The 57,671-nt window shown below is 63.4% G+C and carries 49 protein-coding genes, 1 tRNA gene and 1 pseudogene (1 of these 51 running past the window's edge); 27 read left to right on the forward strand and 24 right to left on the reverse strand.

Annotation, left to right across the window (positions count from 1 at the left end; translation table 11 throughout):
* Window positions 1-555: 555 nt before the first annotated feature.
* Both AC1RR3_RS28285 and AC1RR3_RS28290 read right to left on the reverse strand, forming a co-directional pair.
* Window positions 556-855: a hypothetical protein gene (locus AC1RR3_RS28285; RefSeq protein WP_492826817.1), complete on the reverse strand. Its 300-nt coding sequence runs from the start codon at window positions 853-855 to the stop codon at window positions 556-558.
* Window positions 856-1,241: 386 nt separating this feature from the next.
* Window positions 1,242-1,910 (reverse strand): hypothetical protein, encoded by a 669-nt coding sequence (locus tag AC1RR3_RS28290; RefSeq protein WP_492826819.1) that lies wholly within the window; start codon window positions 1,908-1,910, stop codon window positions 1,242-1,244.
* 333 nt (window positions 1,911-2,243) lie between these two features.
* Between AC1RR3_RS28290 and AC1RR3_RS28295 the strand changes: the two genes are divergently transcribed.
* Complete coding sequence (locus AC1RR3_RS28295; RefSeq protein ID WP_492827156.1) at window positions 2,244-4,418, forward strand: TonB-dependent receptor; 2,175 nt, start codon at window positions 2,244-2,246, stop codon at window positions 4,416-4,418.
* Window positions 4,419-4,578: 160 nt separating this feature from the next.
* A complete protein-coding gene (locus AC1RR3_RS28300) occupies window positions 4,579-7,212 on the forward strand; it encodes a spermidine synthase family protein (RefSeq protein WP_492826821.1) in 2,634 nt (877 codons plus the stop codon).
* A 10-nt stretch (window positions 7,213-7,222) separates the two neighbouring features.
* On the opposite strand, the gene AC1RR3_RS28305 is transcribed toward AC1RR3_RS28300, so the two are convergent.
* From AC1RR3_RS28305 to AC1RR3_RS28315, 3 genes are all read right to left on the reverse strand, one after another.
* Window positions 7,223-7,846 carry a 2OG-Fe(II) oxygenase family protein gene (locus tag AC1RR3_RS28305; RefSeq protein WP_492826822.1) on the reverse strand — a complete coding sequence of 208 codons (624 nt, stop codon included), beginning with the start codon at window positions 7,844-7,846 and terminating at the stop codon, window positions 7,223-7,225.
* A gap of 101 nt (window positions 7,847-7,947) precedes the next feature.
* Window positions 7,948-8,289, reverse strand: a complete 342-nt coding sequence (locus AC1RR3_RS28310) for a hypothetical protein (RefSeq protein ID WP_492826824.1) — start codon at window positions 8,287-8,289, stop codon at window positions 7,948-7,950.
* An 89-nt stretch (window positions 8,290-8,378) separates the two neighbouring features.
* A complete protein-coding gene (locus tag AC1RR3_RS28315) occupies window positions 8,379-10,382 on the reverse strand; it encodes a hypothetical protein (RefSeq protein ID WP_492826826.1) in 2,004 nt (667 codons plus the stop codon).
* Between the two features lie 433 nt (window positions 10,383-10,815).
* Here AC1RR3_RS28315 and AC1RR3_RS28320 point away from each other — a divergent pair, with 433 nt between their 5' ends.
* Genes AC1RR3_RS28320 through AC1RR3_RS28335 form a run of 4 tightly spaced genes read left to right on the forward strand, consistent with a single transcriptional unit; the run spans window position 10,816 to window position 13,814 of the window.
* Entirely contained in the window at window positions 10,816-11,589 is a 774-nt protein-coding gene (locus AC1RR3_RS28320) for a peptidyl-prolyl cis-trans isomerase (RefSeq protein ID WP_492826828.1), read from the forward strand.
* Window positions 11,586-12,578: a HupE/UreJ family protein gene (locus tag AC1RR3_RS28325; RefSeq protein WP_492826830.1), complete on the forward strand. Its 993-nt coding sequence runs from the start codon at window positions 11,586-11,588 to the stop codon at window positions 12,576-12,578. Before AC1RR3_RS28320 ends, AC1RR3_RS28325 begins: the two co-directional genes overlap by 4 nt.
* A 16-nt stretch (window positions 12,579-12,594) precedes the next feature.
* Window positions 12,595-13,200, forward strand: a complete 606-nt coding sequence (locus AC1RR3_RS28330; protein WP_492826832.1) for a HupE/UreJ family protein — start codon at window positions 12,595-12,597, stop codon at window positions 13,198-13,200.
* The gene (locus tag AC1RR3_RS28335) at window positions 13,197-13,814 is read left to right on the forward strand and encodes a HupE/UreJ family protein (protein ID WP_492826834.1); all 618 of its coding nucleotides are present in this window, start codon (window positions 13,197-13,199) and stop codon (window positions 13,812-13,814) included. Before AC1RR3_RS28330 ends, AC1RR3_RS28335 begins: the two co-directional genes overlap by 4 nt.
* Window positions 13,815-14,201: 387 nt before the next feature.
* On the opposite strand, the gene AC1RR3_RS28340 is transcribed toward AC1RR3_RS28335, so the two are convergent.
* Window positions 14,202-16,007, reverse strand: coding sequence for an amidohydrolase (locus AC1RR3_RS28340; RefSeq protein WP_492826836.1), 1,806 nt, complete (start codon window positions 16,005-16,007; stop codon window positions 14,202-14,204).
* A gap of 454 nt (window positions 16,008-16,461) precedes the next feature.
* Window positions 16,462-17,355: a LysR family transcriptional regulator gene (locus AC1RR3_RS28345; RefSeq protein ID WP_492826838.1), complete on the reverse strand. Its 894-nt coding sequence runs from the start codon at window positions 17,353-17,355 to the stop codon at window positions 16,462-16,464.
* Between the two features lie 141 nt (window positions 17,356-17,496).
* On the opposite strand from AC1RR3_RS28345, the gene AC1RR3_RS28350 reads away from it, so the two are divergent.
* From AC1RR3_RS28350 to AC1RR3_RS28360, 3 genes are all read left to right on the forward strand, one after another.
* Window positions 17,497-18,144 carry a hydrolase gene (locus tag AC1RR3_RS28350; protein ID WP_492826840.1) on the forward strand — a complete coding sequence of 216 codons (648 nt, stop codon included), beginning with the start codon at window positions 17,497-17,499 and terminating at the stop codon, window positions 18,142-18,144.
* A 181-nt stretch (window positions 18,145-18,325) separates the two neighbouring features.
* Window positions 18,326-19,732 (forward strand): alginate export family protein, encoded by a 1,407-nt coding sequence (locus tag AC1RR3_RS28355; RefSeq protein WP_492826842.1) that lies wholly within the window; start codon window positions 18,326-18,328, stop codon window positions 19,730-19,732.
* Window positions 19,733-19,915: 183 nt separating this feature from the next.
* The gene (locus tag AC1RR3_RS28360; protein WP_492826843.1) at window positions 19,916-20,557 is read left to right on the forward strand and encodes a zinc-binding dehydrogenase; all 642 of its coding nucleotides are present in this window, start codon (window positions 19,916-19,918) and stop codon (window positions 20,555-20,557) included.
* Window positions 20,558-20,615: 58 nt separating this feature from the next.
* On the opposite strand, the gene AC1RR3_RS28365 is transcribed toward AC1RR3_RS28360, so the two are convergent.
* Entirely contained in the window at window positions 20,616-21,518 is a 903-nt protein-coding gene (locus tag AC1RR3_RS28365; RefSeq protein WP_492826845.1) for a GNAT family N-acetyltransferase, read from the reverse strand.
* Between the two features lie 231 nt (window positions 21,519-21,749).
* Here AC1RR3_RS28365 and AC1RR3_RS28370 point away from each other — a divergent pair, with 231 nt between their 5' ends.
* The 3 genes and pseudogenes from AC1RR3_RS28370 to AC1RR3_RS28380 form a co-directional block, all read left to right on the forward strand.
* Window positions 21,750-22,673 carry a 2-hydroxyacid dehydrogenase gene (locus AC1RR3_RS28370; protein WP_492826847.1) on the forward strand — a complete coding sequence of 308 codons (924 nt, stop codon included), beginning with the start codon at window positions 21,750-21,752 and terminating at the stop codon, window positions 22,671-22,673.
* A gap of 69 nt (window positions 22,674-22,742) precedes the next feature.
* Window positions 22,743-23,036 carry a cupin domain-containing protein gene (locus tag AC1RR3_RS28375; RefSeq protein ID WP_177234877.1) on the forward strand — a complete coding sequence of 98 codons (294 nt, stop codon included), beginning with the start codon at window positions 22,743-22,745 and terminating at the stop codon, window positions 23,034-23,036.
* Window positions 23,037-23,050: 14 nt separating this feature from the next.
* A pseudogene (locus tag AC1RR3_RS28380) lies at window positions 23,051-23,188 on the forward strand (aldehyde dehydrogenase family protein); the annotation flags it as partial.
* Window positions 23,189-23,305: 117 nt separating this feature from the next.
* Here the strand turns inward: AC1RR3_RS28380 and AC1RR3_RS28385 are convergent.
* The gene (locus AC1RR3_RS28385) at window positions 23,306-24,580 is read right to left on the reverse strand and encodes an NAD(P)/FAD-dependent oxidoreductase (RefSeq protein WP_492826849.1); all 1,275 of its coding nucleotides are present in this window, start codon (window positions 24,578-24,580) and stop codon (window positions 23,306-23,308) included.
* An 18-nt stretch (window positions 24,581-24,598) separates the two neighbouring features.
* The gene (locus AC1RR3_RS28390; protein ID WP_492826851.1) at window positions 24,599-25,267 is read right to left on the reverse strand and encodes a haloacid dehalogenase type II; all 669 of its coding nucleotides are present in this window, start codon (window positions 25,265-25,267) and stop codon (window positions 24,599-24,601) included.
* Between the two features lie 176 nt (window positions 25,268-25,443).
* Between AC1RR3_RS28390 and AC1RR3_RS28395 the strand changes: the two genes are divergently transcribed.
* The 5 genes from AC1RR3_RS28395 to AC1RR3_RS28415 all read left to right on the forward strand — a co-directional run bounded on the left by AC1RR3_RS28395 (window position 25,444) and on the right by AC1RR3_RS28415 (window position 31,783).
* On the forward strand, window positions 25,444-26,286 hold the full coding sequence (locus AC1RR3_RS28395; protein ID WP_492826853.1) for a GNAT family N-acetyltransferase: 843 nt from the start codon (window positions 25,444-25,446) through the stop codon (window positions 26,284-26,286).
* Between the two features lie 347 nt (window positions 26,287-26,633).
* Complete coding sequence (locus AC1RR3_RS28400; protein WP_492826855.1) at window positions 26,634-28,238, forward strand: ABC transporter substrate-binding protein; 1,605 nt, start codon at window positions 26,634-26,636, stop codon at window positions 28,236-28,238.
* A gap of 85 nt (window positions 28,239-28,323) precedes the next feature.
* Complete coding sequence (locus AC1RR3_RS28405) at window positions 28,324-29,274, forward strand: ABC transporter permease (protein ID WP_492826857.1); 951 nt, start codon at window positions 28,324-28,326, stop codon at window positions 29,272-29,274.
* Window positions 29,271-30,125 (forward strand): ABC transporter permease, encoded by an 855-nt coding sequence (locus AC1RR3_RS28410; RefSeq protein ID WP_492826859.1) that lies wholly within the window; start codon window positions 29,271-29,273, stop codon window positions 30,123-30,125. Before AC1RR3_RS28405 ends, AC1RR3_RS28410 begins: the two co-directional genes overlap by 4 nt.
* On the forward strand, window positions 30,122-31,783 hold the full coding sequence (locus tag AC1RR3_RS28415) for an ABC transporter ATP-binding protein (protein WP_492826861.1): 1,662 nt from the start codon (window positions 30,122-30,124) through the stop codon (window positions 31,781-31,783). Before AC1RR3_RS28410 ends, AC1RR3_RS28415 begins: the two co-directional genes overlap by 4 nt.
* 22 nt (window positions 31,784-31,805) lie before the next feature.
* Here the strand turns inward: AC1RR3_RS28415 and AC1RR3_RS28420 are convergent, their stop codons facing one another.
* On the reverse strand, window positions 31,806-32,282 hold the full coding sequence (locus tag AC1RR3_RS28420; protein WP_492826863.1) for an Lrp/AsnC family transcriptional regulator: 477 nt from the start codon (window positions 32,280-32,282) through the stop codon (window positions 31,806-31,808).
* Between the two features lie 235 nt (window positions 32,283-32,517).
* On the opposite strand from AC1RR3_RS28420, the gene AC1RR3_RS28425 reads away from it, so the two are divergent.
* Both AC1RR3_RS28425 and AC1RR3_RS28430 read left to right on the forward strand, forming a co-directional pair.
* Window positions 32,518-33,843 carry an NAD(P)/FAD-dependent oxidoreductase gene (locus tag AC1RR3_RS28425; RefSeq protein ID WP_492827158.1) on the forward strand — a complete coding sequence of 442 codons (1,326 nt, stop codon included), beginning with the start codon at window positions 32,518-32,520 and terminating at the stop codon, window positions 33,841-33,843.
* 93 nt (window positions 33,844-33,936) lie between these two features.
* Window positions 33,937-34,272: a hypothetical protein gene (locus tag AC1RR3_RS28430; protein ID WP_492826865.1), complete on the forward strand. Its 336-nt coding sequence runs from the start codon at window positions 33,937-33,939 to the stop codon at window positions 34,270-34,272.
* 350 nt (window positions 34,273-34,622) lie between these two features.
* On the opposite strand, the gene AC1RR3_RS28435 is transcribed toward AC1RR3_RS28430, so the two are convergent.
* Window positions 34,623-35,699, reverse strand: coding sequence for a TIGR03032 family protein (locus AC1RR3_RS28435; RefSeq protein WP_492826867.1), 1,077 nt, complete (start codon window positions 35,697-35,699; stop codon window positions 34,623-34,625).
* A gap of 615 nt (window positions 35,700-36,314) precedes the next feature.
* Here AC1RR3_RS28435 and AC1RR3_RS28440 point away from each other — a divergent pair.
* From AC1RR3_RS28440 to cysN, 3 genes are all read left to right on the forward strand, one after another.
* The gene (locus AC1RR3_RS28440) at window positions 36,315-39,788 is read left to right on the forward strand and encodes an autotransporter outer membrane beta-barrel domain-containing protein (RefSeq protein WP_492826868.1); all 3,474 of its coding nucleotides are present in this window, start codon (window positions 36,315-36,317) and stop codon (window positions 39,786-39,788) included.
* A gap of 502 nt (window positions 39,789-40,290) precedes the next feature.
* Window positions 40,291-41,229, forward strand: a complete 939-nt coding sequence (cysD, locus tag AC1RR3_RS28445; RefSeq protein ID WP_492826870.1) for a sulfate adenylyltransferase subunit CysD — start codon at window positions 40,291-40,293, stop codon at window positions 41,227-41,229.
* A complete protein-coding gene (gene cysN / locus AC1RR3_RS28450; protein WP_492826872.1) occupies window positions 41,229-43,103 on the forward strand; it encodes a sulfate adenylyltransferase subunit CysN in 1,875 nt (624 codons plus the stop codon). Before cysD ends, cysN begins: the two co-directional genes overlap by 1 nt.
* On the opposite strand, the gene AC1RR3_RS28455 is transcribed toward cysN, so the two are convergent.
* A complete protein-coding gene (locus AC1RR3_RS28455; protein WP_492826874.1) occupies window positions 43,069-43,296 on the reverse strand; it encodes a hypothetical protein in 228 nt (75 codons plus the stop codon). The two genes, cysN and AC1RR3_RS28455, sit on opposite strands and share 35 nt — an antisense overlap.
* A gap of 41 nt (window positions 43,297-43,337) precedes the next feature.
* Between AC1RR3_RS28455 and AC1RR3_RS28460 the strand changes: the two genes are divergently transcribed.
* The gene (locus AC1RR3_RS28460) at window positions 43,338-43,637 is read left to right on the forward strand and encodes a tyrosine-type recombinase/integrase (protein ID WP_492826875.1); all 300 of its coding nucleotides are present in this window, start codon (window positions 43,338-43,340) and stop codon (window positions 43,635-43,637) included.
* A gap of 3 nt (window positions 43,638-43,640) precedes the next feature.
* On the opposite strand, the gene AC1RR3_RS28465 is transcribed toward AC1RR3_RS28460, so the two are convergent.
* Together AC1RR3_RS28465 and AC1RR3_RS28470 are read right to left on the reverse strand one after the other, a co-directional pair.
* A tRNA-Glu gene (locus AC1RR3_RS28465) sits at window positions 43,641-43,715 on the reverse strand.
* Window positions 43,716-43,772: 57 nt separating this feature from the next.
* Window positions 43,773-44,117: a hypothetical protein gene (locus AC1RR3_RS28470; protein ID WP_492826877.1), complete on the reverse strand. Its 345-nt coding sequence runs from the start codon at window positions 44,115-44,117 to the stop codon at window positions 43,773-43,775.
* Here AC1RR3_RS28470 and AC1RR3_RS28475 point away from each other — a divergent pair.
* The 4 genes from AC1RR3_RS28475 to AC1RR3_RS28490 all read left to right on the forward strand — a co-directional run bounded on the left by AC1RR3_RS28475 (window position 44,116) and on the right by AC1RR3_RS28490 (window position 47,411).
* On the forward strand, window positions 44,116-45,123 hold the full coding sequence (locus AC1RR3_RS28475; protein WP_492826879.1) for an RluA family pseudouridine synthase: 1,008 nt from the start codon (window positions 44,116-44,118) through the stop codon (window positions 45,121-45,123). The two genes, AC1RR3_RS28470 and AC1RR3_RS28475, sit on opposite strands and share 2 nt — an antisense overlap.
* Before the next feature lie 219 nt (window positions 45,124-45,342).
* The gene (gene rpoH / locus AC1RR3_RS28480) at window positions 45,343-46,242 is read left to right on the forward strand and encodes an RNA polymerase sigma factor RpoH (RefSeq protein WP_492826880.1); all 900 of its coding nucleotides are present in this window, start codon (window positions 45,343-45,345) and stop codon (window positions 46,240-46,242) included.
* Window positions 46,243-46,428: 186 nt separating this feature from the next.
* A complete protein-coding gene (locus AC1RR3_RS28485; protein ID WP_492826882.1) occupies window positions 46,429-46,770 on the forward strand; it encodes a hypothetical protein in 342 nt (113 codons plus the stop codon).
* Between the two features lie 293 nt (window positions 46,771-47,063).
* Window positions 47,064-47,411 carry a hypothetical protein gene (locus AC1RR3_RS28490; RefSeq protein WP_492826883.1) on the forward strand — a complete coding sequence of 116 codons (348 nt, stop codon included), beginning with the start codon at window positions 47,064-47,066 and terminating at the stop codon, window positions 47,409-47,411.
* A 73-nt stretch (window positions 47,412-47,484) separates the two neighbouring features.
* Here the strand turns inward: AC1RR3_RS28490 and AC1RR3_RS28495 are convergent, their stop codons facing one another.
* From AC1RR3_RS28495 to AC1RR3_RS28535, 9 genes are all read right to left on the reverse strand, one after another.
* Window positions 47,485-48,108: a peptidoglycan recognition protein family protein gene (locus AC1RR3_RS28495; RefSeq protein ID WP_492826885.1), complete on the reverse strand. Its 624-nt coding sequence runs from the start codon at window positions 48,106-48,108 to the stop codon at window positions 47,485-47,487.
* Between the two features lie 34 nt (window positions 48,109-48,142).
* Window positions 48,143-49,354, reverse strand: a complete 1,212-nt coding sequence (locus AC1RR3_RS28500) for a GGDEF domain-containing protein (RefSeq protein WP_492826887.1) — start codon at window positions 49,352-49,354, stop codon at window positions 48,143-48,145.
* Between the two features lie 666 nt (window positions 49,355-50,020).
* On the reverse strand, window positions 50,021-50,632 hold the full coding sequence (locus AC1RR3_RS28505) for a LysE family translocator (protein ID WP_492826889.1): 612 nt from the start codon (window positions 50,630-50,632) through the stop codon (window positions 50,021-50,023).
* A 47-nt stretch (window positions 50,633-50,679) separates the two neighbouring features.
* On the reverse strand, window positions 50,680-52,401 hold the full coding sequence (gene ggt, locus AC1RR3_RS28510; protein ID WP_492826891.1) for a gamma-glutamyltransferase: 1,722 nt from the start codon (window positions 52,399-52,401) through the stop codon (window positions 50,680-50,682).
* Between the two features lie 2 nt (window positions 52,402-52,403).
* Complete coding sequence (locus tag AC1RR3_RS28515) at window positions 52,404-53,039, reverse strand: pyridoxamine 5'-phosphate oxidase family protein (RefSeq protein ID WP_492826893.1); 636 nt, start codon at window positions 53,037-53,039, stop codon at window positions 52,404-52,406.
* Between the two features lie 33 nt (window positions 53,040-53,072).
* Window positions 53,073-54,368: an ArgE/DapE family deacylase gene (locus AC1RR3_RS28520; protein WP_492826895.1), complete on the reverse strand. Its 1,296-nt coding sequence runs from the start codon at window positions 54,366-54,368 to the stop codon at window positions 53,073-53,075.
* The gene (locus AC1RR3_RS28525; RefSeq protein ID WP_492826897.1) at window positions 54,365-56,053 is read right to left on the reverse strand and encodes an ABC transporter ATP-binding protein; all 1,689 of its coding nucleotides are present in this window, start codon (window positions 56,051-56,053) and stop codon (window positions 54,365-54,367) included. The genes AC1RR3_RS28520 and AC1RR3_RS28525 overlap by 4 nt, the downstream gene beginning before the upstream one ends.
* Window positions 56,050-56,883, reverse strand: coding sequence for an ABC transporter permease (locus tag AC1RR3_RS28530; protein ID WP_492826898.1), 834 nt, complete (start codon window positions 56,881-56,883; stop codon window positions 56,050-56,052). The genes AC1RR3_RS28525 and AC1RR3_RS28530 overlap by 4 nt, the downstream gene beginning before the upstream one ends.
* Window positions 56,883-57,671: the 3' portion of an ABC transporter permease gene (locus AC1RR3_RS28535; protein ID WP_492826900.1), read on the reverse strand. 213 nt of this gene lie beyond the right edge of the window; 789 of the gene's 1,002 nt are visible here — the last part of the coding sequence; the start codon falls outside the window, past its right edge; the stop codon is at window positions 56,883-56,885. The genes AC1RR3_RS28530 and AC1RR3_RS28535 overlap by 1 nt, the downstream gene beginning before the upstream one ends.

The following is a 57,671-nucleotide window of genomic DNA, read 5'->3' on the forward strand; positions in this document are numbered from 1 at the left end:
ACGCTGCCGCGTCCACCGCAAGCCCGGCTCGCATATCGTGACGACGTACGATCGCCCCTCAAGGATGAGCCGGGATGAGCGATACATACGACAAATCCGAATTTCGGTAAAGTGGAATATTTTTATGGGGAGGGGTTGACGGGGTGGGCAGCAAATTGGATCATTGGATCGCAATGGGCAATTGCAGTCTCCGCCCTCAAGCCCGCTTCATGAGGCCGGTCACAATAAGCTCGCAGGATGGTTCGAGCGAAGCGAAACTACAGCTTCAATGATAAAGGGTTTTGATTTCGCCAAAGCTCAAGAAAGCCTACGCACTGTCTGCGATCCTGACCGTAGCCCGCAGGATGGGTAGAGCGCAGCGAAACCCATCCTACGCGCTTAACTAACGCGGCCGAGTTACGGTGACCGTGCGCTCAGTTGAGCCGCCCCCTTTCCAGGAAGCCTCGCAGATCGAGGAAACGACGCCAGAGTCTCAGAGCTGGATCGATAGCGGCGGCGTGTGAATTAAATGCACCGTGGTCACGGCAATCGCCGAAACGGCCATGTCAAACCTCACTAATTGCTTGAGGCGCCAACCAACAGAGTATCCAGCCAAAACAAGACGGCACCGACTGCCACGACCGCGGCGAGAGCGAGCATCAAGCGGATGATTTGCCGATTGTACGCGTGAAATTCCTTTGAGAGTTCGCTCGCCAGCGGGCGCCGGAGCGTCAGCACGCCGCGCCATTCCGGCAATTCTCCGGCTCTCAGAAATGCCAGACGGACTGTCATTGCCACGAGCACGACCGCGCATGCCCAATCCGCGAAGATCAGGACGCGAAGCAGGTCATGCAACACCTCGTGAAGTGCGGACATGCGAAGCTCGGGGAATTGGTAGCGGGAGAGCGCTACCACTTTTCCCCACGTGGGTCGAATCCGCGATATTTCCTCCGATCGTCCGCTTGAACACCGAAGCTTGCCGGATGGTGGATTCTGCCGTGCACCCCAGGCTTATCGCATATGACAGCAGAAGCCTGCCGGATGAGCTCGGCCTGCATGGTTCGAGACGCCCGCTTGGCGGGCTCCTCACCATGAGGGTCTAATATCTCGTCGCAAAGCGCGACCTCATCCTGAGGGCCCGCCGTAGGCGGGCGTCTCGAAGGATGGGCCGCAGGCAAGCTGCTCGCCACGTTTTTCTTCATATGCGATAGCCCTGCCGCACATCGGCCCCCCCGACGGCAACATCAATGGGATCGGCTCGCTCAGTCGTACTGAGACGTGTGCGAGCTGCCGCGGCTCGCCGCGCTTTCCGCAACCGCCGGCCGGGATGCGGGCGCGGCCTCGGCTGCTTTCGGGAGTGTCAGCGTCTCGGTCAGCTCACCGCGCGCCATCGTCACCTCGCCGCGATGCACCGCGCGAAGTCGCCAGCCCTGATAGTCTCCGTCGAGCTTCAGGCGCAGCGTGGCCTTGGTCGCCGGGTCGACGAAAATCCCGACGCTCTGGTCGCTGCCGACGACGGTTCCGACCAGCACGAGCCGCAGCTCGGCCGGCGGCGGGCTCGGCGGCATGGGCGGCGCTTTCGACGCGGGCACCGAAACCACTGATGGTGGCGGCCGCCGCGAGGCCGAGAAGATCGGCCGCTCGTTGGTATCCGACAGCATCGCGAGCGGAACGGCCCAGAGTGGGTTGCCGCGCATCGCCTCCCGCCTGACGGGAGACCGCGATGGCGCCGCAGGATCGTGGGCCGGTACTGACGTCGCGGGCGGCTCCCAGAGCGGGCGGCTGGACGCGGGCTCCGTGAAGCCTGGTACGTCGACATCCGAAAAATCCGCCGGCAGCGCCGAGGTCGAGGCGGACACACCGAGCAAAGGCGCCAGCACGCATGCGAGCCGTACCGATATCCGCCGCGCCGCCTGAGACGGCCCTCTCATGTCCTTCGTCATCGGCCAGTCGACAGCAACGCGCAAGATTCTCGGGTCGAAAAAAGCCGGCGCCCGCGGATGCAAGCCAAGCCGGGCTTGTCAGGCAGCGGTCGCCCAGGGAAGCAAGCTTATCGGTTGCCGATGTGACATTGGTGCGAAGCGACGGTCACCTCCCCCGATGTTTCCACGGCCTGCTGCGAGCCCGGCGCTGTGCGACCCTCGATCTCCGTCCGGTGCCAGTATGATATTGTTGCCACATCGTCATACTCAGCTGCTATAACGCGGCCTTGCTGGACTGGGTGGCGGTGCGGAGACGTGGTGGTGCGTGGGGCCTTGTTGCGGATGTTTTCCGCCGCCGCATCGTCCGCCCTGTGCGCGCTTCCGGCCGCGGCCCAGGAGCGTAGCGCGAGCGCCTCCGCCGAGCTGCCACCTGTCACCGTTGCGGCGCCGGACGATCAGCATCCCAAGCAGCTCGCCCGCAAACGGCCGCCGAAAGGCAGCGATCCGCGCCATCGGCCCGCCGCGCGGACGGACAACCCGGCCGAGGGCGGCGCCGCCGCCGCTGCGGCGTCCGCCGGCACGTCCACCCTGCAGCCGGGCGCCGCCAGCGCGATCCGCATCAGCGGCGGCGAGGTCAACGCGGTGCCGTTCTCGCGGCCCGGCGAGGCGCTGGAAGTGGTGCCGGGCCTGATCGTCACGCAGCACTCCGGCGAGGGCAAAGCCAACCAGTACTTTTTGCGCGGTTTCAATCTCGACCACGGCACCGATCTCGCGATCAGTGTCGACGGCATGCCCGTCAACATGCCGACCCACGGGCATGGGCAGGGCTACGCCGACATCAATTTCCTGATCCCCGAGCTGATCCAGTCGGTCGATGTCCGCAAGGGACCGTATTTCGCCGACCAGGGTGATTTTGCCTCGGCCGGCGCCGTGGCGATCGACTATGTCAACAAGCTGCCGCACGACATCGCGGAGATGAGCTTCGGCAGTTTCGGCTATCGCCGCGCATTGGCGGCGGGATCGACCGCCGTGGGTGCCGGCACGCTGCTGACGGCGATCGAAGCGAACAAGTATGACGGACCGTGGGACGTGCCGGACGATGTCCGCAAGCTGAACGGCGTGCTGCGCTACAGCCAGGGCACCGCGACCGACGGCCTGACGCTGACGGCGATGGCTTATTCCAACGGCTGGAACGCGACCGACCAGGTCCCGCAACGCGCGATCGATCAGGGCCTGATCAACCGTCTCGGCACGCTCGATCCGACCGATGGCGGCACCTCCAGCCGGTTCAGCCTGTCGAGCAACTGGGCGCAATCGAGCGCCTACGGACAGACCCATGTCAGCGCCTATGTCGTGCGCTCCGACCTGCGGCTGTTCAACGATTTCACCTACTTGCTCGACAACCCCGTCAATGGCGACCAGTTCAGCCAGCTCGACGCTCGGACCCTCGGCGGCGTTGACGCGCGGCATACGTTCGACTGGCGCTTTGCCGGCCTGGAATCGCAAACCCGTGTCGGCATGCAGAGCCGCTATGACGACATCCATGTCGGCCTGTTCAAGACCGAGCAGCGCACATGGCTCTCGACCGTGCGCGATGACCGCGTGCAGGAGGGCAATATCGGCCTCTGGAGCGACACGACCACGCGCTGGACCGACTGGCTGCGCACCACGGTCGGCATCCGCGAGGATTTTTTCGCCGGACACGTCGTCAGCGATACACTGCAGAATTCGGGCAACGCACAGGCGTCGATGGCGAGCCCGAAGGCCGGTCTCGTGCTCGGCCCCTGGTACAAGACCGAGTTCTACGGCAATGCCGGCTACGGCCTGCACAGCAACGATATCCGCGGTGCGACCATCGCCGTCGATCCCAACGACAAGATGACCCCACTCGACCGCGTGCCGCTGCTGGTGCGCTCGCGCGGCGCCGAACTCGGCATCCGCACCAAAGTGATCGAGGGTCTCACCAGCTCGCTGGCCGTGTTCGTGCTCGATTTCGACTCGGAGCTGCTGTTCGTCGGGGACGCCGGCACCACCGAGCCGAGCCGGCCCAGCCGCCGCGTCGGCATGGAGTGGACGAACCAGTACAGGCCGTTGCCGTGGCTGACGGTGGATCTCGACGTCGCCCAGACCCACGCGCGCTTTACCGATTACGACCCCGCCGGGGCCCGCATTCCGGGCGCACCGGCGTGGGTGGCGAGCAGCGCGATTACGCTGGGCGGCAACACCGGCTGGTTCGGCGCGCTCAAGGCACGCTATTTCGGTCCGCGTCCTCTCATTGAAGATGACAGCGTGCGTTCGCGATCGTCGCTGATCTTCAATGCGCGCGCCGGCTACAGTTTCGACAATGGCCTGCGGGTGCAGCTCGACGTGCTCAACCTCTTCAACGCCCAGACCAACCAGATCGAATATTATTATCTGTCGCGCCTGCCGGGAGAGCCGATCGACGGCGTCGCTGATCGTCACGTCCATCCGGCCGAGCCGCTCGCGGTGCGGCTGACAGTGGCGGCACGATTCTGATCGCAGCAGAGCTTGCGGCGTCACCGGCGCAACGCCGACCGGCGCCAAGGCAACCGGCACCGACTGGCCGTCACAAATCCTGAAAAAATCTGACATGAAACGGATGCTTCTGTCGGCAGAGACCCCGAACGGCTGGATGCGTTCGCGGCAGGAGTGAGGAATGCAATCTGAGCCTGATAGCGCCGCGATCGCTTCGGCAGACCGGTTCACGCAGGTGATCGAGGACGAGGCCGCACCGGCGCGCGCTCGCCCGGCTGCAAGCCGCGCCTGGGCGCTCGTGCCGATCGTGACCGCGTCGGGCTTTGCGGGCCTCGGCTACGAGATCGTGTGGACGCGCCAGTTGAGCCTCGCGCTGGGCACCGAGATGATGGCGGTGCTCGGTGTCATTGCCGGGTTCTTCGGCGGCCTGGCTCTGGGCGCCTTCGCGCTCGATCGCCTGATCCGCCGTTCGACATCGCCATGGCGCGTCTATGCGATGCTTGAAGCCGTCATCGCCGTCTGGGGCCTGATCTGCGTCTGGCTTCTGCCGGCGGCCGGCCGGGCGCTGGCCCCGCTGCTCGGCACCGAACCATCGGCTGCCCTGCTCTGGGCCGGCAGCCTGGCGCTGCCGACCCTCGTGCTGCTGCCGGCAACGATGGCCATGGGCGGGACCCTGGCCGCGCTGGAACGGATGATGCGGGACGCCCGCGGCGAGCGCCACGTCACGGCCGGTGTCTACGGGGCGAATACGGCCGGAGCTTTGGCCGGCACGCTCGCCTCGACGTTCCTTCTGATCCCGGCGCTCGGATTTTCGGGAACGCTGCTCTGCCTCGCCGGCGTCAACGCGTTCTGCGCGCTGGCCGCGCTCGCACTCGGATCGGCGGCGGGCAAGACTCCTGCCGACGAGCGGCGGCCGGAGCGACTTCGCGACGTGCGGCTCACCATCACCTTGTTCGCCACGGGCCTGCTCGGAATCGCCTTCGAGGTGCTCGTGGTCCGGCTCGCCGCGCAGGTGATGGAGGATACTGTCTACACATTCGCTGGACTGCTGGCCGCCTATCTGCTCGGCACCGCAGCCGGGAGCCTGCTCTGGCAGCGGACCGGGCGCGATGCGAATGACGCAAATCTCCGCGGCCTGCTCGCCGCAACGGCGCTTGCCTGCATCGCGACCGCGGCACTTGCGCCTTATGTCGGCCGCCTGGTCGAGACCACAGCCTTTGCGGACGTCTTCGGTGAACTGGCCGTGGCGATCGCATTGTTCCTGGTGCCCGCGACCGCAATGGGCGCATTGTTCGGCCTGCTGGCGCAACGGGTGAGCGATCAGCGCGGCTCGGTCGGTGCGGCGGTCGGCATCAACAGTCTTGGCGCCTGCATCGCGCCGCTGATCGCGGCGCAATTTCTGATTCCCGCCCTTGGCGCATGGACGGCATTGCTTGCCGTTGCGCTCGGCTATCTGCTGCTGCTGCCACCCGGCCGATCGGCGCTGCTGTGGTCCGCCGCCCCGGCGCTCGCCGCGCTCGTCCTGTGGCTCAATCCCGCGCCATCGTTGACGCGCGTACCGCCAGGCGGCGCGCTGCTTGCAGTCCGTGAAGGGCCGATGGCGACGGCGAGCGTCGTCGACGACGACGCAGGCACGCGCTACCTCGAGGTCAACGGGCACTTCCGCATGGGCGGAACGAGTTCAACGCGATCCGACTACCGGCAGGCGATGCTGCCACTGCTGCTTCACGCCGCTCCGCATCGGGCCTTGTTCCTCGGCATCGGCACCGGCGCCACCCTGGTCGGCGGCGCGCAGATGCCTGGTGTCAGCGCGCAGGGTGTCGAACTCTCCCGCGAAGTGGTGGATCTCCTGCCCTGGTTCGTCAATCCGCCGCCGGCTTCCGCGCCGCGGGTGACCGTGGCGGATGCCCGCCGCTACGTCGCTGCGGATATCGGCCAACACGACGTGATCATCGCCGACCTGTTTCATCCCGCGCTCGACGGCAGCGGCGCGCTCTATACTGTGGAGCATTTCGCGGCCGTGAAACGCCGCCTGGCGCCCGCAGGCATCTTCTGCCAATGGCTGCCGCTGTACCAGCTCGATATGCCCTCGCTGCGCGCCATCGTGCGCGGCTTTCTCGACGTCTATCCCGACGGCTCGGCCTGGCTCAATCACTACAGCGTCCGCACCCCGATGCTTGCGCTCATCGGAACGCGGGACGGTGGCCAGCTCGATACCGAGGCACTGGCTGCGCGGCTGCGCGATGCCGCGATCGGACCCGTCGTTCGCCCGCTCGGGTTCGAGACGCCGATCGATCTCCTCGGCCAGTATCTTGCAGGCCCGCGCGCGCTCTCCGCATTCGTCGGCGACGGCCCGCGCAACACGGATGATTATCCCTTCGTGACGTTCGATGCGCGGCGAAATGTCCGTGCACTCACGGCAGCCCCCTGGTCATTGCTGCTCGCCGTCACGAAAGACATGCAGCCGGATTCGAATGAACTCCTCGCGCACGCAGCCGAGCGCAACGCGCTGGGCGCGCGTCTCAATGCCTATTGGGCTGCGCGCAACCGCTTTCTCGAAGCTGGAGCGTCCTTGCCGGGCGATCCGCGCGGAGCAGCCTTGATCGAAGCAGCATCGCCGGGCCTGATCGACGCGCTTCGCCTGAGCGCCGAGTTCGATCCGGCCTATGGGCCGCTGATGGGGATGGCGAGATCCCTGCTCGGCTCGGACCGCGCGGCGGCCGCACGCCTGCTGCGCAGGATCAATGAGGCGGCGCCGTCGCGTGGCGAGGCAAGGGACCTGCTGCTTGGTGAATTCGGCCTGAGAAACCAATGATCCGCCGGCCTCACGGCGCAAAATTGATGCGATAGCCCCAGCAGTCCAGATGATCCGGGATCGCGTTGAAGGCGATCGTGATCCGCTGCCCGCCCTGATTCCTCGGCACCTCGTGGTAGAGGTAGCTCGGAAACAGTACGAGATCGCCGGGCTCGGCCTCCGGCAGAACGTACTTGCCCGCATTGAAGGGCCCGATGGCGGCGCCTCGCGTGTGATGCCGGAACGAGAAGTCAAAACCGCCGGGCGGTCGCACGAAGACCGTCTTGCAGGCCGCATGCGAGGGCGTCAGATAAATAATGCCCGAGACAAAACTGTTGGCGTGGGAATGCAGTGTCTGGTTGCCGCCGGTCTCGAGCATGTTGGTCCACATCTCCTTGACGGTCCAGCGCAGCTCTTCGCCGAACAGCAGCACGCCGAAATCGACCAGCTTCGGCACGGCAAGCTCGGCGATCTGGCGGAACAGCTCGTTGTCGCGGGGATCGGCAACTTCGGTGTGGAACAGTTGGCCCGAGCGCAGATTGCCTTCGACGCGGGTGTCCCGGATCGCGGCCACGGCGGCTTCGTTCAGCGAGGGTGGAAGCAACCCGGGCGAGCGCAGCAGGGGAATCGGGAAAAGCGGCTCGATCTGATCCATGTCGCAACGTCACCCTGTTCTTGAAACGCGCGCAGACAATGCGCGGGCAAAGATGACGCCGCGATGACAGCGTGCAGGATCTCCAAAACGCTCCGATCCTGCTACTCGTCGGGCCCGAGCACTTTCAGCGTCTCGCCTGGCCGCAGCTCGTGGCGCCGTTCGCGCACCTCGTCAGACGCACGCGCGGCCATTTCGAGGCATTCGTCGAACTCGCCGTTGCCGGCTTCAGCCATGGCCTGCTGGAGGTGCCGTTCGGCAAAGTAGCGGGAGAGATGGTCGGGCGGCAGACCCGCGGCCAACGCGCGCGCGGCCGCGACCGCAGCGTTGCAGTCGTCCCGGGTGGGTTCGTCCGTGGCGGGTACGGCAGCACCAAATGCGGCCACACCGCAGCCAAGGCCCGCGAAAAGGCTCAGTGCGCAGACGGTGATGCGAAACAGATACATCGAAGGCATGCTGGCGGGATCAGTCATTTCCAAACGAGCGCGGCGGGACACATCGCACGATGCGTCCCGCCGGATGGCCTCACATCACATCAGTGATGGTCGTGATGATGATGATCGTCGTGATCGTGATCGTTGTCAGCCCGCTGCCCGAGCCGGCGCGCCAGCTCGGCGTTGGTCTCGACCAGGAGCCTCGGCGAGCCTTCAAGCCGCACAAAGATCGGATTGGCGTAGAACCAGACGTTCGAATAGGCCTGAACGTCGTGGGTCACCTTCTTGGCGCCATTCACCGTCTCCAGATGTGCCGGGCACGCCGGATCCGTACAGCTGACCTGTGCGTTGTTGGCATCGAGCAGCGGATTGCCGGCGGTATCGGAGACGTTCGGGGTGCCGTTCGGAATGTTGGTTCCACGCGCACGGATGTAGAACGGCCTGGTGCCTGCGGTGAACGTCGTCGTGAACCGCAGGCGCACGCCGTCACGGTCTCCCCGATGCTCACGCTTCATCTGCGTCGCGGGGATCTGCCGGGCGATGGTTGCCGACGGATTGTACACGATCGCCGCGCCGGCCGTGCCCGCGGCATTCGCCACCGCATAGTTGGGCGCGTCAGGCGCAACGACGCCCGTGATCTGGCCGGTGATGAGATCGACGTGGTCGAGCGCCGGCTTGTTGAGCGGTTGCTTGATGCCCACCGGCAACAGCAGCGGGTTGTCGAAGCTGTAGGGGCTGTTGTTCTCGTTCGGAACGGTCAGCTCCATCTCGACCGTGATCTTTTCGCCGGGCCTCACGACCAGCGTCTCGCCCATGGTCTTCCAGTCGTCGCCGCGCGCCTTGGCACGGAACACCATATCCGGGCCGATCAGATCCGCATTGACCGAGTACGAGTTGCCCGAACGCATGCCGTCGATGACGTGCTGCGACGAGAACCGTCCGGCATTCGGAACATAGAGCTTGGTGTACTCGCCGGGGATGAAATCGGCGGTCGTGAAGGAGTCGCGCGCACCACCCGCACCGCGGCTGTGCCAGTCGGAGCTCACATACATGAAGAAGTTGCGGCCTTCGCCGAGCAGTCCGTCCCACAGGCCGCCGACCTTCGCGGTGTAAATGCCGCTCATGCCGTAGGTGCCGCCGCCGACCGCGCTGGGGGTGTACGAGCCGGAACCGCCGCTGGCGCCGCCTTCGGCGAAGTGACCGGGGGATTCGATGCCGAACGCAACCGTCGGGCCCGCGTTGTTGAAGTCGCGGAAATGCTCGATGTTGTAGCCCTTGTTGGCGCTCGCACTGAACGGCCCCTGGCGTTCGGTGTGAGTCGGGATGATGTAGGACTGCAGCGGATAGTTGGTCTGCAACCACTTGACGCCCGTGAGCGCCTTCTGGTGGCCCGCCGTGCCCGTGTTGTTGACGTTGTCCTTGCCCGGCCAGAGCTGATTGCCACCGGCGTCGATGACGGGACCAATCGCGTCGGTGTCGGCGCGGTCGAAACGGTATTCGAACTCCGCCATCTTGTCCGCGTTGCCAGTCCCCTTGCGCGGGTGCTGCCCGGTGATGACGGCGACGTCGACGTGTTCATGGCCGGGTGCGATCCACTCGAGACCCTCGATCAGCACCTTGTCGTACTTCGCCGAGCGATCGACGATGGTCGGATACTCGACCTCGCGGATCGACTGCCAGCGCCACATCTGTGCGCCGGTGCCGGTGCCGTTCGGGGTGCCCTTCAGGCTGCTGATCGTGATCCCGTCGATGGTCTGGCCGAGCGTCTGGCTCCAGGTCGTGGTGGTTTGCCCCGGAAGTTTGGCGCTGGTGTCGCTGAAGCGGCAGTCGCGGTTGCCGGAACCGCCGTGGTTGCCGAGCGTGAACCAGTCGAGGTCGAAATTATTTCCGCCAGCGGACGCGGTGCCGCGCCCAACCGCGCGGTCGATCGTGTAGCCGGCGGCAACCGAACCGTCCGTGCAGGTATTATGATTGTGCATGTCGCCGGCGACATATGGATTGCCGCGGCGCTCGTCGTGCCCAAAGCCCTCGGCTGCCGCGCTCTGCGTCAGCGCCAGGGATGCCGATGCGGCGGTCAACAGGATCGTCTTGCCAGATGGAAACATCTATCGCCCTCATTCAAGTCGGATATCGCGAAACAGCAGAGCCCCTGGGAGTCAAAGACATTTGCCCAACCGCGTGAACGGCCTCCCTGCGCGTCGCGATAGTGACCAGAGTTCCGATACAGCTTCGTGAAAGATTTGTGTTCAGCGGTCGCAGGTGCGCGTTGTCCGTGCGGCATCTTGTCTCTTGCATTTGTCCATTGCATTTTCGCCCGCCGTGTGAGCGATAGACGATGGCAGACGAAATGCTCTGTCACGCGAAACGACGCGGCGTCGTGCTGCGAGAATTTGTGACAACCGTATGTCAATGCCAGCTACACCAGTTGAAGTGCAGGCCTTTCCAACATCGCGCACCGGAGATTCGGACCCGAGCGCCGATGTCGTACGTGGCACGACGGAGCCTTCGCGTTCCCTCGTCTCGGTGCTCGCGCGGCTCTTGCGCGAACCCTTGCTGCACTTCTCCTTGCTCGGAGCGATCATCTTCGGCATCGACGCCTTGCTGCATCCGCCGGCCAAGGACGAAAAGGTCATCACGGTCACCAAGGCGATGCGTCAGTCCTTCATCGACAATTTCGACGAGGACAAGGAGCGCGCTCCTTCCGACGCACAGCTCCAGAAAATGATCGACAGCTGGGTCGCGAGCGAAATCCTCTACCGCGAAGGCAAGGCGCTTGCCGTGGACCGCGGCGACGAGACGATCCGCGATCGGATCGCCTACAAGATGCAATTGCTGATCTTCGACCAGATCCGCGTCCCGCGCCCCTCGGACGAGCAATTGCAGGCGTGGTTTGCGGAGAACCATGTTCGCTTCGACGAGCCGGAGCGCGTGTCGTTCTACATCACCCCGCCGACGGATCAGGCCACGGCGCAACGCCAGCTCGAGGACATCGTCCAGCAGCGCGAATCCGAGGAGCTGCAGAATCTCACGCGCGCGATCCTGGCCCGGCCGGTCGCGAGTCTCGCGGCGTCCTTCGGTGAAGATTTCCGTGATGGACTGCTGAAGATGCCGGAGGGAGAATGGAGGCTGCTGCAGTCCAGGGACGGCTGGCACGTCGCTCGGCTGGATTCCCGGCGGCCGGGAAATCTTGCCAGCCTCGACAAGGTTCGCGATGAGGCTGCCAGGATCTGGCACACGGAGGAGACCCGCAAACTGGCCTGGGAAGCGGTCAAGCGGCTCAAGGCATCCTACCAAGTGCGGTCCGAGCCGTGAGCGCGATCCGATATTTGCGATTGACGCTGCTGGCGCTGACGCTTGCCCTCGCCGCGCTCATCCGGCCTTCGGCACTCGATGCGCATGAAGCGGCGATGGGCGTGCTGGAATTCCGCGAGGTCCGTCCCGGCGCATTTGTCGGCCGCTGGAGCATCGAGCCCTCGATCGGCGCCTCGCGGGTCGATCTGCGGATGCCGTCCCACTGCTTTCTCCGCCTGCCCGAGATGAATTGCGGCCAGAAGGGGCTGGTCGGTCCGATCACCATCCCCAATCTCGGCTCCAACATGTCGGTCGTCCTGATCAAGGTCATCCCGATCGAAGGCGAGCCGCGCAGCTACACGATCTCGACGGCCAATCCCGTTGTCACCGTCCTCGGCACCGACGCCCCGACGCTCGAGGCGTGGATCGAACTGGCCAAGACCTATGTGAACTACGGAATCGACCACATTCTGCTCGGCGCCGATCACCTGCTGTTCGTGCTGGGCCTGATCTGGATCGTCGGCGGCGGCTGGCGTCTGGTGAAGACGATCACGGCCTTCACGATCGGACATAGCGCCTCGCTTGCCGCAGCGGCTTTCGGCGTGATCGGCGTGCCGGAACGCCCGCTCAACGCCTGCATCGCATTGAGCATCGCGTTCGTCGGAGTGGAAATCGTCAAGCAGCAGCGCGGCGAGATCGGACTCACCGCCCGCTATCCCTGGGTCGTGGCGTTCACCTTCGGCCTGGTTCACGGCATCGGCTTCGCGAGCGCCCTGGCGGGACTTGGGCTCGAACGCCGGCTCCTTCCCGCAGCGCTGCTGTTCTTCAATATCGGCGTGGAGATCGGACAGCTTGCCTTCGTGCTGCTCGTGCTCGCGTTGATCCAGGCGCATCGACGACTTGATGCCGTCGTGCCGCGCTGGGGCGAGGCGCTCCCGGCCTATCTCATCGGGTCGGTGTCGATGTTCTGGTTCTTCGGCCGCCTGGCGCGCGTGTTCGCGGTGATCTGAGCGAGAGTCGTCCACAATGTCCTTACGCATCCCCCGAGCCCTCACGACCGCGATCGTCTTGTTCGCACTGACGCAACCGGCTCTCGCGCATGAACAAGCTGGCGTGGCGGGCGGCCTCGTCAGCGGCCTGCTCCATCCGGTCACGGGAATCGATCATCTGATCGCAATGGTGGCCGTCGGGATCTGGGGCGCGCAGCTCGGCGCCCCCGCAATCTGGATCCTGCCGATCACCTTCCCGCTTGTCATGGCGGTCGGCGGGGTGCTGGGCGTGCTGCATGTCCCGCTTCCGATGCCGGAGCTGATGATTGCCGCCTCCGCCGTGATCCTGGGGGTTGCCGTTGCCGCCCGGCTGCGGCTTCCCTTTCCCGCTGCCGCCCTCGTCGTTGCGATCTTTGCGATCTTTCACGGCCATGCGCACGGAGCCGAACTTCCGCGCGCGGCAAATGCGCTGGCCTATGGGGTTGGCTTCGTCACCGCCACCGGCCTCCTGCACCTGTTCGGCATCGTGATCGGCACGCTGACGCGCTGGCCCGCCGGCGAGCGCGTCATTCAGGGACTTGGGGCCGGCATCGCGGGAATTGGTTGCTATTTCCTCGCTCAGGGCATCGGAGCCCTCGCATGAAGCTGAAACCCGCACGGGCGTTGATGGCCGCGGTGATGCTGCTTGCCGGCGCGAATGGCGCGGAGGCGCATATCGTCGCGGCTCGCCTCGGCGATTTCTACATGGGTGCGGTGCACCCCGTCACCGATCTTCAGGATGTCGTGCTCTGGACTGCGACCGGCGTGCTGGCTGGTACGCTCGGAGCCTCCAAGGGGCGCTGGCTTATCCCGGTGTTTCCGCTTGGACTGCTGGTCGGGTTGTCTGTTGGAGACGTTTTCGGCGCGGCTTCAGCGCAGCTTGCGGACGCGACCATGATGCTCGCAATCGGCATGCTGCTCGCGGCAGCCGCGCAAGTCCCCACGCTCCTGCTCTGCGCGATTGCGTTCGCAGTCGCCGTGATACGGGGCGCAGCGAACGCCGCCGACCTCGGGCCCGAAACCGACCGGCTGTTGTTTGCGGCCGGCTTGGCTTGTGTGGGCTACGGAGCCATCACACTGACGATGGCGCTGACCGCAGTATTCAAGCGAACCAATTCGGACAGCGCAACATCCTGGCGAGCCATCGCCGTTCGCGCACTCGGCGGCTGGATCGCGGCTATCGGTCTGATGATGGCGAGCCTCGCACTCACATCATGAGGGGCCGCGAAGCCCCCCGTCCGCCGCCAGCGGAAACGCGAACGCAAGCCAATGAGGCCCGGGGGTGAACTCCTCCGTTAGCGGGCTTGTCGTGGAATAGGGAGATGAAGCCGGTGACACGATCCAGGTGACAGGTTCAAATCGGGGAGACGCAACACCGATACCGACTTCCGCTACAGGTTACGATCTGGCCGTCGGACCGGTGATATCCCCGGATATCGTTGCGCTCCACGGCCTTCGTGCCCCGGCAGAAGCTGTCTGAATGCTCGACCGCGGCATAGCAGATGTCGTTCACCCCAATGGACGGCTGAACTTGGATTTGCGTGGCATCGGCACGCTAGTTGATCTCGGCCGGGATGCCACGCAACCTGATGAACTCCGCAGAGCTCAATTGTCCCCGTAATAGCTCCCGAAGTATTTAACGGGTGACCAATTCGGAACAATCGCAGGAAGTTTTGGAGATAGAGCGCTGTAGTCCTGTGCACCAAACACGACCTTGCCGTCCATGATAGTCAGGACAGAAGAGACGGATTTGATCTGATCCTCCGGTACGGAAAAGTAATCCCTATCAAGAATAGCGAAATCCGCCAGATTGCCCGGAGCGATTAAGCCCATTTCGGATTCAGTATTCATGAACCACGCTGGGCCACTGGTAAACAGTTTCAGCGCTTCAGCGCGGGAGAGACGGTTGTCCTTGGCAAGAACTTCGGATCCGGACACGGACTTTCCAGATACCATCCAGCTTATACCGACCCATGGGTTGAACGTGGCAGCCCGAAAGGCGTCGGTAGTCATGGCCAGTGGGATGCCGCTATCAACGAGCATGCGCAAACGGGGGGTCCTCAAAGCCTCCTCGCGACTATGGGTCTTTATGAAGCCATCGGCGTGCAACGCCATTTTGTGGTCCAGGGCGATGCCGCCACCCAGCCTTTTCACCCGATCAATGTTCTCCGGAGTGATGGTCTCGGCGTGTTCGAGACTCCATCGCAAACCATCGAGCGGGATCGTTTCATTCACCTTCTCCAGAGCATCGAGAAACGGCGAGATGTTCTCGTTGTAGGTGGTGTGCATGCGGAATGGGATGCGCCGCTCCACCAGCTTCCTCACGTCCTGCTCGACGAAGCGCTGCATCTTCTCCGGCTCGATGACGACCGGCGGACGATCGAAATTCTCATGATCGTGCACTTCTCCCGCCAGAACCTCCCCGGCCCCTCGATATTCATGACCATGTGCAAGGGTAGGGTGCAGGTTTTGACCTGGGCTTATCGGGGCCGTTTTCGTGATCGCCTCGACCTCCAGATCCACCATGTTCACCGGTCCGCCTTTGCCGAGTTGCAGATCCACAAAGGGCATGCGCACATTGAGGCGGTTGTCTCGTGCAAGTACGGCCACCCTTGCCTGAGCTTTGGGGTATTCCCATCTACCGCCGTTGTCGATGATCGAGGTCACGCCGAACCGGTTCAGACCGCGGATGCTGTATATCAACGAACTCACTTCTTCGTCGAACGTGGGCTGCGGCACCATGGTCTCCAGCGCGAGGAACAACCACGTGTAGCCGTGGATGACACCGGTGTATTGTCCGCGGCTGTCCTTCTCGAGTTCGGTGCCCGGCACTTTCGGGAATCGATCGGTGCCTAACCCAAGCACCTCCATCGCCCGTTTGTTCAAGTAGGCGCGGTTGTAGGCATATTGCACGATCATGGGACGATCAGGCACGGCCTTCTGCAATTCGTCCAACGTAGGAAAGCGGTTCTCCTCAAATTGGAAGGGCGACCAGCCTCCGATCACCTTGACCCACTGGCCCTCCGGCGTGCGTTCAGCCTGCTCGCTCAACATCGACAACGCCCGACGCAGCGTCGGCACGCCATCCCATCGTACATTGGAGTTATATGCCAAGTCGTTGAGCACGTGGATATGGGCATCAATGATGCCCGGGATGAGTCTTCTGCCGCGAGCATCGATTACCTTGGTCTCGGATTTCTTGAGACCGAGGATATCTCCGTCGGACCCAACGGAATAGATGCGGCCTTTCTTGACGGCCAACGCCGAGGCTTCGGGCTGCCCGCGGTTGCCGGTCAAGATCTTCGCGTTGAAAACGATCAGGTCAGCTCCAGAATCATCTTGCGTCGATTGTGCCTGAACCGCGGATAACGAAGAAATCGTCACCAACGCGATTAAAATTCTTCTGATCATTTTATCCCCATTCGGCAGTTCTTAAGGCTGATCGGCTTCGCTAGACGGTAGCCGTCATTGCAAGTTCGTCATCGCAGGAGACAGGATCGCAAGCACCGACATCTACCGTTTACCGACTCGCGATTCCCCGCGATCAGCCAACTGGCTATCTGTTTGGTGCGCGCTCAATCCCGCTTCCAGGCGCTGAAAAGCGCCGTCCAGGTCCTCGCATGCCGTTGTAAGAAAGTTGGTTTGTTGGAAGACGCTCGCCCTCATGACGAGGTCTAGATCGCCAGTACCATCACCATTCATTCGACGGTAGGTCGTCGCGGCGATACACCGTGTCGCAAAATCGGGAACAAGAGACTTGCACCAGACGGTACCGCCTAGTCGGATGCTCCGGCAGAGCGCCGCTTCCGGAAAGTCAGGCGATCGTACGATGGCGACATTGTGCTATGCGCCGCATGAAAAAGTCTCAGCGGGCGTCCGGTGCAGGCAATTCACGTTCTCCGAAACATTCGATCAACAGATCAGTGAGCACGCGGACCTTGCGCGCCGGCTGCTGCCCCGGCGGGCGGACGACATATAAGCCTGCCGGCGGCAGTGGATAACGCGTCATGATCGGAACGAGGGCTCCAGACGCCACGTGCTGATCCGTGAGACCATCAGGAAGCCAGGCGATGCCGACTCCGGCCAACGCCGCCGCGATAAGCGCGGTGCCGTTGTCCGCCTTGAAGCGCCCCTGAGGACGGACCGAGACTATCTTTCCGCCGTCCAAGAACTGCCAAGCTTCAGTCCCTCGCATGAGAGCTTCATGGCCTGCGAGGTCTTCCGGCTTTTCGGGTAAACCATGCCTCTCGATGTAGTCCGGACTTGCGACCAGCTTTCCATAAATGGGCCCGACGCTGCGCGCCACCAGGCTTGAGTTCTGAAGGTAGCCGAATCGAACGGCGCAATCGAACCCCTCTGCCACGAGATCGACGAAGCGATCACTGTAGGAAGCGTGAATCTGGAGCTGTGGGTGCTGCCGCGCCATATCAGCAAGTACCGGGGCCAGATGAGTTGGGCCGAAACTAAGCGGCATCGCCACTCTTAGTCGGCCGCGCAGCTCGCCATCGTTCAGGATCAAGTCGCGTGCGGCGTCGATCTCGGCGCAGGCTCTTTCCGCGTGATCTCTGAATGTGACCCCGGCCTCCGTCAAAGCTGCTCCGCGTGTGCTTCGCGCGAGGAGTTGGACGCCGAGGTCCGCCTCGAGCCTGGCGAGGTTCCGACTGACGACGGACTTCGAAATGCCGAGCCGGCGCGCGGCGGACGAAACGCCGCCAGAGCCGGCGATCTCCACGAAAGTACGTAACTCTTCGATATCCATTTCAGTGTTCCAGTTTCGGCGACGCATTGTCTCAGATCGGCGGCCTACCGCAATGCAGTTGGGGGTGACAGTGTTCGCGCCGCTGCCGCGCATCTCTTCCGTAGTTCAATCGCAAACGAAACGGCAGCAGAGGATATATGCATGACGTTCCGTAACGGCCTAGACTCTCTTCTTCGTCCTCAAGACTCAGTGCTCGTCCTGATAGACCATCAGCCTTACCAGCTCGCGAACCTTAACAGCCACGATCCGCATGCCGTAGTCAATGCATCGACGGCCCTCGCGAAGTCGGCCAGGGTCTTCAACGTTCCTACAATTCTCACAAGCGTGGTGGCGGCAAGGGGCGGACTCATCTTTCCGCAGATCACCGATGTATTTCCCGGCCAGGAAGTTATCGACCGTACGTTTATCAACACCTGGGAAGACAAGAAGGTTGTAGATGCCGTCAAAGCGACGGGTCGCAAGCAGTTGATCATCGCAGGTCTTTGGACGGAAATCTGCGTCGCGATGCCGGCGATCCAAGCTCTCGGCGAGGGCTGGGACGTGACCGTCATCACCGATGCGTCGGGCGCCACTTCGGTCGAAGCGCACGAGGTCGCCGTCCAGCGCATGATCGCCGCCGGAGCGAACATGATGACCTGGCTGGCGCTGGCTGCCGAATGGCAGCGCGACTGGGCCCGACTGGATACGGCTGGCCCCCTTACGGAGGTGATAGTGCAGCACGCAGCCGGAAGCGGCATCGCGTATCTGTGGGAACAGCAGTTGCTCAATACGCCGGTGCCGAAGGGCTAACCGATCGGGCAAAGACACGTTGCCGCGAGGAGGCATCCTTCTCGCGGTCTCGTCGTTCGCCTTTGGCAGAAATGTCACGGCCCGAACTAGCTGATGACGTCCTTGAACGAGGGCGCTCCCGTGCTGGAATCAAGAGCACACCTATCCCACCTATGGACCGCCATCGTCGATGAAACGCATAATGGTGAATTTCAGCCTCGTTTGTGCGACGGCGATCGTTGCTACGACCTCTCTCGCGCTGGCCCAGGCGCAGGTCAGGACTGACGTCGAGCGAGCGCCCACCCTAACGAACGAGCGGTACTCGGAAGATTGGTCCTATCTTTCCGATCCATCCAAGCGGACCGGCCACTGGACGGAGCCGTTCAAATACATTCGATTGGACGAGAATGGAGTGGCCTATCTCTCGACCGGCATGGAAGTTCGGTCACGCTACGAAGGCTATACCAACGTCGGTTGGGGATCGGCGCCGAACGACGGCTATGCCTGGAATAGGTTTATGCCATATGCCGATCTCCATGCGGGACAAATGAGGTTCTTTGCACAACCGATCGTCTCCGGAATCGCCGGGACCGACCGCGCCCTTACCCCTGTAGACGCTACGGGCGCCGACATGCTGCAGGCATTCGGCGAGATCGAAATGCCGCTCGGTGACCGCACCACGCTGCGCACTTCCGCAGGGCGCAAGATGATTTCGCTCGGAGCGGGCCGTTTCGTCGACACGCGCTACGGTCCCAACATCCCGCGGGCCTTTGACGGTGTCGACGCGATCGTGACGGCGCCGGATCGGCAGGTCACGCTGCTGTATGCTCGTCCAGTCGATAATTTTCCTGGAGATTTCGATGATCGTACGTCGCATCAGCAGTCGCTCTGGGGCGCGTACGCCACGCAGTGGCTGAAGGAGAACGGGTCGGTCGGCTTCGACATATACTATCTCGGTCTGTTGGATGGCAAAGCTGTTTTCGACCAGGGCAGCGGCAGAGAACTGGCGCATACTTTCGGCACGCGGATCTTCGGGGACACCGGCGCCTGGTTCTGGAATTTCGAAGGCGCGGTGCAGCGAGGAACTTTCGGAAATGGTCGCGTGGCGGCATGGGGAGTTGGCGGTGAATTCGGTTACCGTTTCCTTCAGACGCCCCTTCAACCCGAAGTCCGGCTCACGACCGACGTCATCTCGGGAGACAACAACCCGGACGACCACGAACTCGGGACGTTCAACCCGCTTTTTCCACGAGGAAAATACTTCGGCGCGCTTTCCCCGATCGGGCCGCGCAACCTCATCCAGGTGCGACCAACGATCACTATCTATCCGCAAAAGGAGATCGCGGTCTCGCTTACCGGCGGTGCCTATTGGCGGCAAAGCACGGCCGACGGGATCTATGGGATCGCGGGAAACCTCGTGCGCAGAGGCAAAGGCAGCGACGCACGCTTCATCGGAAATCTCCTGGAATTCTCGGTTGGTTGGCAGGCCACGGCTGAACTCAACCTGTCGGCATCGTTGAGCGCCTTTGAGCCCGGACCTTTCATATCTGACACCGGGCCTGCGCGTACCATAACCATGTTGGCTATCATGTCGAACTTCCGGTTCTAGCGTCCTTGCGAGCCGCCCTGCTGGCTGCGCTGCACCTCCCACGACGGCGTGCGGCGTTCCGGAAACGGCGACACAGCTTCGCAGAACCTCATAGTAGTCCGAAGACCGGAAGCGCCATAACGTCGACGCGCTCGACGCTCGCCTCAAAGCAGGCCGGCCCTCTCGGTGCTCGGCTGTGCCGTCGTGACGGGCGCAGGCGCCGTGATGAACAGCGCGCGGATCAAGCACGGCGACACGGTTGCGGTCATCGGCTCCGGTGGTGTCGACGGAGCGGCCATTATCGCCGCACGCGCCCTGGGAGCGAGCGAGATCTTCGCGATCGACCTGAACGAGGAGAAGCTCGGCCTCGCACACCAACTCGGTGCCACGCGGCTCATCAACACGGCGCGGACCGGCCTCCTCGAGACCATGGCCCAATGGGCCGACGGCAAGGGGGTGAGCGGCGTCGATCACGTGAGCGATTGCGTCGCCGCGCCCTCGACCTTCTCGGATGCGCTCGCTATCGCGCGCAAGGGCCGAGCGGGGTTCGGCCCGGGAGGCACGGTCGTCGTGGTCGGCGTCGCGCATCGGCCAGCGGAGCTCGACTTGCGATTCATCCAGCTGCACGGCATCGCGATCAGGGGATGTTTCGGCGGCGACACGCGAGGCGATCGCGACGTCGCGACGTATGTCGGGTGGTTCGACGATGCCGCTATTGGCCTCCGCGCCCTCGTTACTCATAGCTACGCGCTTCGCGACGCCATGCGCGCGGTCGATGAGCTGCGGGATGGCCGGATCACCGGACGAGCCATCTTCGCGATCGCACCCAATTGCGCAGCCATTTAGGAATGAAGCAAATGCCGCTCTCACTTACCGTCCAGGACGGCCGCGGCGCCACTAGCCCTCAACCGAGGGCCTGGCTTGCCAGCGCGTAGGTTACGGGCATGTCTCCACAACGCTCATTGGGATCGCGGAAGTGTCCTCCCAACGACATTGTCGTAACGGTGTCGAAGACAGCCAGGCCCGATCGAGCGACGAAAGAGGAGAACTCCCCATCCGCAAGGTGGGTATCAAGCCTCAGAAACTCTCCATCATGGGCAATCACATGCGGCGCCACCACTGCGATTGCGTCCCTATCGTTCGAAGCCACGACAGGGCCGATAACATGACCCCGCCCAAACGGACGGCAGAGCGCAAAGGCCTCGAGGCGGCCACGCCGGCGGAGGCCAAAGCCAACGGATTGCTGCAGGAGAGCTGCGAGCAGCTCGACGCGACATGCACCAAATCCCTGCGCATCAAGTTCAGCGACAGCCGCAAGATCGGCTTGATCCAGACCGTGCAGTTCGGCTCCTTCGGGAGGGCGCGGCATCTCATCGGGCCGATGCGCCTCGGCTTGACGCTGGAAGACCGTTCTCTCAAGGCGAAAGCCGAGCGACAGATAGAGCTTACGCGCGGCACGCGTCGCGTTGAGGCGCAGATTGCGTCCCTTGCATTCGGATAGAACCCGCTTCATCAGCCACTGCGCGGTGCCGAGGGCCTGAAGACGCGGAGAGGTAATAACCATGGCAACGGTGGCGAAGTCCGAGCCATGGGGGAACCACATGGCCGATCCGAGGACCCGCCCGATTTCATCGTGAGCCACGATGCCGTGGCCGACCTCGCGCAGAAACTGCCAGTCTTCGGCGCGATGTGGCCAGCCGACACCAATTGACAGCGCATGAAGCCAGTCAAGCTCGATCGTATCGATATCGGCCGCACGGGCCTCAAAAGTATCAACCGTGAATAAACCGGGGATGCGCCTTTTCATGGCTCCCTCTCGATGAGCCCAATATCGCTCGAATGGTCTCACACCGGGCGCTCCAGCGGCCCGGGCGAAACCAGCATAAACCCCACGCCGCCGCAGAATTCATTTCAAAATGACCATCGCGCGGAACAATCCACCAAATCGCAACGGCATTCGGCACCAGACGAAATTCCGGCTCCGGTAGCATGGCTCAATCCGGCAAGCTCGCCCTTTCCCGCGCATCCGAATTCGACAATGACCTTTCTCTTCAATTCCGATGCACCGCGCGGTGCCGTTTTCCGTGCGGCCTTCGCTCGGGCGCTCCCACACATGCCCTTCGTTATCGGTCCGGGCACGGTCCCCCCGGCCGACATACGTCATATCATCACCTGGTCCGTCCCCGAGGCACTGGAACAATACAGCAACCTCGAAATCCTGTTTTCGGTCGGGGCGGGCATCGATCAATTCCAGCTGACGGCGATCCCGCCCGGGGTGAAGGTGGTCCGGATGGTGGAGGACGGCATCATCCGGATGATGCAGGAATATGTCACCCTCGCGGTGCTGGCTCTTCACCGCAATCTCCCGGCCTATCTTGATTTGCAGCGACGCCGCGAATGGCGGGCTCTGCCGCAGAAGCAGGCCGCCGACCGGCGGGTCGGGCTGCTAGGACTTGGAATCCTCGGCCGCGCCGTGCTGGAAAGCCTGAGGCCCTTCGGCTTTCGCTTGAGCGGCTGGAGCCGATCGGACAAGGCGATCGAAGGCGTCGCAACTTATAGCGGCGATGCCGGTCTCAGCCAGATGCTCGGCGAGACCGACATCCTCGTCTGCCTGCTGCCCCTCACCGCAGCCACGCGCGGGATCCTGAACCGCAAACTTTTTGCGCAGTTGCCGAACGGCGCGGGCCTCGTCCACGCGGGGCGCGGCGCGCAGCTCGATTCCCATGCGCTCCTTGCAGCTCTCGATGCGGGCCAGCTCGCCGGGGCGGTCATCGACGTTACCGAACCGGAGCCGTTGCCCGGCGATCATGCCCTATGGGCGCACCCGAAAGTGCTGCTGACCCCGCATGTGGCCGGAGTGACCCAGGCGGACACCGCCGCTCGCGCCGTCATCGACAACATCAAGCGACATGAAGCGGGCCTCGACCTCGTCGGACTCGTTGATCGAAGCCGTGGTTACTGAGAGGAGCCGAACTTGCTGCTGAAACGAATTGATCCCAACCCGACTTTCGCCCCGAAGGAATCCGGCCCGATGCCAGAGCGCCTCATTGCCGGTGCACCCCACTTCAAGACCTGGGCACAGGACGAGGCCAAGGGTGAGCTGGTGCACACCGGCGTGTGGGAAGCAACGCCGGGCGAGACACGCTCGATCAAAGGAGAGACTTTCGAGTTCTGTCACATCCTCGCCGGCACGATCGAGATCACGCCGGACGGCGGCGATCCGATCACGTTCAGAGCCGGCGACAGCTTCGTCATGAAGCCTGGATTTACGGGCGTGTGGAAGACCATCGAGACCGTTCGCAAGATCTACGTCACGGTGTCATGAGCCCAGGCACCGCCCTCAACACCGGCATGGTGTCGACGAAGGTGTCCCCGTTCGGCGGCATCAAGCAATCCGGCCTGGCACGCGAGGGAGCGCAGGTCGGGATCGAGGAATACCTCGAGATCAAGACCTTCCACGTCGATGGATTGGGCTGAGCGGCCACGGAGCGGAGAAGGCGTACGACCGCGCCCTCTCCGCCATCCCGGCAAACGCTCAAGACAGATCTGCCCTCGATGCTCTGCAAGCGCGGGCGCGCATTTGTCCCGGTCAGGCTACTGAATACGATCGAGCATCTTGTAGTACATTCCCACCAGCGGCAGGAACCAGGGCTTGCCGAAATGGCCGGGCACCGCAGGCCAATCGAGGCCCTTCATCGGATTCCGGTCTTCGCGTCCGAGCATGGCATCGGCGATGATCATGCCGAGATGGGTCGACAGCTGCGCGCCATGGCCAGCATAACCCATCGCATACCACAGTCCGTCCTGATAGCCCGCGCGCGGGAAGCGGTCGCTGGTCATGTCGACGAGTCCACCCCAGCAATAGTCGATCTCCGTGCCGGCGAGTTGCGGGAAGATTCGCGTGAGACCGTCGACGAGAATGGCGCCGCTCTTGGCGTCGGAGCGCTGATCCGATGTCGCCGAGAAACGCGCCCGTCCGCCGAATATCAGACGGTTGTCGGGTGACAGGCGAAAGTAGTTGCCGACATTCATCGACGTGACACAGGTGCGATTGCCCGGCATGGCGGCCGCGATTTCGGCCGCATTCAGCGGCCGCGTCGCCACGATGAAGCTGCCGACGGCGACGAGCCGTCGCCGGAAATAACCGAAATTGGGCGTGGTATAGGCGCCGGTCGCAAGCAGCACCTGATCGGCTGTGAGGCTGCCGCGAGGCGTCGTCAACCGATGGCACGATCCATCCCGCGCCTGCGCAGTCACCGGTGCTTGTTCGAAGATGATCGCGCCGCGGCGCTTGGCCGCCTCGGCCAATCCGACGCCATAGCGCCCCATATGCATCATCGCGCTCTTCCTGGAGAGCATCGCGCCAAAGAAGGGCGAGCCGATCTCTGAGCTGAGATCTTGGGCGGATAAAAGCGCGGTCTCCGGATCTACCTCGTTGTGGACGACTTCGAAATTGCGCGCGATGGCATCGAAATGCCTGGGCTTGGAGGCGAGCTTCAGCTTGCCGCCGCGACGGAAATCGCATGCGATGCCCTCCTCCGCGATCAGCGCCTCCAGCGTATCGATCGAGGAATCGAGCGCGCGGTAAAGCGCAACGGCTCGCTCCTTGCCGAGCTCTGCCTTGGCGGTGAGATAGCTGTGGGCGAGACCATTGTTGAGATGACCACCGTTCCGGCCCGATGCGCCGCCGATCACCCGGTCTGCTTCGAGAACAACAACTTTTGTGCCCGCCTTCGCGAGTTGGCGCGCAGCTCCAAGACCCGTGAAGCCGCCGCCGACGACAGCAACGTCATAGTGCCCCTCGACGGGACCTTCGGCGCCGCCGGAGAAGCGTGGTGCGGTATCGTGCCAGTAGGAAACGTATTTCACCGCAGATCCCCTGCTGGCTCAGAGCCCGAACACGCCCGGCAGTCCGCCAATGTCCTTGATCTCGACATAGCCGTAATAGGGGTTGGCGGGCTCGTGCCCCCGATTGACCCACACCTTGTTCTTGATACCGAGGTCGTGAGCCGTCATCAGGTCATAGCGGAAGGACGAGGAGCAGTGCACCACGTCCTCAGGCCCGCAGCCCAGCGTATCGAACATGAACTCGAAGCCCTTCATGCGCGGCTTGTAGGATTGTGCCTGTTCGGCCGTGAGCGCGGCGTGAAAGGGCGCTCCGAGCTTCGCCACGTTGGACGGCAGTTGCGCATTCATGGCGTTGGAGAGGATGACGAGCGGAATCTCCTTGGCGACCCTGGCAAGGCCGGCAGGAACGTCGGGATGCGGCCCCCAGCTCGGCACGCGTTCATAGACCATCTGCGCATGCTCGGCCTCGAAAGAAACGTCATTGCGCTTGCAGGCGCGCTCCAGCGCGTTGTGGATCACGTCGGCATAGGGCTTCCAGTCGCCGAGAATTTCGTCGAGCCGGTACGCCGCGAAATCCCTGACCAATGCAGCCATCTGCGCTTCGGGCACACGCGCGCGATAGAGATCCTGCGCCGCTTCCGCCATCTGGAAATTCGTCAGCGTGCCGTAGCAGTCGAAGGTCACGTATTTCGGGCGAAACTGGCTCATCGTTCCTGTCCTGGTGCGCTCGCGCGATGTCAGGACCGCAACAATAGAACGGCAGCACGGCATAAGATGCGGCTTTTTCTGCCGGCTGCGGTGGAAGATGTCGTTCGCGTGGCGGCCTTCAGACGATCTGAACATCGCCAAAATACGAGACTGGTGCCGGACAGGGAAACCAGTTGATGATCCCGAGCATCATATCGCTCAGCACCTTCGGCTCCGAACATCTCGAAGGTGCGTTGCGCCTTTCGCGTCAAGCCGGCTGGCCGCACCGCCTCGAGGACTGGCAACTGGCGCTCGACCTGAGTACGGGCTTCGTCGCGCTGGACGCGAATGCAACAACCGTGCTCGGAACGGTTCTGATGACCCGCTACAAGCGGGATGTCGCAACCATCAACATGGTCATCGTCGATGAGGCCGCCCGCGGGCGCGGATTGGGCCGTCAGCTCATGGAAGCGATCATCACGCTGGCGGGATCGCGCGCGCTGAGGCTGGTTGCAACGCGTGAGGGTGCCCCGCTCTATCGGAAGCTTGGCTTTTGGGAGACCGGCGCGATTGTCCAGCATCAGGGACAGGCGCTTCGTGTTGTATCGCCCGCCCAAGTCAGGCTGGCCGAGGCGCTCGATATCCTCGGGATCCTCGAGCTCGACAGAAGCGCCTATGGTGCGGACCGGAGAGATCTGCTTCGTGCGCTTGCGAAGATCGGCCAACTGGCCGTGCTCGATCGCGGTCAGGGGATCACTGGATTTGCCGCATCACGCGCCTTTGGCAGAGGTGAAGTGATCGGCCCTGTGGTGGCCGCAAACGTCGATGACGCGAAAGCCCTGCTCAATTTCGTCATGGCGCGGAGCGAAGGACGCTTCGTCCGCGTCGACACTGCCGAGGGCTCTCAATTGAGCAACTGGCTCGCAGACCAGGGACTGGTCCGGGTTGACGAAGGGATTGTCATGCAGCGCCCCATCATTGCGCAATCCAGCCGCGCGCCACTGACCACATTTGCCCTCGCCAGCCAGGCTTTCGGATAAGCGGAGAAAGCGCACCGCCAGAACACGCGACGATACGCTGACCGATGCCGAAGTTCGCGCCGCGCTGCAATATTAATAGGCATGCACAATGAACCGGCTGGACGCAGGTTCGAAACACTAGAAAGCGAGACATCTTCGCAATTTTGTGCCGTGGCCCGCAGTTTTTTCGGCCAAAGCCGCGGGACTATCCTGCGAGACTTCGATCGCGGGAAAGAATGCAGTCCTGAGTGGAGACGTGGCAATCGTCGTTATGACGGACCGCCCCAGCCTCCACCCCAACGGCGCGGCAGAACAATTTGCCGCTCACCGCAACACCAGCCGTAGCCTTAGCCAGCGAGGGGATTGACATGAGCAATACGACGAACTGGTCTTCTTCGGACGATGCCACGATCGAGAACGCTATTCGGCGCGGAGCCTCGCGCCGCGACCTGCTGAAGTTGATGCTCGCCAACGGCATGGCCATGGCTGCAGCCAGCACGGTCTTCGGTCGCGCGACGCAAGCGGTGGCGGCGACACCCGTGAAAGGCGGCGCCCTGAAAGCCGCGGCCTGGTCCTCATCGACCGCCGACACGCTGGATCCCGCCAAAGCTTCGCTCTCGACCGACTATGTTCGCTGCTGCTCCTTCTACAACCGCCTGACATTTCTCGACCAGGCAGGTGTGCCCCAGATGGAGCTCGCCGAGTCGATCGAAAGTGGCGATGCCAAGACCTGGACGATCAAGCTGAAAAAGGGCGTCACCTTCCACAACGGCAAGGACCTCAGCGCCGACGATGTCATCTTTTCGCTGAAACGCCATCTGGACAAGGCGACCGGATCGAAGGTCGCGGCGATCGCCTCCCAGATGACCGACTTCAAGGCCGTGGACAAGAGCACCGTCGAGGTCACGCTGGCGAACCCCAACGCGGACCTGCCGACGATCCTGTCGATGCATCACTTCATGATCGTGGCCGACGGCACCACCGATTTCTCCTCGGGCAACGGGACCGGCGCTTTCAAGTGCAAGCAGTTCACCCCCGGCGAACGCTCGGTGGGCGTGCGGAATCCGAACTATTTCAAAGGCGGCCCGAACGTCGATTCATTCGAGTTCTTCGCCATCCCCGATGAAAACGCCCGGATCAATGCGCTGCTGTCCGGCGATATTCATCTCGCTGCCTCGATCAATCCGCGGTCGGTGCGCCTGCTCGACGGCCAGAGCGGCGTCGTGCTGTCCACGAGCACGTCCGGCACCTACACCGACCTGAACATGCGCATGGACATGGCGCCCGGCAACAACCGCGATTTCGTCGAGGGCATGAAATACGTGGTCAATCGCGAACAGATCGTGAAATCTGCCCTGCGCGGCTTCGGCGTCGTCGGCAACGACCAGCCCGTGTCACCCGCCAACGTCTACCACAATGCCGCTCTCAAGCCGAAATCGTTCGACCTGGACAAGGCCAAATTCCATTTCCAGAAGGCCGGCGTGCTCGGTCAGACCATCGAGGTCATCACCTCCGAGGCGGCCGGTTCGGCGATCGACATGGCGATGATCGTCCAGGCAAGCGCCGCGCAGATCGGCATGAAGCTCGATGTGAAGCGCGTGCCCTCCGACGGCTACTGGAGCAACTATTGGCTGAAGGCGCCGATCCATTTCGGCAACATCAATCCGCGCCCGACGCCCGACATCCTGTTCTCCCTGCTCTACAAGTCGGATGCACCGTGGAACGAGAGCCGGTTCAGCTCGGAACAATTCGACAAGATGCTGCTCGAGGCCCGCGGCTCGCTCGATCAGGCCAAGCGCCGCGAGATGTACAACGAGATGCAGGTCCTGGTGTCGGAACAAGCCGGCACCATCATTCCGGCCTACATCTCCAACGTGGACGCCATCACCGCCAAGCTGAAGGGACTGGAGCCCAACCCGCTCGGCGGCATGATGGGCTACGCTTTCGCCGAGTATGTCTGGCTGACCTCCTGACTTGCGCGTGGCGAGGTCCCGGCTCCCTATCCTGACACGGAGCCGTGACTGACGAAAACGACCGGCGTGGCGTGGGAGCGCGAATGTGAAAAAGCAAGTTTCGTCGCTCGTGGTGAGACGGCTTCTGATCGCCTTGATCACGCTCGTGATCGTTTCCTTCGCCGTCTTCTTTGCGACCGCGCTCCTGCCCGGCGATACCGCCACGATCCTGCTCGGGCAGTCCGCGACGCCGGAAGCCGTCGAGGGCCTGCGCAAGGCGATGCACCTCGACGACCCCGCGATCATTCGATTCCTGAAATGGATGGCCGGCCTTTTCCAGGGCGATTTCGGCAAGTCCTATGCAAACAATGTCCCGGTCGCCAATCTGATAAGCGGACGGTTCGTCAACACGATGAAGCTTGCAGGACTGACAGCCTCGATCGCGGTCCCCCTTGCGCTGACGCTTGGCATCACCGCCGCGATGTGGCGCGGCACCCTGTACGACCGCATCGTGACCATCTGGACCATCGGCATCATCTCGGTGCCGGAGTTCATGATTGCAACGCTGGCGGTGCTGCTCTTCGCGGTCTACCTCAAATGGCTGCCAGCCCTCTCCCTCACCAACGAGATCAAGTCGTTCCATGACCTGTTGAGGATCTACGCGATGCCGGTCATGACTCTCACATTCGGCGTATCGGCGCAGATGATCCGCATGACCCGCGCCGCCGTGGTCGAGACGTTGAACACGCCCTATGTCGAGATGGCGCTGCTCAAGGGCGCCTCGCGCCCCCGGATCGTGCTGCGGCACGCGCTGCCCAATGCGCTCGGCCCGATCGTCAATGCGGTCGCGCTCTCGCTGTCCTATCTGCTCGGCGGCGTCATCATCGTGGAGACCATCTTCAACTATCCGGGCGTCGCAAAGCTGATGGTCGATGCCGTTTCGACCCGTGACCTGCCCCTGATCCAGACATGCGCCATGATCTTCTGCCTGGGTTACCTGGCACTGATCACGGCCGCCGACATCATCGCCGTTCTGTCCAATCCGAGGCTCCGATGACGAACCCGACCTCGTCAGGCCGGTTGGGCATGCGATTGGGCTATCGCTTCAACCTCATGGGCCTGTTGGCGCTGGGCATCATCCTGCTCTGGGCCGGCGTCGCCCTTTTCGCCCCGCAGATCATCCCGCATTCCGTCGGCGAGATCGTCGATGCCGATTATTTCGGGCCCATGAGCCGCGATCTGTGGTTCGGCTCCGACTATCTCGGCCGGGACATCTTTTCGCGCATCCTGATGGGTGCACGCTACACGCTCGGCATCTCGCTCGCCGCGGTCTCCATCGCCTGCTTCAGCGGGATCGCGCTCGGCATGACTGCGGCCGTCGCCGGGGGGTGGCTCGACAGCATGCTGAGCCGCTTCCTCGATGCGCTCAACTCGATACCCAGCAAGCTGTTCGGCCTCGTCGTGGTTGCCGCGGTCGGCTCATCAATCCCGGCGCTGATCGGGACGCTGTCGGTGATCTACACCCCAGGCGCCTATCGTTTCGCCCGCGCGCTCGCGGTCAATGTCAACACGATGGACTTCATGGTGGTCGCCCGTATCAGGGGTGAACGCCTACCCTATCTCATCGCCTCCGAGATCCTTCCCAACATCCTCGGCCCCGTGCTTGCCGATCTCGGCTTGCGCTTCGTCTTCATCGTACTGCTGCTCTCCGGCCTGTCCTTTCTAGGGCTCGGCGTGCAACCGCCCTACGCCGACTGGGGCGCGCTGGTTCGAGAGAACATCGGCGGCCTGCCGTATGGCGCACCGGCCGTGATCTTCCCTTCGCTCGCCATTGCAAGCCTCACGATTAGCGTCAACCTCCTGATCGATAATCTGCCGCGCAGGATCCGCGACCGGAGCGCCGAATGACGGGAAACTTCGTCGAGATCCGCAATCTCAGGGTTGAGGCAACGACCGATGCAGGCAGGCGGGTCGAGATCATCAAAGGTGTCAGCCTCGACATCGCCGAAGGCGAGATCGTCGCCCTCATCGGCGAAAGCGGCTCGGGCAAGACCACCATTGCCATGACGCTCATGGGCTACGCCCGGCAAGGCTGCGCGATCACCGGCGGCGAGGTGCGCCTGGCCGGCGTCGACATGGTGAGGCTTTCGGAAAAGGAACGCGCCCGCATTCGCGGCACGAGCGTCGCCTACGTGCCGCAGAGTGCTGCGGCCGCCTTCAACCCAGCACTCACCATCATGGATCAAGTTGTCGAGGTGGCGCGGATCCACAGGCTCATGCCGGCTGCCGAGGCGCAGGCAAAGGCGCTTTCACTGTTCAAGGCGCTGTCGCTGCCGGACCCGGAAACGATCGGCAACCGCTATCCGCACCAGGTCTCGGGAGGCCAGCTGCAACGCCTCGCCGCTGCGATGGCCCTGATCGGCCAGCCGAAGGTCGTCATCTTCGACGAGCCCACCACGGCGCTCGACGTCACGACCCAGGTTGAGGTGCTGCGGGCGTTCAAGGCTGTCACGGCACAGCACAATATCGCCGGGGTCTACGTCTCGCACGATCTGGCCGTCGTCGCCCAGATCGCCGACAGGATCATCGTGCTCAAGGACGGCACGGTCCAGGAAATGGGGACGACTGATGATATCCTGGAGAACGCTCAGCACCCCTATACGAGGCAGCTGTTGGCCGCGTTCAGGCCGAAGACCCAGCAGCGGGCGCCTGACGACGAGAGCGCAACGAAGCGCCCCTTGCTTGAGGTCGATAATCTGACGGTCGGCTATGGTCCTCGTTCGCGCGATGGACAGCCGCTGATCAACGCCGTCCAGGCCGTCAGCCTCAAGCTGAACCGGGGACGAAATCTCGGCATCATCGGCGAGTCCGGCTGCGGCAAGTCGACCCTTGCCCGGGCGATTGCCGGCATTTTGCCCGCTCATGCCGGCGACATCATCTTCAACGGACGCGAATTGGGCAAGGCCGGCCGCAACCGCACCCGCAACGAACTGCGCCAGATCCAGATCGTGTTCCAGCATGCAGACACCGCGCTCAACCCGGCGAAGTCGGTGGACGATATCCTGAGGCGTCCCCTCACCTTCTACCACGGCATGAGAGGCAAGGCGCGCGATGCGCGCGTCAGCGAGTTGCTCGATCTCGTCCGGCTCCCCAAATCCGTGCGGCATCGATTGCCGGGAGAGCTGTCGGGCGGCCAGAAGCAGCGGGTGAACTTTGCCCGGGCGCTTGCCGCCGAGCCGATGCTCATCCTGTGCGACGAAATCACGTCGGCTCTCGATACGGTCGTGGCGGCCGCGGTGGTCGAGCTGCTCAAGGAGTTGCAGCGCGAGCTCGGCATCTCCTATGTCTTCATCAGCCACGATCTGTCGGTCGTCGAGGCGATCTGCGACGAAATCATCGTGATGTATCGCGGCCAGAAGGTCGAGCAGATCGCGTCGACCGGGCTGGCGACCCCGCAGCACCCTTATACCCGGCTGCTGTTCTCCTCGGTGCCCAAGCTCGATCCCGACTGGCTCGACAATCTGCAACAGAATGCCAGCGAGGCGCTCGCCTATAGTCATCGGTAGAAGCGGCTGGCGCCGCGGCCAGTCAAGCCGGGAACAGGCTGGTCAGCGGCATCTGCGAGCGCACGATCGGCGACTTGAGGACGACGAAGCTGAAATATTTGTCGATGCCGATATCCATGTCCGTCAGGCGCTCCATAATCGTCTGGTACTCGCCTATGCTGGCGGTGACGAATTTCAGCATGTAGTCGTAACCTCCCGAGACCAGATGGCACTCGATCAGCTGGTCGACCTTGTCGACCGCCGACAGGAAACGGGCAAAGTCGATCTGTCGATGGTTCTTCAACGTCACCTCGGTGAACACGGTCAGCGTCTGTCCGAGCTTGCGCACGTTGATCTGGGCCGCGTAGCCCTCGATGTAGCCCTCGCTCTGCAGTCGCTTCACACGCATGAGACACGGGCTGGGCGACAGACTCACCAGCTCGGCGAGCTCGACGTTGGTGATGCGGCCGTTCTTCTGGAGCTCGTGGAGGATCTTGATGTCGATCCGATCCAGCTTCATTGGTGTCTCTCCGTTGAGCACGCGCCAGAAGGCACAGCAGAAAATTTGGTACAATGAACCGAAAGCTCAGTTATTCCGCATCCACCGTCCACCACTGACTTCGTATCATCCATATCGGACGCTGTTTTGTGGCACAGCGAGCATACGGCATAAAATGCTGGGCTGCCATCGAATCCAGCGCCGCAAGCGGCGAGGCACGACTTATGCTGCGACGAGCGAAATCCAGGATGCCAGCATGCCCGCGCCGCTCAGCCATATCGAGACCTCGCCGGATCTTCCCGTCAGCGCCGATGTGGTGGTTATCGGGGGTGGCATCATCGGGGTATTTGCGGCCTACTATCTCACCCTGAGGGGCCTCAGCGTCGCCCTCGTGGAGAAGGGACGGATCGGAGCCGAGCAGTCCAGCCGAAACTGGGGCTGGTGCCGCCAGCAAAATCGCGATGCCCGGGAGTTGCCGATAGCGACCAAGAGCCTGGACTTGTGGGAGAGCTTCGGCACCGAAAGCGGTGAGAGCACGGGTTTCTCCCGCTGCGGCCTTCTGTATCTCAGCAACGACGAGGCCGAGCTCGCGGGCTGGGCACGCTGGCGCGACTTCGCTCAAACGGTCGGCATCACCACGCACATGCTCGATGCGACCGCGGCAACGCAGCGCGGCGCCGCGACGGGGCGCGCCTGGAGGGGTGGGGTCTTGTCGCCAACCGACGGCATCGCCGATCCCGCCAATGCTGCCCCGGCGGTGGCGCGGGCAATGCTCAGCCGCGGGGGCACCGTGCACCAGATGTGCGCGGCTCGCGGGCTTGAGACCGAAGGCGGCCGCGTGAGCGCTGTCGCGACAGAGCGCGGCGCGATTCGCACGCGTGTCGCCATAGTGGCGGGCGGCGCGTGGTCCTCGTCCTTTTGCCATCAGGCCGGCATCCGCCTTCCGCTCGCTTCGATCCGTTCGTCCATCCTGTCCGTCTCGGGTGATGCAAAAGGCCTACCGGATGCGCTCCACACCTCCGCCGTTTCGGTGACGAAACGCGGCGATGGCGGTTACACACTCGCCATCAGTGGCCGCGGCCGCATCGATCCGACGGCCCAGCAACTCCGCTTCGCCCCGCAATTCCTGCCGATGTTCGCGCGGCGCTGGCGCAGTCTGCTCCCCGGCAGCCTCGAAGGCGCGAGGTCGGGACACGAAACGCTACGCCGTTGGCATCTCGATGGCCCGACCCCGATGGAGCGCGTTCGTATTCTCGATCCCGCGCCTGACCAAAGCACGATCGAACTCACTCATCGCCGCGCCCTCGAGCTACTACCCGCACTGAAGAATACGAAAATCACTGCTGCATGGGCGGGCTACATCGATTCGACGCCTGATGGCGTGCCAGTCATTGGCGAGGTGTCGAATTTCCCCGGTTTGATATTGGCTGCGGGCTTCAGCGGCCATGGCTTTGGCATCGGTCCAGGGGCGGGCCACCTGATCGCCGATATCGTGACCGGCGCGGGGCCAATCGTGGATCCGAGGCCCTACCGGCCAGATCGTTTTACGGGACTTAGTGTGGGAAAAGTGTCGGACTTCTAAGGTGACGCGCCTTCGGCCGAGCTGACCGCCAAGTCGGTAAACGATCATGCGCGACCGATCACCCCCCTCGTCCATCAGGGGCGAATGCCCTTCATGTCGTTCACGACCATCGAGGCGCCGACGCCCGTACCGCACACGCATGCCATCGTCATTCTCGGGTTTCGTCAGCGCGGCGTGCCCAAAGCTGCCGCGCGGGGTGCGGCGGAGTGGCATCAGGACGAGATGAACTCCGCATACAGGCTTGCGAGCCAGCACAACCATCTGCTGCTGACCGCCGGAACGCGATCCGGCCCGCGCATCAAGCTTTTGGCGAAGCTCGGGAAACGTATCCAGAGCCGCCTCGATCCCATCCTCACGTTTGCGGCCCGGCAAATGATGGCCGGCACCCCGAAGATGTCGACCACAGATAATTCGCTGAGCACGTGGTGATCTTCGGGAACGGCTGCGACTCCGAGGCGCGAACTTGCTCGGGCCTGAGGCCCGAAATTGACTTGCCATCGATGAGCACATTGTAGCGGGACTCATAAGATCGTCAAAAGACGCAAAAGAGTGTCGCGTTTTTGGTGTCGGAACGGCCGCCTGCGGAGGACGAAACTTGAAGGCGCAGGTGACGCTGACGGTTATTGCGATTCTCGATCTGTTTCTGCCACGCAGCGGAGGCTGAAGCGGCCTGCCGCTCTAATCATCTGTGGCGCTGAGTCCACACGCGCCCCCGACAAACACCGATGCGCACGCGACACCCAAAACGCACAGAGATCGCGGGCCGATGCCCGACCCATTCACTGCTCGAAGGTCAAGGGGTTGTTGATCTCGGCATCGGTGAACGAAGCCGCCATCGGACGACGCACGCCCGGCAGCACCGCGACATCGTAAAGTTCCGTCACCGCGCCTTCGATGCGGATCCATTGCACGATGTCGCCGGAGGCGAGGTTCACGACCTGGAGGCCGCACCAGCCGTCGGCGTCACGCCGCTTCATCTCGTCGTCGAGCGCCAGCCCCGAGAACGACCCGTCGCGGGACAGCGACAGGCCGACCACGGCGTGGCCGTTGTGGAACGCCAGCCCGCGCAGGAAGCCCGGACAGAACGCGCGCGGCGCGAAGCTGCCGTTCGCGAGATCGACCGTGCCGAGCTGTCCGGTGCCGGAGTTCAACACCCAGAGCTGGTCACCGTACCAGCGCGGCGAATGCGGCATCGAAAGCTTTTCAGTGACGACTGCGCTGCTCGCCACGTCGATCACGATGCCGCCTTCGGCCCGCCGCGCCCGCCAGCCATTGACCACGTCGCTGCGGCTGGTCGCGGTCACGAAGGCCGCCTCGCCGTCCCTGACCGCAAGGCCGTTGAGATGGCAGCGATCCTCGGCCGCCAGTTTCGAGATGAAAGGCGGCTTCCAGAACACGCGAAAGGCGTGCACCGGCGACAACAGCGACAGGCACGAATAGAGCGTGTTCACGAATACGATACGGCCATCGCCGAGCACGCTGACATCGTGAATGTCGAGCTCGCCCGTGGTGTGCGCGACGCGCGGCACATAATAGCGGTCGGCGCCGCCGGCAGTCTGGTCGGAGCTGAGGATGTTCTCGAAACGCCAGACCTGGAATGAGGTCGCCAGCACCAGGCGCTGGGGATCGGCCCACACCCCCATCGCGCGGCCGGTGCCGACCTCGTGGATGGCAAGCCCTCCACCATCGTCGACGCCCACGAGATAGAGCCGACCGGTCTGATAGGAGGTGAAGACGAGGCTGACCTGATTGGCTTGCAGCCAACCCGCCATGCCCCGCGAACAGGTGATGTGCGCCGCCGTCAGTTGCGGCAGCGTGGCGGCTGATGATGTGGGGCTGGGCGCAGCGTCGCTCAATGATTCAGGTCCTTGATTCTCGGGAACGCGCCGTTCGTTGCAGCAACATCTGGCGGCGTCTCGCTGAGGCAAGTCTTGTTCCAGCAAGTCTCGCTATGCGGCATTTCTTGCTGCGGAGCAAGTCTCGCGATCGGACTCGTCCTGCTGTGTGGCACGGTCTGGAAGCGCGATTCATCTGACCATTCTGGGTGTCGGACGATCGCGTCGGTGATCGGCATCGACGCGCGGCGCCGTTCGCTCCCCGCTTGGCATCCACGCGATGCAAAGTAGGCAGGCTTCCGGGGCGTCTCTGTGGCGTCGGAGCCACACACCACCAGGAAATACCAATGCGCACGCGACACCCAAAAATGGACAGACAGGTAGCTAGGAAGCTGCCTGGTCGATCAAGACCACGCAGGTCCATCCCATTCTGACCTCTCCGGCTGAACATGCTCGCGTACAGACGCCACCCGAGGCGGGCATGGCCGTACCCCTCAAATATTGAGCAAACAATTGGTTGCTAGAGCGTGTCTGGAGGCGGCTCGATGTTTCTTCGGTCGCAATGCAGATATCGCAGTGGGCTGAAGCATGAAGCGTCGGGGCAGACTTAATCCCAGTCGAGGTTGGGATCGCTTCATGAGCCCTGTTGAATTGGTCGGACACCTCGAAAAGCGATCTGAGAATCCCGCGCCAGCGAGATTCGATCGCGGTGTCGACACGCCGACGCTGCGGCTCGTACGCTGGCCCGGCGCGAGCTGGCGCGCGGCGCTGCTCGGCAGCGCTGCCGCCGGCGCGCTCAGCTTCGCCGTCGGCGACCCGGCTGCGGCGGCGCCGACGCCCTGCGTGATCAATGGCGCGGTCGCGACCTGCAGCGGCGATCAATCCGCCGGCATCGCCGGCGGGACCGATTTTCCGGTCCCGCCGGTCACCACGCTGAACGTCAACAATCTCACCACGGCCATCGCGCCCGCCAGTGGAACCCGCGGCATCAGCTTCCGCTCCACCACCGGCGACGTCACCATCAACAGCGACACCGGTGCCTTCGGCATCACTACGACGGGCGACAATGCGCACGGCATTGATGCTTACAGCGTCGTAGGCCATGCAGGCGAGGTAACGGTGACCTCGACCGGCAGCATCACCACGACGGGCAACTTCGCGCAGGGCATTTCAGCTGTCAGCTACCACGGCGCGGTGGTGACCTCAACCGGCAGCATCACCACCAGGGGCGCCTACGCGAGCGGGATTAATATCTACAGCCTAGGCCGGATAACGCTGACCTCGACCGGCAGCATCACCACCGGGGGCGTCGACGCGACTGGGCTTCAGGCCGACGGCGTCGACTTTGTAACGCTGACCTCTACCGGCGACGTCAGCACCGCGGGCAATCGCGCGGTCGGGATTTTTGCTCGCTCCACACAAGATGTCACGGTGACCTCGACCGGCAACATCACCACCAGGGGCGACGACGCGCAGGGGATTATTGCCGTGGCCAACAGCTTCGGCTCCGGCGTGGCGACGGTGACCTCGATCGGCAACATCACCACCACGGGCGCCGGGATTTTTGCCGTGGGCGGCCCCACGGCGGTGGTGACCTCGACCGGCGACATCACCACCACGGGCGGCCAGGCGCAGGGGATTTATGCGCACGGCAACGGCACGGCGACGGTGACCTCGACCGGCAACATCACCACGACGGGCGTCAACGCGGTCGGGATTGAGGCCAGCTCCCCCAACTCTGTGTATGTGACCTCGACCGGCAACATCACCACGACGGGCGGCGGGATTTCTGCCCAGAGCAACGGCGGCAGGATGTTGGTGACCTCGACCGGCAACGTCACCACGACGGAGTGGTTCTCGAACGGGATTTATGCCGGCGGCGGCAGCTTTGTAATGCTGACCTCGACCGGCAACATCACCACGAAGGGCGACTTCTCGATCGGGATTAAGGCCGTCGCCAGCCTCTTCCCGGTGGGCGTCCCGGTATACGGCCCGGTGACGGTGACCTCGGTCGGCGACATCACCACCGCGGGCAAGGCCGCCCACGGGATCTATGCCGCGAACAACTCGCGCTACGGCGCGGCGACGTCGGTGACCTCGACCGGCAGCATCGCCACCACGGGCGCCGGCGCGAACGGGATTTTTGCCCAGAGCAACGGCGCGGTGACGGTGACCTCGACCGGCGACATCACCACCACGGGCTCCGACGCGAGCGGGATGTCCGCCCAAAGCGTGGGCGGGCCGATCGCGGTCACCATCAATTCAGGCACGGTGTCCGGCGGCACCGGTTCCGGAACGGGTGTCTCCCTCATCGGCGGCACCGACAACACGCTGGTCAACCGCGGCACCGTGACGGCCTTGTCGGGGCTGGCGATCGCGGCCAGCACGGGCAATGACGCCGTCAGCAATTTCGGCACCGTGATTGGCAATGTCGATCTTGGCACCGGCACCAACGTCTTCAACAACACGGCGGGCGGCCTGTTCAATTCCGGCGCCACCGTCAGTCTCGGCGCCGGCAACGCGCTGACCAATGCCGGCACCCTGTCGCCCGGCGGCGCCGGGACGGTCCTGACCACGGCCTTGACCGGCAACCTGGTGCAGACCGCGACCGGGCGCCTAACGATCGATTTGAACATGGCCGGCGGCAGCGCTGACCGGGTCAACGTGTCGGGAACCGCCAACCTGGCGGGCACCGTGCAGCTGCGCCTGTTGAACGCGCAGGCTGGCGTGTACCAGCAGACCATCGTGTCGGCCGCGGGCGGCGTCACAAACGGCGGCTTGTCGCTGCAGGCGCTGCAGGCGAGCCCGGTCCTGCACGTCGAACTGGTCTATCCCAACGCCAACGACGTCGCGATCAGGAGCTCCATCAACTTCGTGACCTCCGGCCTCACCGGCAACCAGACATCGCTCGCCAACGCGCTCAACGGGGCGGGGCAAGGCTCGGGCCTCGGCGGGCCAGTCTTCAACCTGCTGCTCAACGGCCCGACATCGCTCGACGGCTACCGCGGCATGCTCAACCAGCTCTCCGGCGAAAGCGCCACCGGCGCTCAGCAGGTCACCTTCGATGCAATGGGCCAGTTCGTCGGCGTGATGCTCGATCCCTTCAATCGCGGCACCGTCACGCCGGCTGGCGTCAGCGGCTACGCCTCCGAAGGCGAGGCCGGCGCCCATGCCTCGGCCGGACGGCGACGCACCGCGGCCGAGCGCGAGGCCTATGCAATGGTCACCAAGGCGCCTATGCAACAGGACTTCGCGGCACGCTGGAACGTCTGGGCCGCGGGCTTCGGCGGCTCGCAGACCACCGACGGCAACGCCGCAGTCGGCAGCAATTCGACCACCAGTCGCATCGCGGCCGGCGCGGTCGGCGCTGACTATCTGATCGCACCCAACACGATCGTCGGCTTCGCGCTCGCCGGCGGCGGCACCAGTTTCACTGTTGCTGGCGGTCTCGGCAGCGGCCACTCCGACCTGTTCCAGGCCGGCGCCTATGCGAGGCATACGATGGGGGCGGCCTATGTCGCGGCCGCGCTCGCCTATGGCTGGCAGGATATCACCACCAACCGCACCGTGGCCGGCCTCGACCAGTTGCAGGCCCGGTTCAAGGCCAACGCCTGGTCGGGCCGGCTCGAAGGCGGCTATCGCGTCGTCAGTCCCTGGATGGGCGTCGCCATCACGCCCTATGCGGCCGGTCAGTTCACCACCTTCAACCTGCCGGCCTACGCTGAGGCGGCCGTCATCGGCAGCGACGCCTTTGCGCTGCGCTATGGCGCCAAAGACGTCACGGCATCGCGCTCGGAGCTCGGCTTCCGCACCGACAAATCCTGGGCCCTCATGGGTACGCTGCCGGGCACGACGCTGACCCTGCGCAGCCGTTTCGCCTGGGCGCACGATTATTCCACCGACCGCTCCGTCGGCGCCACCTTCCAGTCGCTGCCGGGCGCCTCCTTCGTCGTGAGCGGCGCGGCCCAATTGCCGGACAAGGCGCTGACGACCCTGGCCGCCGAACTCGTCTGGCGCAACGGTTTCTCGCTCGCCGGCACCTTCGACGGCGAGTTCTCCGGCAATTCCAGCAGCTACGCCGGCAAGGCCGTCGCAAGATATCAGTGGTGACGGCGGCCGACGGCTGTGATGCAGCGCGTCGGCGCGGTCGATCCCGTCAGCTTTCGACGACCCGCACGGGATCGCGGCCGTGATGCTGACCGTGATTGCGATCGTCGATCAATTCCCGCGGCGCAGGCAGCGGCGCAGTCCGCGAAGCTGGGCGCGTTCGCGAGCCTGGCGACGGAGTCGTTTCGTCTTTACCATGCGGCCGAGATACGATCGTTGCCCTGATCGAGCAGAGAATAAAATTCCGTACTTCAATATGAAGCATTGGTGCTCCTGCGGCATGGAGTACGTCGTTGCCCCCAAGGAGATTCCCTTGACGGAGGACGAACAACTGATCTGTATCAATTGCGGCTGTGAACTAAGAGGTCGGTGGAGTTCACGAAACTTCGACCATGAACCGATCTACTTTACGCCGGTGGACATCCCTAAGCATTAGGCTCCCGCACGAGCATGATGTCACGCTCTCATCTCGTTTTGATAATGCTGAACTGGAGTTCGTTACCTCATGGATGCCTCAGCATCACCTACTACGAAAACGCGGCGCAGGCTTCCAAAGCATCTCAAGGCCTTGGAAGCCGAGTCCATTGAGATAATGCGCGAGGTCGTGGCTGAATTCAAAAAGCCCGTCATGCTCTATTCGATTGGAAAAGACTCCAGCGTCATGCTGCATTTGGCGATCAAGGCCTTCTACCCCGCCGAGCTACCATTTCCCCTTCTACACGTAGACACAACCTGGAAGTTTCGCGAGATGATTGCGTTTCGGGACGAAACCGCACGCCGTCTCGGGATTGAGATGTTGGTCCATGTCAATCACGACGGCCTCTCCCGTGGCATTGGCCCAATTGCGTCGGGCTCTTCCGTCCACACACAGATCATGAAGACGGAAGCACTCAAGCAGGCGCTCGACCTTCACGGCTTCGATGCAGCGCTTGGTGGTGCGCGAAGAGATGAAGAAAAGAGCCGAGCAAAGGAACGTATTTTCTCTTTTCGCTCTCAGGGCCACGTCTGGGACCCGCGAAACCAACGTCCCGAATTGTGGAATCTTTTCAACGGCCGCATTCGACCTGGCGAGACGGTTCGCGTGTTCCCTTTATCGAACTGGACCGAATTAGATATCTGGCATTATGTGATGCTAGAAAATATTGCCGTGGTGCCGCTCTACCTCGCCAAACATCGCCGAGTCGTGCGTCGCGATGGGACCTGGATCATGGTAGATGACAATCGCCTGCCCTTCCGTCCCAACGAAGAGCCGGAAGTGCGACTTGTTCGATTTCGTACACTGGGCTGCTATCCTTTAACGGGAGCGATCGAATCCCATGCCGTTTCCCTCGAGGATATCGTATCGGAAATGCAATCGACACGCGTTTCGGAGCGCCAGGGGCGCCTCATTGATAGCGACGAGTCGGCGTCGATGGAGAAAAAGAAGCGGGAAGGCTATTTTTGATGGAGTGCGCCCGCCTTCCTGCCGAAGAGACGAACAAGGATCTACTTCGATTTCTCACATGTGGATCGGTAGATGACGGAAAATCCACGCTGATCGGCCGTCTCCTGCACGATTCAAAGCTGATTTTCGAGGATCAGCTGTCGACGCTTGCCAAAGACTCGATACGTTACGGCACCACCGGCGATGACATCGACTTTGCCCTTCTGGTGGACGGCCTTGAGGCCGAGCGTGAGCAGGGCATCACAATCGATGTCGCCTATCGTTTTTTTACCACGCCGAGGCGCTCTTTCATCGTAACCGATACGCCGGGTCACGAGCAGTACACGAGGAATATGGCGACGGCGGCATCGAAGGCCGACTTGGCCATTATCCTGATCGATGCGCGTAAGGGCGTGTTGTTGCAGACCAGGCGGCATTCGCTAATTTGTTCACTTCTTGGGTTGCGCCATGTGGTCGTAGCCGTGAACAAGATCGATCTAGTCGCATATCAAGCAGATATTTTCGACCGTATCGTTACCGACTATTGTGCCTTCGCATCGCAGTTCGGGTTCTCGTCCATTGTGTCATTTCCGATTTCGGCCAGAAACGGCGACAACGTCGTAAAGCTATCGGACAAGACACCTTGGTATAGCGGACCAGCCTTGCTGGACTATCTCGAGACGATCAATGTCGAGAATGAAACAGCGGAAGTTTCATTCCGCTTTCCGGTACAATGGGTCAATCGTCCGAATGCTGATTTCCGGGGTTATGCCGGAACAGTGGTTTCCGGGACGGTCAATCCCGGCGATCCCATCTTCGTCGCCGGCTCGAGCCGGACCTCAAGCGTGAAGGAACTTATAACCTCTGCCGGCCCACAGCAGTTCGCACAGGCAGGAGACGCAATCACGATCACACTCGCGGACGAGTTAGATATTGCACGCGGCGATCTCCTGGCCAGTCCCATGTCTCGCCCCGAGGTGTCAGATCAATTTGCCGCACACATCATCTGGATGAGCGACCAAGCGCTGATGCCCGGGCGTTCCTACTTGGCACGCATTGGAACCAGAGTAACGCCGATCACAGTGACCGGAATCAGGCACAAAGTCGATGTCAATACGAGCGCGCATCTGGCGGCTCATACTCTCGATCTCAACGATATCGCCTTCTGTAACTTTGCGACCGACACGCCAGTTGCATTCGACCCGTACGTGCATAACCACAAAACAGGGGCATTCATCGTCATCGACCGGTTTACCAATCATACTCTTGGTGCGGGGATGATTGCCTTCAGCCTGCGGCGGGGCACAAGTATCCATCGGCAAACGACCCTGCTCGGAAAAGCCGATCGGGCCGCACAAAAGCGCCAAAGACCCGCAATTGTTTGGCTTACCGGCTTGTCAGGCGCAGGCAAGTCGACGATTGCCAACATTGTCGAGCGGCAGCTGCACGCTGCCGGTCATCACACAATGCTACTCGATGGCGACACTATGCGCCACGGACTTAATCGAGACCTCGGTTTCACGGAGGCCGATCGGGTCGAGAACATTCGCCGCGCCGGCGAGGTCGCTAAGCTCTTGTTAGACGCGGGACTCATCGTGCTGTGCTCGTTCATCTCTCCGTATCGCGCTGAACGCGAAATGACTCGACGCTTGTTTTCGGATGAGGAGTTTATTGAAGTATTCGTGGATACTCCTATCGACGAATGCGTGCGGCGCGATCCGAAGGGTCTCTACGCGAAAGCGAAGGCCGGCACGATCAAGAATTTCACGGGCATCGATGCGCCCTACGAAGCTCCCCACAGTCCCGAGATACACCTGCACACAATCGGCCAGCAGCCCGAACAACTATCCGAAAAAATCATCAGGAAATTGGCAGAATTGGGCAGAATTGGATAAATACGTTGGCCTCCGCGATACGAGCAAGACTGGCTACATTAGCCGTCTTGAAACGCTCCGCACCGAACACGGTCATCGCACAGTCGCCGGGCTCTCGCGCGAGCGCATCATCACTGGCATTCTTCAGCCCTATGCTGATCGCCCCGGTGCGGCACTCGATACTCTGAAGAAGCTTCGGATCCTGATCCGTCACGCGATGGCAAGTCCTTCACGGTCGATGGTTTTAGTGGATGGATGCGGGACGCTATCTCGGAGGCCGGACCGCCGCTCGATTGCAAGCCGCATGGCCTTCGGAAAGCCGCCGGACGTTTGCTCGCCGAAGCCGGCGCAACGGCGAAGATGATCATGTCTGTCCTCGGACACACGACACTTGCTGAAGCTAAGCGCTATACGGAAGAGGCTGATCAGGCGGGCCTCGCCGAAGACACAGTCATCAAGCTCGAAGGACACAGGGCGAACAGGATTGCCCAAATCACTTCCGTGGATTTGGGGAAAACGCCAAAAACGAGAGGAAAATCAGATCGAAAGGAGTGAGGCTGGCGCTCCCTAGGGGAATCGAACCCCTGTTTCAGCCTTGAGAGGGCCGCGTCCTAACCGCTAGACGAAGGGAGCGTGAGGGCTAGCCAATAACCTCGAAATTTGTCCGCCGCAAGGACCCGAATGGGCCTTTTACGGCTCATTGGCAAATTTCAGCTTTCCGGCCGGCTTCAGGGTGTGGGCATCGAAGGTGCGGATCTCGATGACCCCGCCGATATCGAGCGTGATCACGAGGCGGTCGCCGGCGATCCCGGTCGCGACGATTTTGGCGCCCTTGGGCAGGGTGGCGATGACGTCGCCCACGGGTTCTGGCGCCCTTCCCTCCGACTTGAAAAGGCGGTAGCCCACCGCGATCAGAACGGCGCAGATCGCCAGCGCCGTGGTCAACCCCGCGATCAGCATCATCCGCCGCACCCGCGCGAACAGCGCGGCCTGCTCGGGGCTCGGTTCGGGAACAGCGGTATCAGACGTCGTCATGGAAAATGTTAGCTCTGCGCAAAGGTTGGAGGTTGTCGTCACCGGCGACGAGGGCTCGGCCCGGCTCGACCGCGTGCTGGCGGCGCGTTTGCCGGACCTGTCGCGATCGAGGCTGAAAGCCCTGATCCTGGCGGGTGCGGTGAGCCTGAAGGCCTCCGCGGTCCGCGACCCCGCTTATCACGTCATATCAGGCGATACGATCATAATCGACGTGCCGGAGGCCGCGCCCGCCGAGCCCAAGGGCGAGGACATCGCCCTCGATATCGTGTTCGAGGACGACGACATCATCGTCATCAACAAGCCCAAGGGGCTGGTCGTGCACCCCGCGGCCGGGCACGAGACCGGGACCCTGGTGAACGCGCTGATCGCCCATTGCGGCGCGACGCTGTCGGGCATCGGCGGGGTGCGCCGGCCCGGCATCGTGCACCGGCTCGACAAGGACACCACCGGGCTGATGGTGGTCGCCAAGAACGACCTCGCCCACGCCTCGCTGTCGGCCCAGTTCGCCGACCACGGCCGGACCGGTGCGATGCGCCGCGGCTACATGGCCTTTGCCTGGGGGGCGCCTGGCCGGCATCGCGGCACCGTCGATGCGCCGATCGACCGCCATCCCCATGCGCGCGAGAAGATGGCGGTGCGCCAGGGTGGCCGCGAGGCGGTGACGCATTGGGAAATCCTGGAGAGCTTTGCCGGGCGCGACGGCAAGCCGATCGCGACGCTGCTGGCCTGCGAGCTCGAGACCGGGCGCACCCACCAGATCCGCGTCCATCTCGCCCATATCGGCCATCCCCTGATGGGCGATGCCGTCTATGGCCCGCATTTCAAGACCAAGGCGAACCAGCTCGGCCCCGAGTCGCAAGGCGCGCTGACGGCGCTTGGACGGCAGGCCCTGCATGCCTATCTGCTGGTATTAGAGCACCCCAGAACAGGAGAATTACTCCACTGGGAGGCGCCTCTGCCGGAGGATTTGCTTCTCCTGGAGAGGTCCCTGAAAGCGGCGCTATGACGCAGGGGCTTTAAGAAAAGCGTTACATTACAAAAAGTTATAGCTGCCACACGGGGACGTGACGTCAGCAATCCTTCCCTTTTTGCCCCCCCATGGGGTATATTGCGCCTGCGTTGGAAATGACCAACGCGGAACATCGCAGCTACGGCCGGCTTTAACACAGCGGTCGTCTGCCTGGCCCGCCGCTATCGGGGGCCTGAACCTTTGGAGGGGCTTACAATGGCCCGTACCGCTGCTCTGCCGGTCCTCAATGGAGAATCCGGCCTTTCTCGTTACCTCGCCGAAATTCGCAAGTTCCCGATGCTGGAACCCCAGCAGGAATACATGCTCGCCAAGCGTTGGCGGGAGCATGACGATCGCGACGCGGCGCACCAGCTCGTCACCAGCCATCTCCGTCTCGTGGCCAAGATCGCCATGGGCTATCGCGGCTACGGCCTGCCGATCTCCGAGGTCGTCTCGGAAGGCAATGTCGGCCTGATGCAGGCGGTGAAGCGTTTCGAACCCGAAAAGGGGTTCCGTCTCGCCACCTACGCGATGTGGTGGATCAAGGCGTCGATTCAAGAGTACATCCTGCGTTCCTGGTCGCTCGTGAAGATGGGCACCACCGCGAACCAGAAGAAGCTGTTCTTCAACCTGCGCAAGGCGAAGAGCAAGATCAACGCGCTGGACGAGGGCGATCTCCGCCCCGACCAGGTGAAGATCATCGCCAAGCGTCTCGGCGTCACCGATCAGGACGTGATCGACATGAACCGCCGCCTCGGTGGCGACGCGTCGCTCAACGCTCCGATCCGCGACGACGGCGAAGCCGGCGAATGGCAGGACTGGCTGGTCGACAATACGCCCAACCAGGAAGCCATGCTGGCCGAGCACGAGGAGTATGACGAACGCCGTGTCGCGTTGAACGGCGCCATGGGCGTGCTCAACCCGCGCGAACGCCGCATCTTCGAGGCCCGCCGCCTCGCCGATGAGCCGATGACGCTGGAAGACCTTGCCGCCGAGTTCGGCGTGTCGCGCGAGCGCGTCCGCCAGATCGAGGTCCGCGCCTTCGAGAAGGTGCAGTCCGCGGTCAAGGGCACGATCGCAAGGGCCGAACAGGCCGCGCTGGAAGCCGCGCATTAGGCGCGGTTTCGCCGGCGCCAGAGATTGGCGGATCGAGAAGAGACGAAAAGCCGGCGGCAACGCCGGCTTTTTTGTTTGTGTGAGGTGCAGCATGTTCGCGCAGACGCCGGCCGCGCTTCTTGAACCGGCGTCGCCGGTCAACCGACCCAAAGTATCGGGCGCAGCACCAAGAGAACGGACACCGCCGTGTCGATCATCCTGCAATCCACCGTCGGCGGCTTCTCCGCCCAGTTCATGCGCAAGCTGCCGCTGGTCGAGCAGGCGATGCGCGAGCACGGGCTCGACCCCGCCGAGTTCGTGATCTCCAAGGACTACGCCTCGACCGCGACGATCCCGATCATGGGGCCGTTCTTCTTTAACTACAGCGTGTTCTTCGGCGACGAGACATTCACCGTCACCGAGCCGAACGACATGGTATTTCTGGATTACTTCTTCAAACGCGTGCTGGCAGCAGACGGCCCGCCGGAAGTGCCGCGGCGGCCGGGATTGATCCGGCGGTTGCTCGGCTGGATGGCACAACCGGTATGAGGTCATCTCGCTCCACTTGTCGCAGGACGCGGGCTGGTGTATGTGCTGCCGCCCCGGCGCACTACCGCGCCACTTTGCTCACGCTCTTAAGGGAGGCGGCATGAAGTTGAGATCGACACGTTCCGACCGCCACCGCCCACAGGTGACCGGCGATCGGTCATGAGCTGAGCGCCGCTTCGCGGCTGTTCTTCATTCATCCAATCTGGTTACGAGGGGCGTGACGCAACACGGCGTCGCGCCGTGTCGTCATGTATTTGCGGTTCGTTACACCGCTCATCCACCCGCACAGCCGCGTGGAGAGCGGCTTCTTTCGCGCGTCCTGGTACGTCCAGCGAAACAACTGTCCGGACTGGATTCGGCAGGAGCTCTCGGACCAGTTCGCCTGGTTCGCGCAGCATCTGCCGCTTCCCGGGCGCATCGCGCGGCACTTCAAGCGGCGCGATTCGATCTGGGGCATTTGCTGGTTCGATCCCCGAGCCCGCGAAGCGGTCAGCCGCGCGCGTTACTGCGCCTGGCTGCTCGAGGAGGGTGGCCTGCCGGTGCGTACGATCACGACGTCGCACCAGCGTGAAGTGATCTGGCGCGATGCGCATCAGATCGTCACGAAGCCTTCGGCCGATCTTCCCAAGGCATTCCCCTGAACGGGCAACTCCCGAACGTGGAAGGCACGCTGAAGCGCGATGAGATTCGATGAATCGTCATCGCGCTTCAGCCCTACTCTCCCCACGTCCGCGCCAGCGTCGCGAGCCAGCAGCCTTCGCAATAGCGCGCGTCCTTGTAGTCGATCCAGTTGTGCGCATAGACGCGGTCGAGCGGGATGCCGTAGCGCGAGCGCAGCACCTTCACGAGGATCTTCCATGCCGCGACCTGCGCATCGGTCGGGCCGGCCGCGACATCCGGATAGTTGCCGGCGAACTCGACGCCGATCGAATTGTCGCGCACCACCTGGCGATAGGTCGGCCTGTTGTCGATGAACTTGTTGTCGTTGCGGTTGGCGCCGTCGCCATGGGTCGGCACCAAATTTTCCGCGACCGCCCAATAGACCGTGCCGTCGGTCTCGACCCATACCGTGACGCCGCGGCGCGTTGGGTTCTTCGACTGCTCCGCCGCGCCGCCGCGCGCCGAGCCCGCCGGTCCCTCGGTCTGGTGCACGATGATGTTGCGCCAGGCATGGGCGTTTTGAACGTCGCCCCACGGCGCAAGCCAGACGATCTTCAGGCCGGGAATATCAGGCGAGCCGGAGGCGCGCGCGAGCTTTGCGAGGTCGGCGTCCGTTGCAGCGGTCGGTGCGACCAGAATGATGGCGAGAAGTGCGGCGAGCAGGCGGGAGATCATCATACGGGTCCAATGCGGACCCAAATCCTAGCAGGCTTTACGCGAATTTGCGCGCGGCCTGACCGAAGCCGTTCGGCTCGGGCGAGAGCGGCGGGGCCGGATCGTAGACGGCAAAATCGTTCTTGCCGTTCTTCTTGGCGGCATAGAGGGCGTGATCGGCATGCGCGATCAGCCGGTCCGGGAACTGGCCGATGCCGCTGTCCCATTCGGCAACGCCGATCGAGATCGCGATCGGGATGTCCTTGGGCGTGCAGGCGGCGGCGTCCTGGCGACAGACCTCGAGCACGCGGCGGGCGATCGTGGCCGCCTCGCGCAGGGATGACGAGGGCAGCACCACGCAGAACTCGTCGCCGCCGGTGCGGGCGAGCATGTCGCCCGGCCGAAGCCGCGTCTGCGCCATCAGGGTGAAGTGTCGCAGGCAGGCGTCGCCCGCGGCATGGCCATGGGTGTCGTTGATGGTCTTGAAGCCGTCGAGATCGATCACCAGCAGCGAGAACGGCTCGCCGCTGCGCTCCGAACGGGCGCATTCCTCGGACAGGCGCTGCAACAGATGTCGCCGGTTGGCGACACCGGTGAGATCGTCGAGCAATGCGAGGTCGGCGACCTCGCCCCGCAGCCGGTCCATCGCCATCAGCAGGAAGCCGAAATTGAGCGTCATCGACAGAAACAGCAGCCCCAGCACCATCACGGCATGGGTCTGACCGCCGGCGGCCGCCGAGAAATCGTAGCCCAGCAGATTGCCCGCGGTGCGAGCGAGGAAGATCGCGATGGTGGCGAGGATGACGATGCCGGACAGCCGGGCGCCCGGACTGACGCGGCCTTCGGGCGGCAACAGCAGCAGGTGCAGCGACAGCGCCAGCGGGAGGGCCTGGCCGATCGTGTAGCTGAGCATGCGCAGCTGCATGTGATCGAAACCAACCATGAAGAAGACGACACCGCCGAGGCTCAAGGCGCCCGTTACGACCATGATGCGCCAGGACACCGGCCGGTCGTAAAAGCGCTGGATGCCCATGGCTGCGAGGCAACTCGCCGCGATGACACCGGCAGCGCCGAACAGAAGGGGCAATGGAGAAGAGACGAACAGGCGCAGCAAGGCCGTCATTGCGCCCGCCGAGCCGACGAAGGCCGATGCCATCCAGAACCGTGCCGCCGCGAATTTCGGATAGGAGCGCGTCACGTAGGCCCAGATCAGGCCGAGCGCCAGGAAGTTGACGACGAAGACCGTCCAGAGTGTCGGTACGTTCAGCATGGCGCCCGCAGCGCGCGTAGCGTCACGCCCCCTGTCTGTGGCAGCCGTTCGTCCATCACCCATCCCCGTTTTCTTGCGGGGAACAATGCGCGGGTTGCACTTAACGGAGTCTCACTGCGACCCTTCAAACCGCGTCCTTGGTTTTGGATTCATGAACGGCGCGCGCGTTGTCGGATCGTTAGGCATGTCGCTGGCGACGCGCCACTTGCGCTGCGATGCGGATTCGCGGGCAAAAATCACCCGAAAATGCATCTGAGCTGTGGATAACGCGATGACACGGATGTGACAGCAGAGGGCAGCGGCCTGCGAATCTGCTGAGTTTGTGTTCGAGGATGTTGCGAGGCTGGCCCTCCGCCGAGCATCCCTCGTGTCGCGTTTAACCATGAACCCTTGAGAGGATACTATGGCTAAGAAAGCGAAGAAGGCGGCGAAGAAGAAGGCGAAAAAGGCCAAGAAGGCGAAGAAGAAGTAACGAGGCTTCTTTTTCTTTGCCCGGGTGGAGCCTCGCTCCGCCCGGGCTTCGGGTGGGATTGAGAGAGATTGAAGGTGGCGGGCGCAAGGCCCGCTTTTTTATTGGCTGCCTTGTCGCGCTCCGCTCTCTCTCACTCCCTCTCCTCGCCGGCGGGGAGAGGTGAAGGAAGGAAGCGGGGAAAAGGTGAAGAGCGCCTACCTTTCAGCAAACGCCAGCTTGGCACCGAGCATCGCAAAACCGGCGGCAAAGCTGCGGCGCAGCCAGGCCATGACACGGGGGCGGGAGATCACGCGCTCGCGCACCGAGGCGGCGCAGAGGCCGTAGACGACGAACACGGCAAAGGTCATCGCCATGAAGGCGCCGCTCAACTCCAGCATCCGCGCCAGCACATGCGCCTCGTCCAATGCGATGAACTGCGGCAGGAACGCGAGGAAGAAGATCGAGAGCTTTGGATTGAGGATGTTGATGAGAAAGCCGGTGACGATGACCCGGCCGCTCGACCTCTCCTTGATCTCACCCTCCACCGCCAACGCCCCGGTCTCGCGTAACGCCTGCCAGGACATGTAGAGCAGATAGAGCACACCGCCCCATTTCAGCGCAGCAAAGGCGAGCGCGCTGGTGTGGAGCACGGCGGCCAGGCCCAGCATCGCCGCCATCATGTGCGGAACGATCCCGAGCGTGCAGCCGAACGCCGCCGCGACGCTGGCGCGCGAGCCGCGGGTCAGCGCCGCAGCCAGCGTGTAGAGCACGCCGGTGCCTGGCGAGGCGACGACGATGAGCGAGGTAAGCAGGAAAGACCAGGACATGTCCTGTCACTACCATCCCTGCCCCACCCCGAGAAGTCACGACCCGGTCAGCGCGGCCGACGCGGATCGGGCCAGAACGAGGTGCCGGCGCGGGCCAGGCCGCCGCCGACGCCCATCGGCACGCCATCGGCGCGCCAGCAGGCCGCGCCTGTCATCTCGCCGTCGAGCCCAAAGCCGATCGCACACATGCCGCCGCCGACATGGGCGGATGACACCACGGGATGACCGAGCGCCGTGAGCTTCTCGCGCACGCCAGCAGCCATCCCGGTCTCGATCTCGGCCTCCTGGCCCCAAGAGAAGATGCGCGGCGCCTCGACCGCCTCCTGAAGGCTCATGCCGTGGTCGACCAGGTTGATGACGGCCTGGAGCACGCCTGCGGGAATCCGGTGCGCGCCGGGCATGCCGACCGCGAAGGCCGGCCGGCCCTCGCTGAGGCCGATCATCGCCGAGATGCCGCTGGTGATGCGCTTGCCCGGCGCCAGCGACAGCGCGTGACCAGGATGCGGGTCGAACAGGTACATGTAATTGTTCGGGATGATCCCGGTGCCTGATATCATGATGCGCGCGCCGAACAGCGAGTTGATGGTCTGGGTCGAGGTGACGATATTCCCGTCACCATCGGCGATCGTGACATGGGTGGTGTTGGCGGACTCGTTGGTGCCCGTCGGCGTGGTCTGGATGCCGACGCCGGCGGCATAGGTGCCGACGCGCGCAGGATCGATTTCGGCGCGGCGCCGGGCGGCGTAGTCCTTGGAGACAAGCTGCTCGACCGGCACCTTGACGAAGGCCGGGTCGGCCGTCGCCGCGCGGCGATCGGCGGCGGCGATCTTCAGGGCCTCGAGCATCAGATGGATCGTCTCGACCGTACCGAAGCCGGACTTGCCGATGTCGTAGGCTTCCAGGATGTTGAGCATCTGGATGATGTGGACGCCGCCGGACGCGGGCGGCTCGGGGCCGATCAGCTCGACGCCGCGATAGGTGCCGCGGACAGGTTCGCGTTCGATCGTCTTGTAGGCCTCGAGGTCGGCGGCGGTCAGGAACGAACCCGCCTTCGACAATTCATGCGCGATGACGTCGCCGAGGCTGCCACCATAGACCGCCCGTGGCCCTTCCTTGGCGATGGCGCCAAGCGTCTCCGCATATTCGCCCTGCACCAGGAGTGAGCCCGCCCTGAGCGGCCTCTCCTTCGGCAGGAATTTGGCCGAGATCGCGGCGTTGCGTGACAGGTCCGGCGCCATCTCGGCAATGCAATTGGCGAGATAGGGCGTGACCGCAAAGCCGCGGCGCGCATGCCGGATGGCGGGCTCCATCACCGAGTCCAGCGGCAGCTTGCCGAACCGCTCCAGCGCCTCGCACCATGCCTTCAGCGTGCCGGGCACCGCAACCGCAGCCGCACCGACGGCGTTGCGGCGCCCCTCCGTCTCCATGTAGTCCGGCCACCGGTCGGACACTGGCTTGTAACTGTCGGGACGGCAGGCCGCCGGCGCGGTGGACAGGCCGTCGATGGTGGTAATGCGGCCATCCGCAAGCCTGATCACCGCGACGCCACCACCAAAAATGCCGACCATCATCGGCTCGACCACGGTCAGCGTGAACAGCGCCGCGACGGTCGCGTCGATCGCATTGCCGCCGGCGGCCATCATCTCGAGCGCGGCAGCGGAAGCCAGCGGATGATTGGTCACGGCCATGCCGCGACGGGCGGTCGCCGGCGTCTTCTCGCAATCGAACAGCGTGCCTGCCCGTTGCCGCCAGGATATCAGATCGGTCATTCTCAATAGAGCCTCGTACGGTACGCTTCTTCCATCGTCTTCTCGGCCTCTGCGACCCCGATGGCGGCGGTTTGCTCGGCGATGATCCGGCCGAGCGTCGGAAAGCTGTTGCGCTCGACCTGCGCGGCCGGATTCCAGAGCTTCGAGCGCATCAGCGCCTTGCCGCAGTGGAAATAGGTTTCCTCGACATGGATCTTGAGCCCGATGATGGGGACGGCGTTCTGCACCGCGAGCGGCGTCAAGAGCTCGGCATCTTGCGATATTTCGGCGCGGCCGTTGACACGCAGGGTCTCGTTGATCCCGGGCACCAGGAAAATCAGCCCGATGCCGGGCGAGGCGATGATATTGCCAAAGGTGTCGACACGGTTGTTGCCGCGCCGGTCGGGGATCAGCAGCGTCTTGTCGTCGAGCACGGCGACGAAGCCCGGCGCGTCGCCCCGGGGGCTGGCATCGGCGTGACCGTTGCCGTCGCTGGTGGCGAGGACGAGGAACGGGGACAGGGCGATGAAGTCTCGGCAGAACTTATCGAGATGATCGAGAACCTTCTTCTCCGCGAGCGGGCTGAGCTGCCCGAAATGCGCGCGCAGATCCTCCTGCGACTTGACCGGCGGCTTGCCGCCTGCACCCTGGCTGTCCATTCACGAACCTCCCTTTGTGTTTCCTTCTTTGAACTACTTCGCCTCGATGCCACACCAGCTCGCCGTGAACAGTGCGAGCGCCTTGGTAACCCGCTTCACCGAAGCGAGATCGACGCGCTCGTTGAAGCCGTGGGCGCCTTCCATCTTGGCCCCGAAGCAGAAGGCGGGAACGCCGAAGTCGAGGCCATAAAAGCGTGCGTCGGTCAGCGCGGTGGACGAGAAGCTGGTCAGCTTGCGGCCGAACACGTGCTCGTAGACCGGAGCCAGAACGGCTTCGCTCTCCTGAATGTCGGTCGCCTCGTAGCCCGGCGACAGGAAGCCTGACCAGACGATCTCCGGTGGGTTGTTGGCGAGGAACGGATGCGAGCGCGCCGCCTTGGCGACGAAATCCACGATCTCGGCCTGGGCGTCGGCGATCTTCCAGCCGGGCAGGACGCCGATGCGGCAATCGACATCGCACCAGGCAGGAACGCTGGAGGCCCAGTCACCGCCTTTGATGATACCGGGATTGAAGTTGAGCGGATGATCGACCGACTTGAACGAGGGATGCGTCTTGGCGCGCTCGTTCCACTCGGCTTCGAGACCTTCGAGCTTCTGGATCAGATGAATGGCAGCCTTGATCGCATTCGAGCCGGTGCCGGCGCGCGCGACATGGACGGGTATCCCGCGCACTTTCAGGCGGAACCAGATCACCCCGACCTGGGCACGCATCAGTTTTTCGTCGGTCGGCTCGGGCAGGATGCAGGCGTCGGCGCGATAGCCGCGCTGGAGGGTCGAGAGCGCGCCGAGGCCGGTACTCTCCTCCTCGATCACCGATTGCAGGTGGATGCGGCCCTTGGGCTTGTAGCCCGCTTCCTTGATCGCATCGAGTGCATACAGCGCCGAGATGGTGCCGGACTTCATGTCGCCCGCGCCGCGGCCATAGAGCCAGCCGTCCTCGACCACCGGCTGGAACGGCGGCCGCTCCCACATATCGAGCGGGCCCACCGGCACCACGTCGCAATGCCCCTGAAGGATCAGCGAGCGGCCCTCTTCCTTCCTGGGCCGAAAAGTGCCGACGACGGAGCGCGCGCGCGAAAAATCGGTCTCGACCGGACCGTAGCCCGGCAGCGTCTTCAGATCGTCCTGATTGATGACCCAGTCGTCGACCTCGTAGCCGCGCTCGCGCAGCAGCTTTGCGAACATGTCCTGGCAGGGGGCTTCCGCAGCTCGCGTGCTCGGAATGGCCGTGAACGCGATCGTGGTCTCGACCTGCCGGTCGAAGGCGGCATCGACGGCGGCCTCGATGCGCTCGCGCGCGCCGGCTGGAAGGGGAACGCTGTCGGTCATGAACTCATCCTTGCTGTCGGAATTTTGCCGGCCGCGCTGGCAAAGCCCGGCTGGTCGAAGAAGTCGCGGCCCGGGATCGCATCGAGCAGGTCGCGGGTGTAGGCGGCTTGCGGCGCCGTGAAGACGTCAGCGGTCGCGCCCTCTTCCACGATGCGGCCCTTCTGGAGCACGATGACGCGGTCGGCGATCTCGGCGGCGATGCGCAGATCGTGGGTGATGAAGACCATCGCGAGCTTCATCTCCTGACGGAGCTCGGCGAGCAGCGCCAGCACCTGGGCCTGCACGGAGACGTCGAGCGCGGAAACCGCCTCGTCGGCGATCAACACGCGGGGCTTCAGCGCCAGTGCCCGCGCGATGCAGATACGCTGGCGCTGGCCGCCGGAGAATTCGTGGGGGTAACGATCGGCGGCGACGGCGTTGAGGCCGACCCGCACCAGCAGCTTTTTCGCCTGCTCCATCGCCTCGCTGCGCGACGTGCCATAGGCCATCGGGCCGCGCGCGATGGCGTCGCCGACCTTCTGGCGGGGATCGAGGCTGGCAAAGGGATCCTGGAACACGATCTGAAGCTGCTTGCGCGCCTGGCGCAGCGCCTCACCGCGCAACAGGCGCAGATCCTGGCCGTTGAAGCGGATGGCGCCGCCGTCGGGCTCGGTCAGCCGCATGATCATGCGTCCGAGCGTCGATTTTCCGGAGCCGGACTCGCCGACGACGGCAAGTGTCTCGCCCTCATGTAACGTCAGCGAGATTCCGTCGGCGGCGACGACCTCGCGCGGCGGCTGTAACCAGCCCCGCTTGACCCGGAATGTCTTCTGGAGGCCGACGACCTCCAGCAGCGACTCTGGCCGGATGGTCTTGTGACGGATGTCGTCGAGCCGCGCTTTCGGCACCGCGTCGATCAGCTCGCGGGTGTAGGCCTCCTTGGGACGGCGCAGGACTTCCTCGACCGTGCCCTGCTCCACCACCTTGCCGTGACGCAGCACCACGACGCGGTCGGCAATGTCGGCGACGACGCCGAAATCATGGGTGATCAGCAGCACGCCCATGCCGCGGTCGCGGCGGAGATCGTCGATCAGGCGCAGGATCTGGCGCTGGGTGGTGACGTCGAGCGCGGTGGTCGGTTCGTCCGCAATCAACAGCGCCGGCCGGTTGGCCATCGCCATCGCGATCATGACACGCTGGCGCTGGCCGCCGGAGAGCTCGAACGGGTAGCTCCTTTCGAGTAATTGTGGATTGGGCAGGCCGACCTGGGTCAGGAGCTGCTGCACGCGCGCATGCACCCCGGCTGCCGACGGCGTCGGCTGCTGGTGGGAGAGGATCATCTCCTCGATCTGCTTGCCGACACGCTTGAGCGGGTTCAGTGAGGACAGCGGCTCCTGAAAAATCATCGCGGCATCGCCGCCGCGCAGGCGCCGCAGCGCGCGCCGGTCGAGCTTGGTCGGATTCTGCCCCGCCACCATTACGGCGCCGGAGGCAACCGCAATGCTTTTCGGCAACAGCGACAGTACCGCATGCGCGATCATCGACTTGCCCGAGCCGGACTCGCCGACGAGGCAAACGACCTCGTTCGGCTTGACGTCAAAAGAGACGTTCTCGACGGCGAACGGACGATCACCGCCTTCGGGCAGTGCGATCGAGAGATTCTCGACCGCCAGCACCGGAGTCCTGGTCTGCATGGGGTCACTCATGACCGGCGCCTCGACACACGCGGGTTGAGGACGTCGGAGAGGCCCTCGCCGAACAGATTGATCGCAAGCACCGTGATGAGAATGGCGAGCCCCGGAAACACACTCATCCACCAGGCATTACGGATCACCGTGCGCCCGGCACCGATCATAAAGCCCCAGGACATCAGATTGGGATCGCCGAGACCCATGAAGGACAGCGCGCTTTCCAGCAGGATGGCGGTCGCGACCGTCAGCGATGTCACCACCAGGATCGGCGAGATCGCGTTGGGCAGGATGTGGCCGAGCACGATGCGGAAGGTGCCCTCGCCCTGGCACAGCGCGGCCTCGACGAATTCGCGATTGCGCAGGCGCAGGAACTCGGCGCGGGTGAGGCGCGCCAGCGGCGGCCAGCTCACTGCCCCGATGGTCAGGATGATCGTGAACAGCGACGGGTTGAAGGTCGCAACCAGGAGGATCGCGAGCACGAAGGCCGGGATGGTCTGGAACAGTTCGGTCATCCGCATCAGCACCAGATCGATCTTGCCGCCGAAATAGCCTGATATCGCACCAATCGTGACACCGATCACCATGGCGGCCATGGCCGAGGCGATGCCGATCACGAGCGACACACGGGCGCCATAGGCGACACCGGCTGCGACGTCGCGGCCAAGCGTGTCGCCGCCGAGCAGAAGACCGTCCTCGCCGGGCGGCGTGAAGGGTGCGCTGACCATTTCCCAGGGCGAGACCGGGAACACGATGGGCGCGATGATCGCCGCGACGACAACGATCAGCAGCACGACGAGGCCAACCATGCCCGAGGGATGACGCAGGAAGGCGCGGACCGCATCCATCACGCCGCTCCCGTGGTCATGCGGGGATCGATCAGCTTGTATATCAGGTCGGTCAGGAGATTGAGCACGATGACCACGATCGACAGAATGAGAAAGATGCCGAGCAGCACGGGATAATCGCGCTGAAGCAGCGCATCGAAGGTGAGCCGTCCAAGGCCCGGCCAGGCGAACACGGTCTCAATCACCACGGCGCCGCCGACCAGCGCGCCGGCCTGCATGCCGGCCACGGTGACGACCGGCACCAGCGCGTTGCGCAGCATGTGGCCGACCACGATGCTCGGGCCGGACAGGCCCTTGGCACGCGCGGTCTTGATGAAATCCTGCTGGGCCACCTCGATGATCGAGGAGCGCATCAGCCGGGCATAGATCGCAAGATAAATTGCCGCCAGCGACGTCACCGGCATGATCATGTGTTTTGCGATGTCGAGCGCATGCGCGAGCGGCGAGAGTTTGACGTTGATGGTTTCGTAGCCGAACGGCGGCAACCAGCCGAGCGTCACCGAGAAGACCAGCACGAGCATCAGCCCGAGCCAGAACACCGGCGTCGCATAGAGCACCAGCGACAGCACGGTGAAAACCGTGTCCAGCACACTGCCGGCAGCTAGTCCCGCGAGCGCGCCAAGGGTCGTGCCGATCAGCAACGCGAGGCAGAAGGCCGTCACCGTCAAAAGAAGCGTTGCTGGAAGGCGCTCGAGGATGAGATCGACCACCGCGCGGCGCTGGCGATAGGAATAGCCGAGGTCGAGCCTGATCACACGGCCAAGATAGCTCGCGAGCTGCACCGCGTA

It is taken from the genome of Bradyrhizobium sp. GW821-FHT13H05 (genome assembly GCF_058804065.1).

Coding starts and splice junctions, on each gene's coding strand:
- AC1RR3_RS28285 (WP_492826817.1), bottom strand. CDS start 855: ATGTCCGCACTTCACGAGGTGTTGCATGACCTGCTTCGCGTCCTGATC.
- AC1RR3_RS28290 (WP_492826819.1), bottom strand. CDS start 1,910: ATGAGAGGGCCGTCTCAGGCGGCGCGGCGGATATCGGTACGGCTCGCA.
- AC1RR3_RS28295 (WP_492827156.1), top strand. CDS start 2,244: ATGTTTTCCGCCGCCGCATCGTCCGCCCTGTGCGCGCTTCCGGCCGCG.
- AC1RR3_RS28300 (WP_492826821.1), top strand. CDS start 4,579: ATGCAATCTGAGCCTGATAGCGCCGCGATCGCTTCGGCAGACCGGTTC.
- AC1RR3_RS28305 (WP_492826822.1), bottom strand. CDS start 7,846: ATGGATCAGATCGAGCCGCTTTTCCCGATTCCCCTGCTGCGCTCGCCC.
- AC1RR3_RS28310 (WP_492826824.1), bottom strand. CDS start 8,289: ATGTATCTGTTTCGCATCACCGTCTGCGCACTGAGCCTTTTCGCGGGC.
- AC1RR3_RS28315 (WP_492826826.1), bottom strand. CDS start 10,382: ATGTTTCCATCTGGCAAGACGATCCTGTTGACCGCCGCATCGGCATCC.
- AC1RR3_RS28330 (WP_492826832.1), top strand. CDS start 12,595: ATGTCCTTACGCATCCCCCGAGCCCTCACGACCGCGATCGTCTTGTTC.
- AC1RR3_RS28335 (WP_492826834.1), top strand. CDS start 13,197: ATGAAGCTGAAACCCGCACGGGCGTTGATGGCCGCGGTGATGCTGCTT.
- AC1RR3_RS28340 (WP_492826836.1), bottom strand. CDS start 16,007: ATGATCAGAAGAATTTTAATCGCGTTGGTGACGATTTCTTCGTTATCC.
- AC1RR3_RS28345 (WP_492826838.1), bottom strand. CDS start 17,355: ATGGATATCGAAGAGTTACGTACTTTCGTGGAGATCGCCGGCTCTGGC.
- AC1RR3_RS28350 (WP_492826840.1), top strand. CDS start 17,497: ATGACGTTCCGTAACGGCCTAGACTCTCTTCTTCGTCCTCAAGACTCA.
- AC1RR3_RS28355 (WP_492826842.1), top strand. CDS start 18,326: ATGGTGAATTTCAGCCTCGTTTGTGCGACGGCGATCGTTGCTACGACC.
- AC1RR3_RS28365 (WP_492826845.1), bottom strand. CDS start 21,518: ATGAAAAGGCGCATCCCCGGTTTATTCACGGTTGATACTTTTGAGGCC.
- AC1RR3_RS28370 (WP_492826847.1), top strand. CDS start 21,750: ATGACCTTTCTCTTCAATTCCGATGCACCGCGCGGTGCCGTTTTCCGT.
- AC1RR3_RS28375 (WP_177234877.1), top strand. CDS start 22,743: ATGCCAGAGCGCCTCATTGCCGGTGCACCCCACTTCAAGACCTGGGCA.
- AC1RR3_RS28390 (WP_492826851.1), bottom strand. CDS start 25,267: ATGAGCCAGTTTCGCCCGAAATACGTGACCTTCGACTGCTACGGCACG.
- AC1RR3_RS28395 (WP_492826853.1), top strand. CDS start 25,444: ATGATCCCGAGCATCATATCGCTCAGCACCTTCGGCTCCGAACATCTC.
- AC1RR3_RS28400 (WP_492826855.1), top strand. CDS start 26,634: ATGAGCAATACGACGAACTGGTCTTCTTCGGACGATGCCACGATCGAG.
- AC1RR3_RS28410 (WP_492826859.1), top strand. CDS start 29,271: ATGACGAACCCGACCTCGTCAGGCCGGTTGGGCATGCGATTGGGCTAT.
- AC1RR3_RS28415 (WP_492826861.1), top strand. CDS start 30,122: ATGACGGGAAACTTCGTCGAGATCCGCAATCTCAGGGTTGAGGCAACG.
- AC1RR3_RS28420 (WP_492826863.1), bottom strand. CDS start 32,282: ATGAAGCTGGATCGGATCGACATCAAGATCCTCCACGAGCTCCAGAAG.
- AC1RR3_RS28425 (WP_492827158.1), top strand. CDS start 32,518: ATGCCCGCGCCGCTCAGCCATATCGAGACCTCGCCGGATCTTCCCGTC.
- AC1RR3_RS28430 (WP_492826865.1), top strand. CDS start 33,937: ATGTCGTTCACGACCATCGAGGCGCCGACGCCCGTACCGCACACGCAT.
- AC1RR3_RS28440 (WP_492826868.1), top strand. CDS start 36,315: ATGAGCCCTGTTGAATTGGTCGGACACCTCGAAAAGCGATCTGAGAAT.
- cysD (WP_492826870.1), top strand. CDS start 40,291: ATGGATGCCTCAGCATCACCTACTACGAAAACGCGGCGCAGGCTTCCA.
- cysN (WP_492826872.1), top strand. CDS start 41,229: ATGGAGTGCGCCCGCCTTCCTGCCGAAGAGACGAACAAGGATCTACTT.
- AC1RR3_RS28460 (WP_492826875.1), top strand. CDS start 43,338: ATGCGGGACGCTATCTCGGAGGCCGGACCGCCGCTCGATTGCAAGCCG.
- AC1RR3_RS28475 (WP_492826879.1), top strand. CDS start 44,116: ATGGAAAATGTTAGCTCTGCGCAAAGGTTGGAGGTTGTCGTCACCGGC.
- AC1RR3_RS28470 (WP_492826877.1), bottom strand. CDS start 44,117: ATGACGACGTCTGATACCGCTGTTCCCGAACCGAGCCCCGAGCAGGCC.
- rpoH (WP_492826880.1), top strand. CDS start 45,343: ATGGCCCGTACCGCTGCTCTGCCGGTCCTCAATGGAGAATCCGGCCTT.
- AC1RR3_RS28495 (WP_492826885.1), bottom strand. CDS start 48,108: ATGATGATCTCCCGCCTGCTCGCCGCACTTCTCGCCATCATTCTGGTC.
- AC1RR3_RS28500 (WP_492826887.1), bottom strand. CDS start 49,354: ATGCTGAACGTACCGACACTCTGGACGGTCTTCGTCGTCAACTTCCTG.
- AC1RR3_RS28505 (WP_492826889.1), bottom strand. CDS start 50,632: ATGTCCTGGTCTTTCCTGCTTACCTCGCTCATCGTCGTCGCCTCGCCA.
- ggt (WP_492826891.1), bottom strand. CDS start 52,401: ATGACCGATCTGATATCCTGGCGGCAACGGGCAGGCACGCTGTTCGAT.
- AC1RR3_RS28515 (WP_492826893.1), bottom strand. CDS start 53,039: ATGGACAGCCAGGGTGCAGGCGGCAAGCCGCCGGTCAAGTCGCAGGAG.
- AC1RR3_RS28520 (WP_492826895.1), bottom strand. CDS start 54,368: ATGACCGACAGCGTTCCCCTTCCAGCCGGCGCGCGCGAGCGCATCGAG.
- AC1RR3_RS28525 (WP_492826897.1), bottom strand. CDS start 56,053: ATGAGTGACCCCATGCAGACCAGGACTCCGGTGCTGGCGGTCGAGAAT.
- AC1RR3_RS28530 (WP_492826898.1), bottom strand. CDS start 56,883: ATGGATGCGGTCCGCGCCTTCCTGCGTCATCCCTCGGGCATGGTTGGC.